This window comes from Candidatus Uabimicrobium amorphum (assembly GCF_009002475.1).
Classification (GTDB): Bacteria; Planctomycetota; Uabimicrobiia; order Uabimicrobiales; family Uabimicrobiaceae; genus Uabimicrobium; species Uabimicrobium amorphum.
In genome coordinates this window covers 6,548,942-6,606,612 of the sequence record NZ_AP019860.1, presented here as the reverse complement: position 1 = coordinate 6,606,612, position 57,671 = coordinate 6,548,942, and the positions used below count along the sequence as shown (strand labels likewise).

Annotated in this window: 26 protein-coding genes and 1 pseudogene (1 of these 27 cut by a window edge); 13 read left to right on the top strand and 14 right to left on the bottom strand. The window is 37.0% G+C overall.

The window, feature by feature from the left end; translation table 11 throughout:
* On the bottom strand, nt 1-1,478 hold the 5' portion of the coding sequence (locus UABAM_RS23350) for an FHA domain-containing serine/threonine-protein kinase (protein WP_173013523.1). It extends 64 nt beyond the left edge of the window; the window shows 1,478 of its 1,542 coding nt (coding positions 1-1,478); its start codon is at nt 1,476-1,478; its stop codon lies beyond the left edge, outside the window.
* Between the two features lie 667 nt (nt 1,479-2,145).
* Between UABAM_RS23350 and UABAM_RS23345 the strand changes: the two genes are divergently transcribed.
* From UABAM_RS23345 to UABAM_RS33810, 3 genes are all read left to right on the top strand, one after another.
* Entirely contained in the window at nt 2,146-2,916 is a 771-nt protein-coding gene (locus UABAM_RS23345) for a caspase family protein (protein ID WP_151970408.1), read from the top strand.
* Nucleotides 2,907-3,134, top strand: a complete 228-nt coding sequence (locus UABAM_RS34270; protein WP_390882105.1) for a 3-coathanger stack domain-containing protein — start codon at nt 2,907-2,909, stop codon at nt 3,132-3,134. The genes UABAM_RS23345 and UABAM_RS34270 overlap by 10 nt, the downstream gene beginning before the upstream one ends.
* A gap of 271 nt (nt 3,135-3,405) precedes the next feature.
* Nucleotides 3,406-11,925 carry a WD40 domain-containing protein gene (locus UABAM_RS33810; RefSeq protein WP_151970407.1) on the top strand — a complete coding sequence of 2,840 codons (8,520 nt, stop codon included), beginning with the start codon at nt 3,406-3,408 and terminating at the stop codon, nt 11,923-11,925.
* Here the strand turns inward: UABAM_RS33810 and UABAM_RS34265 are convergent.
* On the bottom strand, nt 11,846-12,052 hold the full coding sequence (locus tag UABAM_RS34265; RefSeq protein ID WP_368239100.1) for a hypothetical protein: 207 nt from the start codon (nt 12,050-12,052) through the stop codon (nt 11,846-11,848). The two genes, UABAM_RS33810 and UABAM_RS34265, sit on opposite strands and share 80 nt — an antisense overlap.
* A 542-nt stretch (nt 12,053-12,594) precedes the next feature.
* Here UABAM_RS34265 and UABAM_RS23335 point away from each other — a divergent pair.
* The gene (locus tag UABAM_RS23335) at nt 12,595-13,722 is read left to right on the top strand and encodes a hypothetical protein (protein WP_151970406.1); all 1,128 of its coding nucleotides are present in this window, start codon (nt 12,595-12,597) and stop codon (nt 13,720-13,722) included.
* A gap of 464 nt (nt 13,723-14,186) precedes the next feature.
* Here the strand turns inward: UABAM_RS23335 and UABAM_RS23330 are convergent, their stop codons facing one another.
* Nucleotides 14,187-14,534 carry a hypothetical protein gene (locus UABAM_RS23330; protein WP_151970405.1) on the bottom strand — a complete coding sequence of 116 codons (348 nt, stop codon included), beginning with the start codon at nt 14,532-14,534 and terminating at the stop codon, nt 14,187-14,189.
* A gap of 325 nt (nt 14,535-14,859) precedes the next feature.
* On the opposite strand from UABAM_RS23330, the gene UABAM_RS33520 reads away from it, so the two are divergent.
* Nucleotides 14,860-15,033, top strand: a complete 174-nt coding sequence (locus UABAM_RS33520) for a hypothetical protein (protein WP_173013522.1) — start codon at nt 14,860-14,862, stop codon at nt 15,031-15,033.
* Nucleotides 14,987-17,029, top strand: a complete 2,043-nt coding sequence (locus UABAM_RS23325) for a recombinase family protein (RefSeq protein ID WP_173013521.1) — start codon at nt 14,987-14,989, stop codon at nt 17,027-17,029. Before UABAM_RS33520 ends, UABAM_RS23325 begins: the two co-directional genes overlap by 47 nt.
* Before the next feature lie 45 nt (nt 17,030-17,074).
* On the opposite strand, the gene UABAM_RS23320 is transcribed toward UABAM_RS23325, so the two are convergent.
* From UABAM_RS23320 to UABAM_RS23305, 4 genes are all read right to left on the bottom strand, one after another.
* Complete coding sequence (locus tag UABAM_RS23320; protein ID WP_151970403.1) at nt 17,075-17,458, bottom strand: transposase; 384 nt, start codon at nt 17,456-17,458, stop codon at nt 17,075-17,077.
* A 342-nt stretch (nt 17,459-17,800) separates the two neighbouring features.
* Nucleotides 17,801-24,232, bottom strand: a complete 6,432-nt coding sequence (locus tag UABAM_RS23315) for a HEAT repeat domain-containing protein (RefSeq protein ID WP_151970402.1) — start codon at nt 24,230-24,232, stop codon at nt 17,801-17,803.
* A gap of 386 nt (nt 24,233-24,618) precedes the next feature.
* Nucleotides 24,619-26,622, bottom strand: coding sequence for a HEAT repeat domain-containing protein (locus UABAM_RS23310; RefSeq protein ID WP_151970401.1), 2,004 nt, complete (start codon nt 26,620-26,622; stop codon nt 24,619-24,621).
* A gap of 135 nt (nt 26,623-26,757) precedes the next feature.
* Entirely contained in the window at nt 26,758-28,893 is a 2,136-nt protein-coding gene (locus UABAM_RS23305) for an RICIN domain-containing protein (RefSeq protein WP_151970400.1), read from the bottom strand.
* Between the two features lie 260 nt (nt 28,894-29,153).
* Here UABAM_RS23305 and UABAM_RS23300 point away from each other — a divergent pair, with 260 nt between their 5' ends.
* Nucleotides 29,154-30,719, top strand: coding sequence for a DUF4041 domain-containing protein (locus tag UABAM_RS23300; RefSeq protein WP_151970399.1), 1,566 nt, complete (start codon nt 29,154-29,156; stop codon nt 30,717-30,719).
* 607 nt (nt 30,720-31,326) lie between these two features.
* On the opposite strand, the gene UABAM_RS23295 is transcribed toward UABAM_RS23300, so the two are convergent.
* The 3 genes and pseudogenes from UABAM_RS23295 to UABAM_RS34260 form a co-directional block, all read right to left on the bottom strand.
* Nucleotides 31,327-32,520: a hypothetical protein gene (locus tag UABAM_RS23295; protein ID WP_151970398.1), complete on the bottom strand. Its 1,194-nt coding sequence runs from the start codon at nt 32,518-32,520 to the stop codon at nt 31,327-31,329.
* Nucleotides 32,521-32,586: 66 nt separating this feature from the next.
* Nucleotides 32,587-34,125 (bottom strand): serine/threonine-protein kinase, encoded by a 1,539-nt coding sequence (locus tag UABAM_RS23290; protein ID WP_151970397.1) that lies wholly within the window; start codon nt 34,123-34,125, stop codon nt 32,587-32,589.
* 278 nt (nt 34,126-34,403) lie between these two features.
* Nucleotides 34,404-34,502, bottom strand: a pseudogene (locus UABAM_RS34260) (hypothetical protein); the annotation flags it as partial.
* Between the two features lie 325 nt (nt 34,503-34,827).
* Between UABAM_RS34260 and UABAM_RS23280 the strand changes: the two are divergent.
* The 3 genes from UABAM_RS23280 (at nt 34,828) to UABAM_RS23270 (ending at nt 44,720) form a co-directional block, all read left to right on the top strand.
* Nucleotides 34,828-35,034, top strand: coding sequence for a hypothetical protein (locus tag UABAM_RS23280; protein WP_151970395.1), 207 nt, complete (start codon nt 34,828-34,830; stop codon nt 35,032-35,034).
* 116 nt (nt 35,035-35,150) lie between these two features.
* Nucleotides 35,151-41,999 carry a HEAT repeat domain-containing protein gene (locus tag UABAM_RS23275; protein ID WP_173013520.1) on the top strand — a complete coding sequence of 2,283 codons (6,849 nt, stop codon included), beginning with the start codon at nt 35,151-35,153 and terminating at the stop codon, nt 41,997-41,999.
* 369 nt (nt 42,000-42,368) lie between these two features.
* Nucleotides 42,369-44,720, top strand: a complete 2,352-nt coding sequence (locus UABAM_RS23270; protein ID WP_151970393.1) for a hypothetical protein — start codon at nt 42,369-42,371, stop codon at nt 44,718-44,720.
* 428 nt (nt 44,721-45,148) lie between these two features.
* Here UABAM_RS23270 and UABAM_RS23265 read toward each other — a convergent pair whose 3' ends face one another.
* The 4 genes from UABAM_RS23265 to UABAM_RS23250 form a co-directional block, all read right to left on the bottom strand.
* Entirely contained in the window at nt 45,149-46,801 is a 1,653-nt protein-coding gene (locus UABAM_RS23265) for a 3-coathanger stack domain-containing protein (RefSeq protein WP_151970392.1), read from the bottom strand.
* A 559-nt stretch (nt 46,802-47,360) separates the two neighbouring features.
* Complete coding sequence (locus UABAM_RS34255; RefSeq protein ID WP_390882103.1) at nt 47,361-47,681, bottom strand: transposase; 321 nt, start codon at nt 47,679-47,681, stop codon at nt 47,361-47,363.
* Between the two features lie 467 nt (nt 47,682-48,148).
* Nucleotides 48,149-48,352 carry a transposase gene (locus UABAM_RS34250; protein ID WP_151970391.1) on the bottom strand — a complete coding sequence of 68 codons (204 nt, stop codon included), beginning with the start codon at nt 48,350-48,352 and terminating at the stop codon, nt 48,149-48,151.
* A 251-nt stretch (nt 48,353-48,603) separates the two neighbouring features.
* A complete protein-coding gene (locus UABAM_RS23250) occupies nt 48,604-53,733 on the bottom strand; it encodes a caspase family protein (protein ID WP_173013517.1) in 5,130 nt (1,709 codons plus the stop codon).
* A 347-nt stretch (nt 53,734-54,080) separates the two neighbouring features.
* Between UABAM_RS23250 and UABAM_RS23245 the strand changes: the two genes are divergently transcribed.
* The 3 genes from UABAM_RS23245 to UABAM_RS23235 all read left to right on the top strand — a co-directional run bounded on the left by UABAM_RS23245 (nt 54,081) and on the right by UABAM_RS23235 (nt 57,490).
* Nucleotides 54,081-54,590 (top strand): hypothetical protein, encoded by a 510-nt coding sequence (locus UABAM_RS23245; protein WP_151970389.1) that lies wholly within the window; start codon nt 54,081-54,083, stop codon nt 54,588-54,590.
* Nucleotides 54,591-55,046: 456 nt separating this feature from the next.
* The gene (locus tag UABAM_RS23240) at nt 55,047-55,232 is read left to right on the top strand and encodes a hypothetical protein (protein ID WP_151970388.1); all 186 of its coding nucleotides are present in this window, start codon (nt 55,047-55,049) and stop codon (nt 55,230-55,232) included.
* Between the two features lie 41 nt (nt 55,233-55,273).
* Entirely contained in the window at nt 55,274-57,490 is a 2,217-nt protein-coding gene (locus tag UABAM_RS23235; RefSeq protein ID WP_151970387.1) for a hypothetical protein, read from the top strand.
* Nucleotides 57,491-57,671 lie beyond the last annotated feature (181 nt).

The following is a 57,671-nucleotide window of genomic DNA, read 5'->3' as shown; positions in this document are numbered from 1 at the left end:
ATCAAACAGCGCGAAATGATACTTTCCACTTGATGAGAAACCTGGACAAACTCACTAACAGAACAAGGCTTCGTTCTCTCATCTAAAATGGCAAACATCAGGTCGCTATTGGCGACATCAAAAATAGGTTTTCCCGTCAGCATATAAAAAAACAATGCCCCGGCAGAATATAGATCGCTACGAGGGTCTACCAAACGATATTCTTGGATTTGCTCAGGAGGTGTAAATAAAATGTCTTCTTCCTCCTCTTCATACAAAGACAATCCAGAGAGTCCCGCCATATCAAAATGCATTCCCAACCCAAAATCAACAATTTTCACAACATCATCAGGAGTAATATAAATATTTTTGGGATGAATCTTACGATGTACTATTTTTTGCTGATGTGCATATTCTAAAGCCTTAAACAATTGCAAAATAATCTTTTTCGCGCGCTGCTCCGAAAAAGTACCGACCAAACGAACTTCATCCCAAATAGATTTTGCATCCACCCATTCAGTGGCGAGATATAATTCATTTCCACTACAATCGCCGGAGTAAAACAAACAAATATTGGGATGCACCAAGGTATGTAAAAACTGTATTTGTTCAAAGAATCTTTTTAATCGCGATTTGCTAAACGAATTGTCGATCTCCATGACTTTAAGACGCGCGTATTCTTTTGTTTGTACATTTTGAGCTTTATATATAGTCCACGGACCTTCTGAAACCTTTTCTAATCTTTCATATTCAGGACGATCATCCTCAAATAAAGTCTCATTGTAATTTTCATCTACCACATCCACAGTGTGAATCTTTACTTTTAACACTGTACGGCCAACCTTTAAGACATCGCCATCTTTTAAAAAAACCCCTTCGCCTTTTCCGTATTTTTGGCCATTGATAAACGTTCCGTTGCGGCTTCCCAAATCCTTAATTAAGCACTTGGGAGGATTCATTTCCAGTACACAGTGGATGCGAGAAGCATAGCGATCTTGTAAAACACGGCAATTGGTGGATGAACCTCTACCCACCATTAAAGTATCGTGTTCGTAAAAAGTATTGGGGTCCAATTTGCTGCCCTGAATGATTTCAAGTTTGACATACGTTCCGTCGTTTTTAACCTTGTCGCTTTTGGTATCTGAAACTTCGACCTTTGATGGTGCTAAAATTTGCATACACTTTTTGTCTGTTGGACGTTTTTTGTAATCTAGCACTTGCGAAGGCGTGTTGGCTAAAATTTCTTGCTTCTTCAACGCTCCTGGAGAAAAAGTGTCTTTTTGTGCTACGTTTGTTGCATTCTCATCGGAAGTTGGTTCATCGTCTAACACGGTATCCATAACACCTATTGTTTGGGTAGCAACGGTCTGTGTTATTTTGGGAGGTTGCGTCCACGAGGAAATAAGTATTTGTTGTTGTTCCTTGTATTGTGTCTCGTCAATTAGTTTACGGTTGTATAGATTTTTTAATTTTCGTAGTTTTTCATCTAAGTTATCCATGGGGCACCTCATAATACTAACATTACAAAACATTTGCTACTCTAACGTTTTTGGTCGTCATGGTTTGAAAGTCTTTAAAAAAAGGCATTTGTGGGGATCCAGCAATACAAAATTGACTTTCAAATGCTAGATTCCGACTTTTGTGGGAATGACATGAGGAATAAACTATATCAAGATACACCCACTAACCAGTAAATCCGATTCTACCCAATTTGTGGGTATTATAAAATCTTTAAGTAAAATAAGAAAAGAGCTTTTATATTTTTTATTTTTTGCGAAAAGGTGCTAGAATCAAGATTCCGTTATCTTTGTCAATCAAAGGCGAAAAGTTGACAGTCGTAACCACTCTCATTTTCGGGAGTACTTTTACTGAAAAGTAGTTAGAGCACAGCGAAAAAAGCATGTAGGATACAGATACAAAATATGGATAACATGAGAAGGAAGACTTCCACGATCAATTGATGAGGCTTTAGAAAAAAATCCTCAAGTTTTAACTTGCAAATTGTTTAGGCTTAAAAATAAACAAAAGGATGCAACCTATACCGTATACGGCAAAATTTATGGTAGTCAAAAAAATTTATGCTCCTAAGGAACGTTACATAAAAAGCCCATGAATTGTTAATATCAATGGCTACCTTGTATTAAAGACTATATTTTGGAGAAACGTATGAAGTATTTATCTTTATTTTTGTTATTGTTTTTATTTTCGATAAACACTACAGCTCAAAAATTACACATGATTTCTATCATAGACGTAGAAGACGAAAGCATCGGAGAAGGTTGTGAAAAAGATAGAAAAAATATGAAGAAAGAAAGAGATAGAATCGTTAAGTATTCTGGATTAGAAAAAGGCGAGTATTATGAGGGAATCAAGAAGAACTTTACAAAAGATTTTATCTTTGATTCTATTGCTAACTTAGAAGCGAGTGGCTCTGATACCATTCTGTTTTACTACTCTGGCCATGGAGGAGCCGCAGATAAATTAACATTTGCGGGTTCCCTTGACAAGTTACCTAGATTAGTTGTAGGGAAAGACTATCCAAGACTATCTTACATTGTTGAGCTGTTAGAAAAAAAAGATGTTTTCTCTATTATAGTTATCGCAGATTGCTGCAATAACTATTCGTTTCAAGATCCCAAAGAAGATGAAATATTTTTTAGTTTATCGAAAGAGAATGTTCGAAAAAATTACCACAAATTGTTTTATGAAACAGAAGGAACGATCATTGCCACAGGCTGTGAACCCGGACAATTTTCGTATGGCCCGGTAACCGGTGGAGCTTTTACCAATGCTTTCCTTGCGAGCCTAAAAAAAAGAGCTTACGCAGATGATACCAGTTGGCGCGAGGTCATGGAAATGGCAATATCAAGAGTTTTGAAAAAATATAAGAAACAACACCCACAGTATGTTTTAGATATTTCAAAACACTGTTTTTAGCCGGTGGGCGTGGTACAACAAGTATTGCCAAGGTTTTTTTATTTGAAGATGTTAAGAAGAAAAAACCAGAATATTTTGCCGTAGAAAGTGTCGAGGCTGGTGGGAAATTTTGTGTTCGAGAAGATGAAGTTGTCTCATTTAAAACCAAAGGTTCTGTTTTGCTCAAGAAGGGCTTCCATGCAAAAAAGGGAAGTTTTTTTAGTGCCACGGTGGAATAATATTGCCATTGATCGAGCAAATAAATATAAAAAGTAGTTTTGGTAACACAAAAATAAAGCGATTGAAGATTTTCTGGCTCAAGCAGAGTTAAGTGATCTAAAGAAATAAAACTATATTACTTTGAACTACTCAAGGGGCTGCAATTTAGTATTGTAGTCCCTTATTTTTTTAGAAAGGTAATCTCTAAGTAGCAAACTCTTGCGTCGTTTTGGAATATTTTGGTAGGATATTCTTGATAAATTGAGAGCTGTTTTTCTTGGGAGTTGTGAAATGAAAAGATTTGCGATTGTTTTTTTTATATTTGTTTTGTTTTCAGTTGCTGAAAATGATTCACAAAATACTATCCAAAAATGGATAGATCAATTACAAAGCCAGGATAGAAAACAAAAAATACAGGCGATAAAAGAGTTACAAAAAATCGGAACGGAAGCAAAATCAAGCCTTGTTATTCTAAAAAAAATATGGAAAGAAGCGGTAGATAAAAATGATGACGAATTAATTTTATCGGCAACTAAGGCACTCAGAGACATTGGCTTATCAGTTTCAATAGAAAATAACTCTCCAATAAAACAAACACGTAAAAACGCCAAGCAAAAACAACGTGCTACTTTCTCAAATGTAAACTTAGGTGGAATAAGCATACTTGGCCAGAGTAGAGACTTCTCTACCGGTTTGAAATATAACAAATGCCATGCACTGGTTATTGGAATTGATGAATATGATCACTTTACAGATCTAAAAGGACCTAATTTCGATGCAGCAGAAGTGGCAGAGGTTTTGGATTTGCGCTATCAGTTTAAAAATATTGTTTTGCTTGTTGATAAAGAGCCTGCTGTAAAACAGGGAAATGTGAAATGGAAAATTGATAGAACTACAAATAGAGTTACCAAAGAGACGCTGGAGAAATGTCTAAAAGAACTAAAGAAAAAGGTAAAACCTGGAGACGCTTTATTCTTTTACTATGCTGGTCATGGTATTCCTGGCTACATTGTAGCTGCAGATAGTCATAACGATGCAGAGGGAAAACCAGTAGAAGAAAGCATGATTTCATTAAAGGAAATTGCTGAAAAACTAGAATCCTTTGGTGCTCGCCATACATTGATGGTACTTGACAGCTGCTTTAGTGGTTCGTTATTGGAAGGCAAATACCAACCTCAATTTCCAGAGATAGCAAAGAATTCCTTTATTGCTCATGGTGGCGATAATCTAGGTAGGGTATTTCATCGCCGAGTTTTTCAGGTGATTACCGCCGGAGCGGAAGATGAAGTAGTGGCTGATAAATTGGATGAGGCATCGACGGTATATGCCCAGAAATTTAAAGATAGTCGCGGTCATTCTCCTTTTACAGCAGTATTTTTAAAAGCCCTCTATGGATTAGTAGGGCGCGCTGATGGGACAATTTTAACCTCACAGCTTGGCTACCATATGACCGATACTTTGATTAATGACAAACGTATCGGAGCTTCTCAGGCACCGCGTTATGAAGCCATTTACGGCAATGGCGACTTTATGTTTTTCCCTGCTGCGCGCAAAGTCCTTAACCCTAAATTATTATCAAATTTATATTTAACCGATAAAGATTATACGGATTTACGCCGTTCGGCTTGTGAAGCACTGGAAAAATTTATCTTTAGCCAGAGACAAGATCTTCAATCGCCGCTGGTGCAAAATGTCATTCCTCATATGATTCATATGCTCGACAAGGATGAACCTGTGCTTTCGCTTAAGCCGGCATTAAAATTTTTGCTACATATGGCCAGAGAGTATGGTGATAAGGATATACGTAATTTTTCACAAGTGATTGAGCCATTGACAAAATTATTAGAATTTGAGTTAAAAGAGGCAAGCAAAAATGGAGAAATTCGCGAAGACACTGCGTTAATATTGGGCTATCTGCATCCTTATGCCACAGTTGATGCAGTAAAACAAATGGGGATTTATGTGGGAATGCTGAAAAAAGAATGGCCGGAGAAGAAAAAGGATAAGGCAGTTCAATTGCCCGAAGGGGTATTGCCTCCTTTGGTACAAGAGAGAGAAAATCGACTTAAGCTGTTGTTTAATGAAAAACCGCTAGCCAGTGACCCTAAAATACAAATGAAATATTGGGGAGATATCCAAAGAGACTACCATAGGTTATATAACGATGGCTGGAAATTGTTATTGGAATACAAGAACAAAATAGAAAATTATAATATTTTGATGGTAAAAGCTGATGAAGTTTATCCGAAATCACTAGATGAAGTTGAGATAAATTCTAAGACTTATATGAAACAAGAACAAGCTTATCGAGAATGTGGCACATATGCGGGAAAAGCTCTTCATTATATCAAAGACTTAAAGGGCGTTGGTGTTCTTAGGGAAAGAGCGAAGGGCTTTGTGCGATTGGCGTTTTTACAAAGAAAAGAAATTTGGAGATCACCTGTATATGGAGATACTTCCGAAGTCAATTCAGTAGCATTTAGTCCAGATGGAAAAACTCTTGCTTCTGGATCAGATGACAAGACAGTGAGATTATGGGATGTAGCTACAGGGAAAGAAATACATAAGATTACTGGACATACTTATTCTGTCAATTCAGTAACATTTAGTCCAGATGGAAAAACTCTTGCTTCTGGATCACGTGACAAAACAGTGAGATTATGGGATGTAGCTACAGGGAAAGAAATACATAAGATTACTGGACATACTTCCGAAGTCAATTCAGTAGCATTTAGTCCAGATGGAAAAACTCTTGCTTCTGGATCACGTGACAAAACAGTGAGATTATGGGATGTAGCTACAGGGAAAGAAATACATAAGATTACTGGACATACTTCCGAAGTCAATTCAGTAGCATTTAGTCCAGATGGAAAAACTTTTGCTTCTTGCTCTGGTAATTCTAATTTTAGCAATGATGAACATAAAGACTACACAGTGAGATTATGGGATGTAGCTACAGGGAAAGAAATACATAAGATTACCGGGCATACTGACTCTGTCAATTCAGTAGCATTTAGTCCAGATGGAGAAACTTTCGCTTCGGGATCACATGACACAACAGTGGCATTATGGGATGTAGCTACAGGGAAAGAAATCACTAAGATTACTGGACATACTTCTTGGGTCAGATCAGTAGCATTCAGTCCAGATGGAAAAACTCTTGCTTCTGGATCAGTTGACGAGACAGTGAGATTATGGGATGTCGCTACTGGTAAACTAATAACAAAAATTACTGGACATGCTAATGATGTCAACTCAGTAGCATTCAGTCCAGATGGAAAAACTCTTGCTTCTGGATCTGACAGGACAGTGAGATTATGGGATATAGTTACAGGGAAAGAAATAACGAAAATTACCGGGCATACTAAAGGTATAAGATCATTAGCCTTCAGTCCAGATGGAAAAACTCTTGCTTCTTCGGGATCACATGACACAACAGTGGTATTATGGGATATAGTTACAAGGAAAGAAATACATAAGATTACTGGGCACACTTCCTATGTCAACTCAGTAGCATTCAGTCCTGATGGAAAAACTCTTGCTTCTGGATCTGTTGACAGGACAGTGAGATTATGGGATGTAGCTACAGGTAAACAAATAACGAAAATTACCGGGCATACTTATTCTGTATGGTCAGTAGCATTCAGTCCTGATGGTAAAACACTGGCTTCTGGATCACTTGACGAGACAGTGAGATTATGGGATGTAGCTACAGGGAAAGAAATCACTAAGATTACTGGACATACTGATCGTGTAAACTCAGTAGCATTCAGTCCTGATGGCAAAACACTGGCTTCTGCATCTGGGAGTTACAACATACGAACAGAGAAATATAAAGATTGTACAGTGAGATTGTGGGATGTTACCAGCGGTAAAGAAATAACTACAATTACCGAACATACTGCTTCTGTCTTATCAGTAGCCTTCAGCCCCGATGGCAAAACTCTGGCTTCTGCATCTGGGGGTTACAACATACGAACAAAGAAATATAAAGATTGTACAGTGAGATTGTGGGATGTTACCAGCGGTAAAGAAATAACTACAATTACCGAACATACTGCTTCTGTCTTATCAGTAGCCTTCAGCCCCGATGGCAAAACTATTGCTTCTGGTGCAGGAAACATATTTGGTTTGGGAGGACCTGATGGTGGCTCAGTAAGATTATGGGATGTTGCTACAGGGAAAGAAATAACTACAATTACCGAACATACTGCTTCTGTCTTATCAGTAGCCTTCAGCCCCGATGGCAAAACTATTGCTTCTGGTGCAGGAAACATATTTGGTTTGGGAGGACCTGATGGTGGCTCAGTAAAATTATGGGATGTAGCTACAGGGAAAAAAATACATAAAATTACTGGACACACTAATCGTGTAAATTCAGTAGCGTTTAGTCCCAATGGTAAAACTCTGGCTTCTGGATCAGGTGACAAGACAGTGAGATTATGGGATGTTGCTACAGGGAAAGAAATAACTACAATTACCGTGCATGCACATACTTATTCTGTCTTATCAGTAGCCTTCAGCCCCGATGGAAAAATTCTTGCTTCTGGATCTGACGCGACAGTGAGATTATGGGATGTAGCTACAGGGAAAGAAATACATAAGATTACTGGACACACTAATCGTGTAAATTCAGTAGCGTTTAGCCCCGATGGAAAAATTCTTGCTTCTGGATCAGATGACGCGACAGTGAGATTATGGGATGTTGCTACAGGGAAAGAAATACATAAGATTACTGGACATACTTATTCTGTCTTATCAGTAGCCTTCAGCCCCGATGGCAAAACTCTGGCTTCTGGCTCTGAGGATAACACAGTGAGATTATGGGATGTCGCTACTGGTAAACTAATAACAAAAATTACTGGACATGCTAATGATGTCAACTCAGTAGCATTCAGTCCCGATGGCAAAACTCTTGCTTCTGCATCTGGGGGTTACAACATACAAACACGGAAATATAAAGATTGTACAGTGAGATTGTGGGATGTTACCAGCGGTAAAGAAATAACTACAATTACCGCGCATACTTATCCTGTATTATCAGTAGCCTTCAGCCCCGATGGCAAAACTCTTGCTTCTGCATCTGGGGGTTGCAACACACCCGGTTTGGGAGGACCTGGTGGTGGCTCAGTAAGATTATGGGATGTTGCTACAGGGAAAGAAATCACTAAGATTACTGGACACACTAATCATGTAAAATCAGTAGCATTCAGTCCAGATGGAAAAACACTGGCTTCTGGCTCAGATGACAAGACAGTGAGATTATGGGATGTAGCTACAGGGAAAAAAATACATAAAATTACTGGACACACTAATCGTGTAAACTCAGTAGCGTTTAGTCCCAATAGTAAAACACTGGCTTCTGGCTCAGATGACAAGACAGTGAGATTATGGGATGTTACCAGCGGTAAACAGATAAGAAAAATTACTGGGCATACTCGCCCTGTAAAATCAGTAGCCTTCAGCCCTGATGGAAAAACAATCGCTTCTGGAGGAACAGTTGAGGGGACAGTGAGATTATGGGATGTCGCTACTGGTAAACTAATAACAAAAATTACTAAACATTTTAATGTCAACTCAGTAGCATTCAGTCCCGATGGTAAAACTCTTACTTCTGGATCTATAGACAAAACAGTGCTATTATGGGATATTGATACAGGTAAAGAGATAACAGAAATTACTGGACATACTGATCGTATAAATTCAGTAGTATTCAGTCCCAATGGTAGAACTATTGCTTCTGGATCGGATGATAAAACAGTACGGTTATGGGATGTTGCTAGCGGTAAAGAAATAGCAAAAATGACTGGACATGCTTCTCGTGTCAATTCAGTAGCATTCAGTCCAGATGGAAAAACTCTTGCTTCTGGATCTGTTGACAGGACAGTGAGATTATGGGATGTAGCTACAGGTAAACAAATAACGAAAATTACCGGGCATACTTATTCTGTATGGTTAGTAGCATTCAGTCCCGATGGCAAAGCACTGGCTTCTGGATCAGGTGACAAGACAGTGAGATTATGGGATGTAGCTACAGGGAAAGAAATCACTAAGATTACTGGACATACTTCTCGTGTCAATTCAGTAGCATTTAGTCCAGATGGAAAAACTTTTGCTTCTTGCTCTGGTAATTCTAAATTTAGCAATGATGAACATAAAGACTACTCAGTGAGATTATGGGATGTAGCTACAGAGAAAGAAATCACTAAGATTACTGGACATGCTGATGATGTCAAATCAGTAGCATTTAGTCCAGATGGAAAAACTCTTGCTTCTGGATCACTTGACGAGACAGTGAGATTATGGGATTTAGCTACAGGGAAAGAAATTACAAGCTTTACCAAAAACCGTTTATTGTGGATGAAACAAAATAAAAAGCCATTTCATCCCAAGAAATCATTTGCTACCTGGTTATTTAATATCGCTCTAGAAAAAAATCCCCAAGAAATTACAGAATCGTTATTTTTCTTTCATGTAAATAACAATATGAAATTAGAAAAACAAGAAACTAGATATCTATGGCAAAGCAAAGAATATTTCCACACGAATTATCCTTGGACAGATGAAAAAGCCTATGGCATCAATCAAAAACTATGGCAGGCATATCTAAATAAAAATATCTCTAATATAAAACAAAAAGACCTGGAATACTTGAGCAACTTCACCCGTAAAGACTATATTGATACTATAGCGGTTATCTATACTTTGCAACAGAAGAAGTTGGAAGCAAAAAAATATGCCAAAAAAGGTTCTAAGAATACACAAATGAGGGTAAAACTATTGCTAAAAGGATTCTCTCCCCAAGAAGTAGAAATAATAGTTAAAGATGGTCGACCAGTAGTGAAAATATTCCATCAAAAATTATCAAATATTTACCAGGAAGAGAAAATAGATTCTATTGATAAACGTGAATTAAAAATATTAGCAGCATCTACCGAAAAAGATCACTTGGAAACTGTAGCAGTAATTTATGCCTGGCTGGGAAACAAAGCACTTGCAGAAAAGTTTGCTGCAAGTGCTGAAAAAAAGACACAGTTACACGTTCAATTGCTCTTAGAACATTTTTCTCCCAAAGAGGTAGAGAGCTTTCTTGATGGTAGTATTAATACAAAATTATGGCAAATCTATAGCGAAGAAAAGAAAAGTGAGATTAATAATAGAGAACTACTATTGCTATCACGTTCACAAAAATCTGATGAACTTAATACTGTAGCGGCTATCTATGCCTGGCTAGGAAATGAACAAAAGGCAAAGGAACTGGCAGCCAAAGCAAATCAAAATACTTCTCAACGAGTACAGCTATTACTGGAGAAATATTCTCCAGGTGAAGTAGAGGCATATTTTGCTGGTAATCTTGGAAGTGAACTTAAGCAAAAATACCAACAGAACAAAACTATTTCCAAACAAGCCATAGACCTTTTAGCAAAATCCCAAGAGAACGAAGATATACAAATAGCAGCGGTACTATATGCCTGGCAAAATAATAAACAAAAAGCCGAAGAACTGCGCCAAAAAATCTCATCCACAGCAGTTCACCTGCATATCGCTCTCTTATTACAAGGATTAACCCCACAGCAACTAGAGTCCCTAACCGTTAGCCAAAAATACCTACATCATCTTACACATTACCAACGCCGCAAGGAACAAGAACGCTATAATAAAATCCTCCAAGAATGCAAAGAAGACAAAAATATCGCTACTCTACCAATACGCGATGGTATTTTTAGCCCCAATGGTCAAATTCTTGCTGGTATGGATGCCAATCACCAGAAAATTATGTTTTTCGATGTAAAAAGCGGTGACTTAGTCCAAGAAATATCTATGTCTAAAAAAATCAACCATTTTGCCTTTGCTAATGACAATAAGCTTTTCGCATTAGCTTTTGACAACGGTGAAATTAAATTAATCGATTTATCTTCTGCCAATAAAGTAGCACATTCCTGGAAACACAGTCAGGTACAACGTGTGGCTTTTTCAAAGAATGGCAAATACCTGGCAAGTGGCGATGGTAATGGCAAAATACAGTTATGGGAGATCACTAGCGGAAAAAAGATTGCTGGTATAAACAAACACCAGGATGCTATCAAGGCCCTGGCTTTTAGCCCGACAGCAGAGATTTTTGCCTCAGCTAGTGCAGATAATACAGCGCAAGTGTTTAATACCCAAGGTACACTGCTCCATAAATTTTCTCATGAGAAAACTGTGATAAGCGTAGCGTTTAGCCCCGATGGTAAACTCCTGGCCTCTAGCGATGAAAATGGCACTGCCATTATTTGGGATACAAAAACTGGTAAAGAAATCCATAAATTTACAGATCATAAAGATTGGGTCTATGTCGCTTTTGCTCCCCATGGTAAAGCTCTACTTACTTCAGCAGATGATTACTTCTTACGGTTATGGCAGCTATCTACTGGCAAAGTAAGCAAAAAAATGACCGGCCATACAAATTACATCTACGCTGTGTCATATAGCCCTGATGGCAAATATTTTACTTCATCGACGGAAAACCACACTCGTTTATGGAATGCCACCACCGGCAAACAAATCCATGCCCAAAATCGCCTGGAATGGAAAATGCTCGAATTCTATCGCGGTGAAATTACCGAACAAGATGTTCTTTTGGCGCTTGGTGGTAAGGAACAAATGGGGCAACAAACATTAGCAAAGTTTTATTATTACGCTGGGCTACACTATATTGCTAATGGCGAGAAACAAAAAGCAAGACGTTACTTTACTGACTGTCTGGCTCAAAATCAGCCAACCCAAATAGAGAGCAAGCTGGGAATAGTAGAATTAGCGGCAATGAAGTAGAGCGCTCTAATGGACTTTTATAAGAAAAATAAGTGGTGTGTTTGCTTACCACAAACGAATCGCCACTTTTCAAAGTATGATGCTGAATTTTTTTGTTGCCAAAAAATGTACAATTGCTGCTTTGCAAGTCAATAATAACAAGTTATCTTTTCCTCTTTTTATCTTGGCATGCTTTCCAGAAGTTTTAGGGTATCAATTACACTTGGAGAAACGACCAATAATAACAGTATCTTTTTACCGATATACTATCCGACAAAATTAAGAGAGTTGACACCACAGGTTAAACAGGTTAGAATTTTTGCACATAAAGGGAGATGATTTCCCATATTTTCCCCGAAAATCCAGATATAATACTGAGAAAACCTTGTAGTATCAGGCGCAAGGTGAGATTTAGTATGCATTCCAACCGAGACCACTAATTACCTTCAGGTTGTAAATATCATGATGACTAACTCCACTACAAATCGCCTTTAATTACTTATTTTATTACCTTTGAGCATGATGACTAACTAAAAATTTTAATTTCCAAAAATAATTGTCCTTGATTAACATTTTTACCTCATTTATGATATCTTTCGAGGCTAGGGATGTCGACCCCGAAAAACCGTATCTCTGACGGTCTGCCTCACATTATAAATCAGAGAAACCTTACAGAGAAAGGTTTATAAAATGTTAAAAGCTATACATTATGCAAAAGTAGAGCTTATTCCTGGAATCATTTGTGATGGCTATGTTTTAGAGAACGAAACTGCTGTTATGAGTGAACGGGGAACAGCTGCTTTGCTTAATTTAAATCAAGCCGCTTTAAATAGGATGATAACAAAGGGACTTCCAAAATCAATATCTCCCTATATAGATATTGATTTACTTACCCAAGTAGAAGCTGTAGAAGTAGAAGCTAAAAACAGTCCATATCAAGGTAGAAAAATAACTGTTTACAATAGCTACATTATCGAATCCATGATCAGAGGTTATGCCTTAGCCTTAGCTGCACATACACTAAAATCGAACCAGCGACATATTGGTGATCGTTGTGTTACTTTACTCTGTTCCTTTGTACGTACAGCTCTTGAAGCAGCAATTAAAGAAGCTTGCGGCTTCGACTCGCAAATCCAAAAATCACACCAAAACCATTACACAACTGCTATTGATTTAATTTCAGAGTTTGGTTTTCGTTGCTCAATACAAAATGATATCGCAACAAAAAAAGATATTACAAACTTTTTAAGTGTTCCTGCTGGAACTTTGAATAGCTTTCTCTATAAGCATAATGAAATTAAACCAATAAAACTAGATTATGCGACAATCCAACGAGCAGGAGGAAAAGCTCGAAGAATGAATGGTTATCATGTGAAAGATGTAGTAAAAATAGTCTTTGGTATGGATACAGCCATTGGAATAGAACTAAAGCAGCGTATGTTTGGAGAAATAAGTACGCTTTCCAAATTACATTCCAAAGATGAAATTCAGTGGCGAAAAATATTTTCAAAAGTTTTTTCGGGGTATGATTTAAGGTTTAATCATAGTATTGGTAGTCACCGTTTGCGAGTTGATTTCTTTGTTCCTGACTTACTTCTCTGCATGGAGTGTAATGGATATTCTCATCGCAATTATAACCCTGAATGGGAAGTGCAACGAGAAAAAATAATAACTAAAAAATATGCTTTGGTTCGTTTTCATCGCGAAACACCTTTAGAGTGCATCTTCAATGCTATTTTGCAGGCCAAACCAGGTAAAGTCGTACGTTTATACTCAGATCAAAAGGTAAGTCTAACAAAATTTTTAAGTCATAATTAATTTCCGATTTATAAATGGGTTTGTTACAATACAAACCCATTTATAACTACACCGATATCTTAACTTCTATTTTTTTTATATGCACCTACCATATTAGCATCTTCCACTTATAACATAGTGCCAGACTCGCAAAGCATTCTCGCAAAGCATTTGACTCGCAAAGCATTTGATCTCTGTGAATGTTGCTATACAATCCTAAACTAAAGTACATCAGGAGGTAAATATCAAGCCTATTAATATCATTTTGTAATATGCAACTACCGACTGACATACGCAAATGAGAATAAACTTGTTAATGAGAAAATTGAGTGTTTTTAAATCACTTATTCAACAATATAGTATTTGGTAGGTGTGAAAAGGTGTGTGTTAACAAATGAAAAGTGTGTAAAAAAATGCGCATTGTTGAAATATTGACAGACTTCGCCTGTGGTCATTAATATCACAAAGTTCAAATTAGTTAGAACTCAAGTATTAGGCTTTCTTAAACATGCAGTTTGAGAGTCGAGAAAATAACTTTTTCGGTTTTTGTAAAACTTGTGGGATGTATATTTGGTAATAATTTCTTTAATGAAAGACTCCGTGCCAAGTATTAAACCGTAAGGAAAATGTGGTTGCTTAGAGAGCAATCCTTTTTCAAGCATCCGTTCTTCCATCATCGCAGCATATCTTTTCCTTTTTTCTTTTACTGTATCGCCCAGACTCAGATAGATATCATGAAAATCAATTACTACAGGTCCTTTACCATTTGTATGTTGGTTATAGCTACTCCATTTCCATTCTTTTGGATGTTTAGTTACGCCGTTTCTCGTCATGTTCATCTCCCCTTAACAACGCACACTGTTTTGAAATAGTAATTCTATACCCTTTTCATCCCCTTCATGGACAAAAACTTAAAGTATTAAAAAATTCAAGTGAAGAAATTGTTACAGTGATAGATCCTGACGGTTTTAAGAGAAAAATTCCTATATGGATGACAAAACCAGATGCCCAAAATTACAAACTTTCGTCTCAAAAAACAATTAGTGTAAGCAACTTATTATTGTTGTCAGATCTTCTTGAAAAAGAAAAAAAGAATACGGAAGAAAAATAAGTTTTATGGTAACGGCAGCCTTCCTAAGATTTAAAGAGGAGGGCAATATGCAACAACAATACTTTAATTTTGAGGCAGAAAAAGAAGCCGTAAAAATATCAGAAAAAATTGAATTAGAATTAGTAGCGATAATGGTAAAAGCGATATTAGAAGCAGATGGCAAGGAACAAAAAAATGGAGATAAAACAAACGAAGATAACTATAAATCATTTACAACGTAAAGCAGTAGTCTATTTGCGTCAGTCGACAGAAAGACAGGTAAAATATAATAGAGAGAGTACAAAACTACAATATGCTTTAGCTAATCATTTAAAGAAATTAGGCTGGAGTGATGTAGAAATAATAGATGATGATTTAGGAACTAGCGCTGGAGTTGGTAGTAATAGAGCTGGATTTGACAAACTAATCGCAATGGTAGCAAGAGGAGAGGTAGGAATAATAGCGAGTCGCGAAATATCACGTTTTTCGCGCACAGATAAAGACTGGTGTCAATTATTGGAAATTTGTCAGATATTTGATACTCTGATTGGAGATAACGAAGGAGTTTATGATCTATCTGTATTAGGAGATCAACTAGTATTAGGCATAAAAGGAACCTTGAGTGTTGTCGAGTTAAAAACTATTCAAATGAGAATGATGGCAGGTAAGTTAGAAAAAGCAAAAAGAGGTGAATATTTCACAATACTACCTGTTGGATATCAACTAGATGTACTGCGTAAAGTTGTTAAAGATCCAGATCTACGTATACAAGAAGCAATTGAGCTGGTATTTAAAAAATTTAGAGAACTGTGGAGCGTAAGAAAATTATATCTTTGGTTCAATGAAGAAGGTATAAAGTTACCTGTTCACAGTTGTTATGGCGTTGGGAGAAAAATTGTTTGGCAATTACCATCATATGCATTTTTGAGTGCAGTAATTAAAAATGCATTCTATGCAGGAGCGTATATTTATGGATGGGAAGAAACGAAAACGATAGTCAATGATGGAAAAATAAAGAAAATACGTACAAAAAACACATCACCAGAAAATTGTAAAATCTTTATTCCAGATCATCATCAATGTTATATTAACTGGGATACGTACAAGGAAAATAATAGGATATTGACAGGAAATAAAGTGACGCGCAAAAGTGATAATCAAGGATCTATACGTAAAGGTAGTGCTTTACTCGTTGGCGTTCTTACATGTGGTTCTTGCGGTAGAAAAATGAGTATACAATATAGAAGTAAAACCAATTACTACTATGGGTGTGTAGGAAAACATGGTCTCCAGAAGTATTGCTTTTGCTTTTCTGGTTCTAAAATAGACGAGAAATTCTCACAAGAAATTCTTAGCGCAATTTCGCCATTAGGTATAAAAGCAAGTCTACAAGCAATAGAACAAAAGCAAGATCAACATAACGATAAACGTTTAGTATTCGAAAAGCAATTCCAACAGTTACAATACGAAGCTAATCGTCTATTTGAACAATTCGATGCTGTTGATCCCAAAAATAGACTTGCTGCTGTTGAACTGGAAAAACGCTGGAATAGTAAACTTGAAGAAGTAAATCAAACAAGAAAAATGCTACAAAACATCGCGGAACCAAAAGTTCTGTCTAAATTAGAACGCAAAAAAATTTTTAAATTAGGCGAAGACTTTACACAAGTATGGTGTAACGAAAATGTTTCTTTGGAAACCAAAAAACAAATTATTCGTACTGTTGTACGCCAAGTCTTTGTGTATTTAGGTACAGATACAGAAATACTTCGTTTTGTCATTCATTGGCAAGGAGGTACCCATACAGAGTTTTTTATCGATAAGCCTCTTCCCTTTGGGCGCACTTCTAAAAAATGTATAGAGGTTGTTAAAGGTATGGTTAAACAGTATAGCGATTTTGAAATTGCAGATAAACTTAATAAACTTGGTTTAACAACTGGAAAAGGAAATCCTTGGCAAAGGAAAAATGTAAGATCTCTTCGCTATGCTCACTCTATTCCTGTATATCAAGAACCTAATGTTTTTACAAAAAATCAGGCCGCTAAATATTGTAATGTTAGTACTAAAACTATAGACAAATTAGTATCAGCTAATGTTGTAAAAAATTATGCACAACCTGGCACACAGCCTTGGAAAATTAAGCAGGAGGATTTAGGCTCTCAAAGAGTACAAAGAATTATTCAACGATTGCGTGAAACACGTAAAGTTATTATCAACGATCAAGATTGTTTAGATTAGTATTTTATACTGTTATTCAAATTCAGGAGTTAAATATGGTAGGTATTATTGAGGTGGGGTGTTTAACTCAATATAAAAAATTGTGTTTAGTAACTGATTCTCCGACTCAATGATAGTTGAATAGAAGCGCTCTCCCCAAAAGTGCCCTGTTCTTTTGTGCCTGCGATTGTAATTTTTTGAATACTGCCCATTGATATACTGCATTAGTTTTGACAGGTTATCCTCTGCTGGTGTTGAAATTAACAAGTGAACGTGATTACTTGTGATGCAGTAAGCATGAAGTTTAAAACCGTATTTTTGTCGCGCTTTTTCTACAACTTTTAGATATTCTATGAAGTCTTCATCTTCTCGGAAATAGAAGTTTTTGTTATCACACCTTGTGGTGATATGGAATAAACCGTTAATCATTGATATTCTTATTGGCCGCATCTTTCTTTTTCCTGATATGTAAAATGGTTAATAAAATTTTATTTCGCTATTTTACATACTCATCCGACAAGAAATCTCATTTCACTAATAGCACTCTCCTGTATGCTAATTTATTGAACGGTTTTATCGGGTTCATAGGCTCAGTCTGGCACTATATTTTGACTAATACCACATTTTCACATAGCGTTTTCTCGCAGTGTATTTTCCAAGTAGATTTCGCAACAAAAAAATCTTATGTTACGAAAACTATCAAGCTATAAATATTAAAGCGACTATGGTTCTGTAACTGGTCTGGCACAAACTTGATATCAATTCAAAATTACATTTTGAAATCGGATAGCTTTATTTTTTTTTCATATTTTCTTCTACCTGTTTAGGAGCTTTTCCTTCTAGAAGTAGTTTTACTCTCTTTGGGGTTTCTGCTATAGCTTTGGCTGCGTATTCGTATGCTTTTTTCGCATTTCCTTGCCAAGCATAAATTGTTGCTACAGTATCAAAGTAATTTTTATTCTTAGACAGCGATAATAATTCTATGTCCATCTGATGGAAGATTTTTTTTTCTTCTAAATATGCATTCCATAAACATCTATTTAAAATTGCAAGACCTGATTCAATAGTTGCTTTATTCCTCTCTGTTTGGACAAACTCTCTAATGAAGGGAAGTACTTTTTCTCCTATATTTATCAGTATTTTTTTTGCAGAATATCTTACATGATAATTTTTATTTCGTAATAATGGAATGAGAGGTGATATTTTTTCTATTCGTATCAGTGCCTCAACTACAGATTTTTCTACATGTCTATTATCGTCTTGTAGTAATAGGATGAGAGTTGGTACGGCCTTTTCTGCTTTTTTTCCAATCATTCCTAATGTTTCTGCAGCAGAGCTTTTCACTAACCAGTCTTCATTTTTGAGTAATAAAATAAGCGTTGGTACAGCTTTCTCTGCTTTTTCTCCGATTTTACCCAATGTTTTTATTGCATATGTTCTCCCAAAAAAGTCTTCCTCTTTTATTAAAGAAACAAGGGCTGGTATTGCTTCCTCTACCTTTCCCAATTGGATCAATGCCTCTGCAGCAGAAAATTTCAGATCTAAATTTGGTTCCTGTAAGAAAGAAATTAGGACTGGTGCTGCTTGTTCAGCTTTTTCTCCTATAAGTCCTAAAGCTTCCACCTCACGCACTCCCACATAACTATTTTTGTCTTGTAACAAAAGAATAAGGTCAGGCACAGCAGTATGAGCTTTTTCTCCGATTTTTCCTAAAGCTTCTGCTGTATACATTCTGACATATTTATCTGGATCTTTTAACAAAGGAGTAAGGATGGGCACCACTTCTTCAGCTTTTTCTCCGATCTGTCCTAAAGCTTCTGCTGCATTTCTTCTATCATATTTATCTAGGCTTTTCAATAGAGGAATAAGAGTGGGAACTGCTTTTTCTCCTATATTTCCCAATACTCTGATCGCATTTTTTCTAACATATTTATCTGAATCTTTCAACAAAGGGGTAAGAATCGGTATGGATTTTTCTCCTATATTTCCCAATGCTCTGGCTGCAGAACTTCTTACTTCTGCGTGCTGGTCTTGTAGTAGAGATATAAGAGTTGGTATAGCCTTTTCAGCTTTTTCTCCGATACTTCCCAAAGCTTTTATTACAGAACTTCTCACTTCTGAGTCCTGGTCTTGTAGTAGAGATATAAGAGTGGGTACAGCTTTTTCAGCTTTTTCTCCCATCTTTTCTAATGCTTTTGCTGCTTCCCTTTTCACATATTGATTATTGTCTTGTAGTAAAAGAATAAGAGAAAAAACAGCATCTCTACCTATTTCTCCCAACACTGCTGCCGCAAAGCCCCTGACACCTACATCTTTTTCTTGTAAAAGAGGGATAAGAAAAGGGGTCACTGTGCTAGATTTTTCCCCTATCTTTCCCAATATTTGGACTGCCTGACTCCTCACAAGTATATTTTCTCGCAATAGAGGGATAAGAGAGAGCAAGGCTTTTTCTCCTATTTCGTTCAACGCTACAGAGGCCTCCCTCCTCACATCTGAATTCTTATCTTGTAATAAATTAACAAGAGAAGGTACCACAGTATGAGATTTTTCCCCTATTTTTCCCAATGCCCGGATTGTTTCTATCTTCTCATGTTTATCCTTTTTTAATAGGGGAATAAGAAAAGAACTTACTACATAAGCTTTTTCTCCTATATTTCCCAATGTCCTAATTGCTGTGGCTCTCGCCGACCTGTTTTTGTCTTGTAGCAAAGGAATGAGAGCTGGCACAGCTTGTTCAGCCTTTTCTCCTATAGCTCCTAATGCCCTGGCTGCAAGTATTCTCATATGTACATTTTCATCTTGTAGCAAAGGAATGAGAACTGGCACAGCTTTTTCTCCTACCAGACCCAATGTTTCCAACACACTTATTTTTACATTTTCATCTTGTAGCAAAGGAATGAGAGCTGGCACAGCTTGTTCAGCCTTTTCTCCTATAGCTCCCAATGCTTCGACTACATTCATTCTCACATTTTCATCTTGTAGCAAAGGAATGAGAGCTGGCACAGCTTGTTCAGCCTTTTTTCCTATAGCTCCCAATGCCTCAACTACATTCATTCTCACATTTTCATCTTGTAGCAAAGGAATGAGAGCTGGCACAGCTTTTTCAGCCTTTTTTCCTATAGCTCCTAATGCTTGTACAGCAGAGTTTCTCACTTGAGAATCCTGGTCTTGCAATAAAGAGATCAGAGCTGGTACAGCTTGTTCGGCTTTTTCTCCTATTATTCTTAGTGCCTTTGCTGCAGAGCTTCTAACATAAGAATCTGGGTCTTGTAACAATAGAATAAAAACTGGTACAGCTTTTTCTCCTATAATTTTCAATTCTTGTTGTGCATTTACTGTTATATAGAAATCTTGCGCTTGCAATATTGGCTTTTGTGATAAAAGGATAAGAGAAGAAAATGCTTTTTCTCCTATTCTTCCTAGCGCCCTTACTACACTTTCGATAAAATCATTTTCGTTTTCTAGTAAAGCGATGAGAGCTGGCACAGCTTGTTCCGCTTTTTCTCCTATCTGTCCCAATGCATCAACTACATTTCTCCTCACATTTTCATCCTGATTTTGTAGCAAAGAGATGAGTGTTGGCACAGCTTTTTCAGCTTTTTCCCCTATAGCTCCCAGTGCCTGTGCTGCATATGCTCTAACATATTTATTCTCGTCTTCTAGAGCAAGAATGAGAGCTGGCACAGCTTTTTTTCCTATCTTCCCCAGTGCCTGTGCGGCAAATTCTTTTGTATTTTCATCCCCATTTTTGATAAGAAAAATGAGGTTGGGGACAGCTTTTTGAGCTTTTTCTCTTATAGCTCCCAGTGCCTGTGCTGCATATGCTCTAACATATTTATTCTCGTCTTCTAGAGCAAGAATGAGAGCTGGCACAGCTTTTTCTCCGATTTTTCCCAATGCTTCTGTTACCCAAATGTCTTGATCTTTTAATGCGAGAATAAGAGCGGGGACTGCAGCATGAGCTTTTTCTCCAATTTTCCCCAATGTATCCACTACATGCTGTCTCACAGAACTATTTTTGTCTTGCAACAAAGGAATAAGGTCAGGTACTGCAGAATGAGCTTTTTCTCCGATTTTTCCCAATGCTTCTACGGCAGAACTTCTCACATCGTTGTCTTTTAGTGCGAGAATAAGAGCGGGTATTGCAGAATGAGCTTTTTGCCCAATTTTCCCCAATGCCTCCACTACATAACGTCTCACAGAACTATTTTTGTCTTGCAACAAAGGAATAAGGTCAGGTACTGCAGAATGAGCTTTTTCTCCGATTTTTCCCAATGCTTCTGCTACAGAACTTCTTACCCAACTGTCTTGATCTTTTAATGCGAGAATAAGAGCGGGTACTGCAGAATGAGCTTTTTCTCCGATTCTGCCTAATATTTCAACTGCAAAGCTTCTTATAACTGAATCTTGGTTTTGCAACAACTGAATGAAGACTGTTATGGTTTCTGCTGTTCCGATGTTTTTTAGGGATTTTTCTGTCTTCCTTCTCACATCTTCATCTGGATCTTTTAGTAAAGAGACAATAGAAGGTACAGCTTTTTCAGCTTTTTTTCCGAACAACCCTAATGCACTTACTGCAGAGCTTCTTACACCTGAATTTTGATCCTGTAACAAAGGGATCAGAGCTGGTACTACTTCCTCAGCTTTTCTCTCTATTTGTCCTAATATCTCTGCTGCAGAACTTCTTACATCATTGTTTGGACTTTTTAGTAATTCTTTAAAAATCATCACAATTGAATATTTATATTTTTTCTTTTGCGAAATTGTAAGAATAGCTGCCTTTTTACCAAGTGCATCTATTGCATTTATAGAAAGAAAGAATTTTGCAATAAAAGGTTCTAGAACATCCTTTTCTCCAAGGAGGTAAGATATTGCCAACCTCGTTTCTTCATCAATTTCAGGATTGATTGCTTCAGAGTACAGATTTTCAAAATTTACTTCTACTAGATAAGGAAGAAAAAACTTTTTTTCTTCCTTATCTAGTTTCGAAATAAATGAAAATAACGATTTTTTTTTCCAGTTTTCAAAAGGCAATAAAAGATGGGTTTTTGAGGATAGATTATTTTTGTCTTTTGCAATAGCAAGTCTGTTGATAATGGAAAGAAAGGCCCTTTCTCCTATCATTTCAAGATCTTTTGCTACATCAAATCTTACCGCATTATATTTTTTTGCTAGCAGTTCTAAAAGAATGGCCAAATCTCTACTGTCTTTTTCTAAAAATTTTAAAACTTGTTTCCTTATGTTTTTATCCCTGGTGACGAAGTAGTCTATAAAATCTTGATCTTCCAATTTTTCTTTTAGCTCTTCAAAAGCATCTAGTCTTTTTTGTGTATCTTTTTCTGCAACGGATAAAAATAAATTCTTTTGCCCTTCATATTTATCTAGTTCTGCTACCCCTTTACTATTTAACCAATAATATATCTTAATATTTTCGTAGTAATCGTTTGCTTGTTGTGATAGCAATTTTCTATTTATTTGCTTTTTTAATTTTTCTTCTTCCATCTCCACTATTTCTGGCCTTAATCTATTTCTCTGTTTTTCCCATTTTGCTTTTTGTTGTTGATGGTATTTTTTCAATATATCCACTGTTTCTACACTTTTTATGTGTGGGGATAGAGACCCAAGGCATTCAATAGCCAGATGCGTATTACTCTCCATAGAAAAAAATGTAGGATTCTTTTTTTGGGTTAGAATTTTTACTAGAGTTGGTACAATTATCGAGAATTCTTTTACCTCAGCATAGTCTTGTGTCATATGCTTGATAAACTTTAGCGCTGCTACACATGGAATACTTTGTTTATCTTCTAATAATTTCGCAATATGAGGTAAAGCACTTTTTATAAGGGAAGCCTTCTCTTTTTGGTTTTTCTGGTCATGAATGAAATTTTTTAAAGCTTCGCAACCTGATCGCCGAAACACAGCAAATTCGATACCATTTAGGTATAAAGGTGCAACCATTTTAGGATTGAGTACTTTTTCGCTAGGAAAAAACATAAAATCACCATTGCCACCAACATTTTCATAACGTGGTGCCTGAGATGCTTTTATGCGATCATCATTTACCAGTGTGTCCATCATGTAGAAGCCGAGTTGCGATGCCAGGATAATTCCATCATCCCTTCCTGTTAGCCCCTGTATTGCTTGTAAAAATACTGCTGTGAATGGCGAATGGCCTCTGCTATTTTTAAATTGTTGTGCATACACCGTTGAAATTTCGTCTAACTTGTCGGCAACAACTTCATCCCCTGCTCCAGCAGTGATTACCTGAAAAGCCCGGCGATTAAATACTCTGGTTAAGTTATTTCCTCCTGGATCAACAAACTCTTTGCTTGTTAAGTGGGAAAAATCGGGGCGATGTTCTTTTTCTAGTAGCGAGCCACTAAAACAACTATCCAATACCATCAAGGTATGCCGAGCGTTTAAAACTTCCAAATTTTTAGCAATCTTTGTTAGAGAAATCATAGTTTCTTTAGCTGGTTGACCTGAACTTAAAACTTTTTGACTGTCACCAGCGACAATATAGCCTGGCACACCGTGGCCAGCATAGTAAAAGAACAAAGCATCTTTGGATTTGATCTTATTTGTTTTAAGCTTCTTAATACTATTTTCGATCAGCTCTTTTGTTACTTTTCCTAGCTTAACCTCTATATTTTCTCGAGAGACAATAGGAGCTTTGTCTGTAAGCAAGAGGATGTTTTTAAACTGATATCTATCATTTAGCACTTTGGCAATTTCAGATGCATCAAAGTTCGGTCCTTGTAAGTCTGTAAAGTTGTCGTACTCATTGATTCCAATAACAATAGCATAACAATTTTCGTATTTTTGTTTTGAAGGGAAGTCATTGCTGGAACCAAGAACCGTTATACCACCGAGGTTTTTTGTTAAGTTTGAGGGGTCCGCACGATAGCTCTTTTTTTTGGGTTTGATACTAGTATGTTTATAATGAAGTTGTTTTTTTTCAATGCTACGAACCATTTTCTGAATTAAGATAACTAGTTCATTATCGTCTTCTTTTAGTGTTTGATCCCATATTTTTTTTACAATGTCTGTGTCCAGCTTCTCTTTGTAACTTATTTCTTTTAGCATTTTTATGGCTGATAGCTTTTGTTTTTTAGTCCCATTTTGTAGTTGATCTATCCATTTTTGCACTACCTGTTGCGAATGGTTATTTTCAGCTATCAAGTACACAAACAAAAAAACAGTGAGTAGTACGAATTTTTTCATCCCAAATCCTAACTAAAAACTTTTTCCCAGAAACGTTTTGCAATAACAAAGCACCTTAAGTTGGAGTTAAATCTAATTTGATGGCAAGGAGGTGGCAAAGGTGGCAAAGGTGGCAAAGGTGGCAAAGGTGGCAAAGGTGGCAATAAAATTATACCAAGATGGCAAAAGATGTGCTATAATGATTACTCATTTAACAAGGAGAAATAGTTCGGAGATACTGTCAGAATGGTGTAAGCCGAGCATTTATCTAGACTTCAATAAATCATGCCCGAATACATTCAGGTCCTAACAGGTGGAGTGAAATATTACAGCTGCGATATTTCACTTCGCAATTGTTGAATCCTTTTAAAATAAATCGTATCCATAAACGATACACTCATCACAGCCTAATCTCCCTTTTGCTGTAAAGCTTTTTCCAATACATACCTAATCATCGGATGTGTTTCGACATCGCTATGCTTGCGCAATACGCCGATGGACTCTTGTGATTCAATTTTCGACAACACAACAACACAGACAAACCGCACATGGGGTTCTTCGTGGGAAATAGCTTTCTTGAGTATCGGCATTGCGACATCATGCATAGCACAAAGCGCCTTGATCACAAAGCTGGTATTCTGTTTGTTATCTAAACACCAGATCAAATTCCATGCTGCACGTGGTGTTCTCATTTTTGTTAGAGCAATAATCGCACATTCTCGTACAGACAACTCTTTCGAAGTGAGGAGTTCGAGTATTGCTTCCATCGCGGGTTCTCCCAAGTTTGCGAGATGGTTTGTGATCACAAATTGCTCTGTTCCACGGCGTACTTGGATCGCTGCTTGGAAAATCGCGATTTTTTCTTCAACAAAAAAACTGTTTGACTGCGCAATGGCATCCACGGCCATGTGTCTCAGTGATGGGCTTTCGTGTACCGCGAGATTCATCAATGCAATTTTGGCTTTTTCGCCAAGATCGACAAATGTGTCGACAATGACTTTTGATTTTTGCAATTTATCTTGGTTTGATTTTAGAGCTTTGATGTGATTCGTCAAATTTTCGATGCGCTTCATGAGCAATTCAAAAGCACTTTTGGAGAAGTGCTGTATAATCATATTTTTGGCGGTATAACATACCAACAAATTTTCGTGCTGCAAGTGTTCGATCAATATGGGCAGAGAGTTCTCATCTTGGGCTAAAATCTTCAATGCATTTGCAATAAATACCGGATTTTTTTGTTTGGTAATTTGATCTTGTAATAACTGTATCGCATCTACAAAATGACTTTCGAGCACCTGAACAGCGACCTTGACAACTTGTGGACGTTTGCTTTTAAGAAGGGGCAGTACATGCGGTAGACTTTGCGGCGCGTAGCTTTGCAGTGCGCTTGTAATGAGAGAAAGCGTCTGGCTATTTTTTTGTTCATAGACAACAAAAATCAGGCGTTTTATTGTCTGCTGTGATTTTTTATGATAGCCGATGGATATTAGCGCTTCAATAATTGCCTGGAACTCTTTTTGCGAGGAAGATGATAAACGACTGTTTAAAGTCGCGATTGCGGGGGCTGCTTCCTTACCGATTACTGTGAGAATACCATATAGTTTTATACGCAGTTGTTCGGGGGGATTTTTGTCAAAAGTATCCATAATTTGGCTGACGGCGAGCTTTCCGTGTTTTGCTAACGATGCACATGCCGCTAGTCCTACGGCTTGTGCTTCATCTTGAATTAGGCGTAGCAAAATATAAGTCGCTAATGTGTGTTTTTTCTTTCCTAGGGCGTGAACTGCGGCCACTCTAACTAACTCATTGGGGTCGTGTCTGCTAGCATCCATTAAATAACGAAGCATCGGGTGTTTTATGGAATCGATATCCCCAAGAGCATTCACAGCTGCACAACGTGCTTCAGGGGTATCCGAGAAGCGGACTACTTTACCTAGAGGCCGTATCGCCTTTTCTCCTATCTTTGCCAACGATTGAGCCGCCAACTCGCCCCAGCGATCATCAAGTACTTTTATTAGAAAAAAAATTATTCTTGGTGCTTTTTTCCCCAACTCCCCTAACGCCAAGATCGCTTCTTTTACCAAAAAGTCATCATCTTCTTTGACAATATTCTTTAGTAAATCAACAACGCGATCGTCGGCATGACCAATACGTCTGAATTGGCGGATAATCTCCTGTTGCACTAAGTAAGCTTCGATGTATTGAGGTATTAGTGCTTTTTCATAAAAAAACTGCTTGTACAGAATTGGTAGTGCTTTTAGACCAAATCCACCAATGACTTTAATGGAATTTACACGTAGTAGATAATTGCGTGTACGTAGATTGGCAATCGCATTATCAAGAGTTTTTTGTTTGTCGTCACAATACGTCAGAGATAGTAGCAATGAAAAGATAAGAAAGTACTGCCGCATAGAGTTTTCTCCCAAAATCACCGTTGAGACGTTGTATGGTAGGTATTGACTTAGTCAAGCTCCTATTACTACTTGTCAATACGACAGAGAATTCGGCAGTACTTTTGCAAAAACAAAATATATGTTGCGCGACAATTACTTTTTTACTTTTGCAGTTTTATGTTTAAAGACGTAGGTATAGTAAGGCCTATCCATCAATACCTTGGTAAATTTTGCGCTATGATCTCCTCTTTTCTTTTTGCCCACAAATTTGAAATTGTTATACGAGATGGATAAAGGGCGCGTTTTTCCCCAAATTCTTCCCCTACCCGCAGCATGTACATATAAATCGCGATGCCGTGTCGTAACAAGATATTTTTCTTCGCCAGGTCGCAACGGCCACCAACCATGACGTACCCAAGCGCCTTTTTTATTTTTGTAAGCAAGTGCTACATCGATTGGAAAAGAAGTGGCGTTTTTAGCATATACGATGTATTTTTGAGATTTGCCTACTTTTTGCATGCTAACACCTTGTGTTTCCCAAAAATACCAACGATTTTTGATATCTACCACCACTGGTTTTCCTCCTGTACCATTAAGCGATTTTTCGATGACGACTTTGTCTTTATTGTGTAAATGATACGTGGGAATGCGCGCTCCACCTTCATACTGATCGTTCATAAATTTAATATCTTTTTGTGCGGTAGCAAAGTCTTTTTTGCTGGTAATACTTTCACAGGCAAGAGCGCTATACGCGTGGTAATTTACGTTAGTTTTGCGTATTCTGGCATTGAGGTCCATAAAGTTTTGTCCGCTGCGCACAGACACAATCTGTAGACCATTTGGACTAGGATCTACGTACCATATATAACTATAATAGTAATCATTCTTTTCTCGCGTTTTGTCTATGTGTGGAGCAACGGAAATCTTTACTTTACCGCAAGAGGGTTCCTTTACAAGATAGCCGCCGCTTTTTACATTTTGTATCTTGTAACACAATGTGCCACTTAGTTTTTGAAAACGCCATAGTGTATCACGAGGATCAGCGTAATCTGTTCCACAGACAACCTCTAATTTGTCGGAAATTTTCATATTGTTTATGCTTATAGTCCATCCACTATGACCAATATTTTTTTTGAGTCCGTTTCTGAGTTTATATGTGTGGGCTTCCTTCTCTTTTATATACCAAATTGCAACTTCTTTCTTTTGTGGTATGTCACCTAACATAATTCTACGCGATATATAACCAATTTGATCAGGATTCATATAGACATAACTTTTAGTCTTGCGGCTTTTTATATAATATTGTCCGTCATCGCGATCCTTTTGTGCTTTTTCGATAAAAAATTGACAACGAATATCTTTAGGTGAGATATTTTGTGTCGCACTGATTACATGATTACCATCGTCTTTTCTCTCGACATAAAGGTATCTTTTGGTGCGCACATTTTGCATGGTTGCGTATTCTTTTCCTTGCTCTTCCGCGTAAGAAATTTGCCAGATATCTCCTGCACCACCGTAAAAACGCGCTGCTAAAATTGCGCGTGTGAACAAATATCCACCAGTCTTCACGTTTTTAATTTTGAAAGTATTAATACTCTCTTTTTTGACCGTCGGAACAACCACTTCTATTTTATGCATCACATCCGCAAAAATTCTCTTTGCCTTGTTGTCGGCGTCTATTTCAATTTGCATATTATCGTGAACGGAAAAAGAGCCTTTTACAATTTGATTGAGAGCTTCGCTAATACTCTGAGTGACATATTTGGCCAGAAAAGTAGACACTCCTATTTTTTTGTATTGAACTACGTGTTCAAGCTCATGCAGCATCCAAAAAACGTCATCTCCATCTGTCAGATCTACACGTGTTGGAAAATAAATCTCGGAGCCAATGGTGATCGCATCTCCGTGTACGGTGTTAATGTCTTCGGCATATGTGACTTTTTGTAGATCGATACTTCGATAATGTTTTTGAACTATGCGAATAAATTCTTGTGGTAGGTATTTTCTTTTGTCTTTAGCTTGATCGCTCAAATATTTTAGATAACCGTGGCCAGGAACAGTGTACTCTAACGTTTTTAGAATAGGCTGAAATAGTTTTTTATCAACTTCACGTCCCAAAAATTTTGCGCGCTCAATCGCTCTTTGTGCAACGAATTTGTCGAGATTACGTCCTAGTTTACGCAATTTGTTTTTGCGATTAAAAATATTGATATTTTCTTCAAACCAATTGTTGGCAAATAGTGATGTAGAAAAAAACATCACGAGTGTTAAAGCTATCAAATTTCTCATTCAAAAATTCCTTACTTGGTCTTCTATTTTTTCTTCTGGTATTCGATCTTAGCAAATGTATACTATTTTTTTATTTTGTCAAATATTTTAGATGTTTTAAATAAATTATAGTGTGACAAATTTCACTCTAACAGATTTGGTGGTCATCGTTAAATATAACGAATAAAAATGAACCACAGAGCAGAGTACGCAGAGAAGTTTTTCAACAAATCTATTTATCGTTTAACCTTTTGTTTGCTAAATACATTTGGGAGTCAAAAATGGAAATATTACTTTTAGCCATGGCGGTAGCTGTAGTTGCGATGTTTGTAAAATATGACCAAGAGAGAAAACGTGCTGAGTCATGTATTGAATCGATGAACAAGCTGAAAAGAAGTGTAGAGCCACTTTACAAGTATCAAAAGATAGTTCATGTTGAAGCGGAAATAAAACAAATGCATTTGCAAGCGCAACGAGCTAAAACAGATTACGAAATAAAATGCGAAAATCTTGTTCATGAAACAAATTTAAAAGCTAAAGCGATCAAAGACGACGCCGAAAATTACGCCATGAACCTCACTCTCAAAGTGGAGGAAGAGACGAAACAGCTAAAGAGAGAAACAAAAGAAAAAACCGACAAGCAAAAACAAAAAGCACAAGAAATGTTGGACAATGCAATTGAAGAGTCAGAGCGCATTGTCAAAAGTGCAAAAGATCGGGCCATCGAAATAGCTGGTGATGCAATTAAGGCCAAAGAAAATTCAGATCGTTATGAGAAAACAGCCAAAGCAATGAAAAATATCATCGATGGCTATGGCGATCAATATATTATTCCAAATAACACAGTGCTTGATGAGTTAGCAGAAGACTTTAGCCATAAAGAAGCAGGTGCGGAGTTAAAAAAGATCAGGTCTCAAACAAAAAGTATGGTGACAAATGGAATCGCGGCAAAGTGCGATTATGTCGAAACACATAGAAAAACGACAGCGATTAATTTTGTACTGGATGCATTTAACGGAAAAGTAGATACCATTCTTACGAAAACAAAGCACAATAATTATGGCAAGCTAAAACAGCAAATCACAGATGCCTATAATCTAGTGAATCACAACGGCAAAGCATTTCGCAACGCAAGAATAGAACCCGACTATTTAAACAATCGTATGCAAGAATTAAAGTGGGCCGTTGCTGTTAATGAACTTCAACTGCAAGAGAGAGAAGAGCAAAGAAGAATCAAGGAAATTATGCGTGAAGAAGAGAAAGCCAGAAAAGAATACGAAAAGGCCATGAAGGAAGCCGAAAAAGAAGAGCGAATGCTAAAAAAAGCGATGGAGCAAGCGCAGAAAAAATTTAATCAAGCATCGGAAGAACAAAAACAAAAATATGAAATGGAATTAAACGAACTATTAAGTAAATTGTCAGAGGCAGAACAAAAGAATCAAAGAGCTTTGTCCATGGCACAACAGACAAAGACAGGCCATGTCTACATCATCTCTAATATTGGCTCATTTGGTGAAGACGTTTTTAAAATTGGTCTTACAAGACGCCTAGATCCTCTCGATCGAGTAAAAGAACTGGGAAATGCAAGTGTACCGTTTTTGTTTGACGTACATGCAATGCTGTACAGCGAAGATTCTCCAGCACTCGAAAATGAAATCCACAAAAAGCTGGCTTCGCATCAGCTAAACAAAATCAATAATCGCAAAGAGTTTTTTAAAGTGAACTTAAAGGATATTCGTGAAATTGTCGAAGAAATGGGAATAGAAGTACACTGGACTATGGTTGCCGAAGCGAAAGAATATCGGGAGTCTTTGGCTCTTGGGGATAAAAATGATGATGTTTTGTAAATTTGTTTTATACAAAAGTATTGTATTGTTAATACGACAGTAAATATCTGACGGTGATAAGTCTTAAGTAAGATAACGTTTTTATAATCAAGTACGTTTGGAACATTGCATTCTATTTGCTATGTTATCTGTAATTAAAATGGTAATTTTGAAGTGATTTTTTTCGGTGAGGTTTGGGCCTGCCCTTTGGAGAAAGCTGGTTTTAAAATTGAAGAAATTCCGTTTTACCATCTATTCAACCGACCAAATTTTATCATGCTCAAAAATAGAATCGCTGATCAACACACTTTCGTGGCGTAGTGATACGCTGTTTTGTAAACTTTACCTGTTCTTGTAACTCGGTGTTCAGTATAACCGCCAAAAATTAAGGAATAGCAACTATGCACTCGCTTTTCCCAAATAGCTGTTGGTGCCGAAGGCGTTGTAAGCACTTTTTGTATAGCTTGTAGCGTAACGGCCTCAGTACTATCTCTTATTTTTTTCTAAAACGGTCTTGACGCAGGGGTGTACTTCAACGCCTAAAAAAACAGCTCTGAATTTTCCAAGGATATCCTACGAAATCTGTACCAAACAAATCGATTCTAGTGGTCCCAGTAATGTAACTATCTTAAGTCTCGTTTCGATGTTCTTTTGATAAAAATTCTTTTTGGGTATAGTAAAAACTTTCTACAAAAGACAGTTCATCGTCAACTTTTTGACTATAACCAATATTCTTTTTTATCTTTGAGCAAATTTCGTTAATTACTTTATGGTCATGGGGACCTTTATGATCTATAATTTGTTGCAAGAGCTGTAATTTATTCTCATCGTAAAAATTTAACATTTCATTTGAAAAATCATATTTAGTTTTTTGCAGATAGATTCTTTGGGCTTCACAAAAACTCTTTATAAAATCTATGTCTTTGTATACTATTTTTTGATAACCGAGTGCAGTTTTTATCTCTTCACTAGTTTTTTCGACAAGCTTTTGCAATCTTTTATGTATTATACCCAGTGCATAATAAAAGAGTATCTTTTTCTTAATTAGAGATTCATAGACTTCCCATCTCTTAATAAGCGTTTTCAATTTTTTTAGTTTTTTTTCATCATATAACGTTAACATTTTATCGTCAAAATAGTATTTGTTTAGCTTGTTGTTTATTAGATATTTTCTTTGCAAATAAAAACTTTTAATAAAGTATATTTTTTTTTCTATGGGACGATCATAGTCAATGGCATTTTTGATTTCCTCGCTGATGTTTTCGATAGTTTCCTCCAGCTTTTTATATTTCTCATTGCGTAAAGAATAATGCATTAATCGCGAGAGAAGCCCTTTTCTATAAAAAAAATCATAAAGATTCCATTCTTCAAGTAACTCCCCTATTTTTTGAAATTTTTGTTCGTCATAAGAAATTAGCATTTCATCAGTAAAATAATATTTGTTGAGTTTTTTGAATGTATCGAAATCATAAAATACTTTTTTTGCTGTTAAACTATAATCACTTCTTTTAATTCCAACTCTATCAAGAAGTTTTCGAGACTTCTTTAGTAGAAAAAAAGCATAAAGTGTATTTATAAAAGGAATTATGGCAAGAAAAATCCCCAAGCAACTTCCTACTCCCGTTCGGCGACCTAACCTCCCAAGACTCATGAAAAGTGAAAGACTAATAGTCAAGACCATAATTCGGACTACTATTGCTAATGAACCGTACTCTGTGCGTGTTAAATTATCAGCATAAACTAGTGCAATATAGTTGATCATAAGAGTAATCCATACCCACTTGGTCTCCGTACGCTGTTGTTCGAGTTCGTAATATTCCATTTGTAAACCTTACAAAATTTACTTTAAATTTGATTACATTTTACCATTTAGCTTTTATACCTTGCATTAGAATTTATAAGTAGTAGATAACCGTATAATCACTAACAAAAATGCAATAATAATGATTATGGCAAGACGAAAGTAAAATTTCCACTTTTTTGAAATATTCTCATGTTGTAGTCTAGCAAACTCAATACGATTAAATAGTTCGGTTACTTCAATAGAACTAGTAGTTTCTTCCAACTGCGCTTTGGCTAAACCAAAGTCATTATTGAGAAAAGCAACCTTAGCAAATTCTATTCGTGCTTGGTCTCGCCCCTGTTGTGCCTCAACATTTTCCTGCCACAACTCTAGAGATTGATCAAAACCTGCAATAGCTTGCAAAAGCTTATTGTAGAGTACACTAAAATTTATTTCTTTTAGTTTCTCCTGAATTTCAAAAAGGTTTTCCCCTTCAGTCAATATCTTTTTAGCCTTATCTGAAATAATAATACTTTGGCGGTGTGCTAAATAATCCTGAATCGCTTTTTGAAATTCTTGAACTTTTTGGTAACGCTGTCCCATATTACCTTGTAAAGCTCTCTTGCAAACACTTCTTAACTCGTAAGGTACACTTTCATCAAAAGGAGGCATATTCCCTTCTCTTGCTGAAAGCAATACTTTCCATATTGTATTGCCTTGATGAGGAGGTCTTTTGTAAATAATCTCGTATAGAATGCCTCCCAAAAGATAGACATCTGTGGCATACGAAATGTCTTTTCCTCTTCCTTCGGCTAATTCTGGTGATATATAGCAAGGAGTTCCCATTGGATGATTGATCTCCGTATTTTTGAACGTTCTTGTTTCTTTTACTTCATCTTCTCTAGATCCCAGATCAACAGCAATTCCCCAGTCCATTACTAATACTTCGCCAAATTCACCTATCATTACGTTTTCGGGCTTTAAGTCACAGTGAATTATATTTTTATGATGCGAGTAAGCGATAGCGTTGCAAACGTTGAGAAGTATTCCTAAGTGCCCTTCTAGATTATATTCGGCTGATCTATCTTGTTGTTCTTTTGTTTTTGGGTACAATAAGTCTTTCCATGATATCCCTTGAACGAACTTCATTGCGAGAAGAATTTCCCCCTCGTCATTTGTGTCTATTTCATGTACAGGAACAATATTCGGGTGTTCCAAGTAGGCATTGACTAAAGATTCGGCTAAAAATTTTTCTTTTCCTTTATCAGACAGCATTTTTTTAATCGCAATGTCTCGTTTTAATTTTTTTTGTCTCGCTTGATAGATAATTCCCATTCCACCACGATTGATTTCTTTTAAATCGGTGTAATCTTGTTTTGTGTCTAGTGGAACTTCTATTTTAGTTTTTGTATATGCTTTTTCTTTTTCAGGATTTTCGGACGAAGTGATTGTCTTATTATCAGAGAATGTTTCTTTTGAATTTTCTGGAGAGATCGTGTCTTTACTAGAAAAAGTATCCGTTGCATCTTGTGGAACAATAGTGTTTTTGTCAGAAAATGTTTCACTGGGTTTGTATGTGTATCTTATGTCTTCACTATTATTCAATAGCTTTTCCCATAGTGTTTTAAATTTTACGTCATCCACAAACAATTACCTTTCTTCTATAGAACTTGAGGTCTTTTACTAAAAAAATTTACCACCTTTGGTTTTATAAACAGACTATGATTTATTAGTGCACTGCACAGTTCATTTTCGATAATCAAATTTCTCATTTGATTGAGATGGCAAAATATTTATGTTATTATAATTTTTTAACGAAAATAACCAAATGAATTTCTGTGTTTTACAACTATTTAAGTAATTAGTGTTGTTTAGAGGTACTTCTTGTGTTCGTTGTTAGCCTTCGACAAATTTGGTTTCGACTATATCGCCCTGATTTTCAGCTCGTTTCTCAAGCGAAGTACTTTTTTACGATTTGCTCCAAAGCCCATTTTTCTGAGAGATTTTGTCATCTTTTGATACCCATAAACCGATACTTTATATAAAGTAGCCGAATAACATCTCTGAGTGAAATGTCATCTTTACTCTCTGGCTTTTTTCTGTAATACAATGTATTTCTCTTTACACCTAGTATCTTACATTGCTGACGTACAGAACACTCTTCGTCACTCGGATCTATCAGATCAAGTTTTCCGCACTGCTAAAATTCACCAAGCTTTTTTTAGTCACCCATATTCTGAGTGGACTTTTCCAAATTATCTGTATAACTTTTCAATCAGTTCGTCTTTTGTCTTGTCCTCCTGGCTTTTGCCTCTGTGGAAATCGTATCTCAAAGAAGACCAAAGTTTGTTCATTCAAAAAGATGTTGAACTTCTATCAAAATCAACGGAGAAGTATATTCTCGACACTGTGGCAGCGATTTATGCATGGCAAGGAAATGCTATGTTGGCATACAAATATGCCGATATAGCAGAAAAAGAAACTCTCAAAAGAGTAAAATTATTGTTAGAAGGGAAAACGCCGAAACAGGTAGAGCAAGAAATGAAAAAATAAGTTGACTAAGGTTTTTTTTGTTGCGAAATCTAACTATAGACCAAGTTTGAAAACGTATGCTAAATTTGCTATGGTATTTTATAATTTTGAAGCAATGTTTTTTGATGGGGTTTGTCATGGGTTGGAAATATTTACAATATGTTGTAATATTTTTTATTCTATTTTGTTTGGCTTTTGCACAATCTGAAGACGAAAAACTGAACAAGCAATTAGAACTATTGGTCGCGCAACTACAATCTTCGAATATTGACCATAGTTTATCTGCATTAGTAGAACTAAGAAAATTAGGGGATAAGGCAAAAGTAATTCGTCCAGAGTTACTAAAAATTCTAAAAAAAGTAAATATCAATAACAGGTCGATTATTCAATGCGTTGTGGATATTATTACACAGTCATCACCACAACAAGTGAAGTCGAAAAAAACACCAAAAACAATAACAACGCGCTCTGCCGCATCGCGCATCTCTAAGAATCTTGGTGGGTTGAATATCCTTGGAACTAGCAGCGACTTTCATCAAAGACTACGCTATAACAAACAATACGCTGTTGTCATTGGTATAAACAAGTATGACAACTTCACAAATCTCAAAGGCCCCAATTTCGACGCTTCGGAAATAGCAAGAGTGTTGCGCGACCGTTATCAATTTGATCATGTTAATCTACTTCTCGATAAACCTTCTCCAAGGCAAGCAAATTTCAATGGGCGCGCAACAAAAGTAACCAAAAATATAGTTGAAGATGCAGTTCAAAGTTTAAAGAAAAAGGTCAAGCCAGATGATGCGTTGTTTTTCTTCTATGCCGGTCATGGTGTTCCTGGTTATTTGGTCGTAGGGGATAGCGAAAAAAAACATTCTGGACGACCTATTGAAAAAAGTATGGTTTCATTAAAAGCAATTGCTAAATCTCTAGAATCTTGTGGTGCCAGACACACATTAATGGTTTTGGATTGTTGTTTTAGTGGTTCACTACTCGAAAAAGAATATCGCCCTGATTTTTCCAATCTAACAGATAAAGCCTTTGTTTCGCCGGGGGGGAGCAATCTAACTAGAGTGTTCAATCGCCGCGTTTTCCAGGTAATTACCGCCGGAGCTGGGGATGAAGCGGTGGCTGATAAACTAGATGAGATTTCAACTATTTACGCAAAACAATTTAAAGATAGTCGTGGTCATTCACCATTTACGGCTGTGTTTTTACAAGCCATACAAGGGTTAACTGGAAGAGATGACGGCATCATTCTGGCATCGCAATTGGGATTTTACATGATGGATACGCTGGTGAATGACGATAGGATCAATGCATCACAAGCACCTCGCTATGGTACACTTGGTGGTAATGGTGATTTTATGTTTTTTCCTGTAGACAAAGTACTTAACCCTAAAATGGTTGCGCCTTTGTATCTAAATGGCGTTGAATTTGCTGCCTTTCGTCGTTCGGGCTGTGAAGCGTTGGAAAATTTTATCGCCGAGAAATCTGAAAAAGATCGGATTTCGCTTATAAAAAGTGCGTTACCTCATGTTGTCAAACTGATAACCGATGAACAAAAAATTCCGCGAATGGCTGCTGTGAAGTTTATCAAAAACGAAGCCCAGAAGTATGCTAGTAAGATAGAAGTATTTTCTATTGTAGTACCAATATTGGCAAAAACCCTGACACCAAAAAAAAGAAAAGTAGTTTTTTCCTTAAGTAACGATGATCAATATATGATGATAGAGTGTTTGGGCTCTTTACATTCACACATAAAAGACGAAGGTCCTATCGACATTTTGAAGAGATACTACAAGCAACAAGAATCTCAATGGCGAGATCATACAAAAGATAAAGAAATTCCGTATCTTGTAAAAGAAAGAATGAAAGAACTTCCTGTAGATGTGGATATTAATAGTAAAACTCCACAAGTACAAGGGCACTACTATCATCAAAGGATTCAAATATATCGTTGGCTACATAGCACCGGTAAAGAAAAAATAGAGTTATATGAAAGTAGCAAAAATAAATTTTTGTCACTCACTGAAAATGTTTCTACTAGATTACAATCTTTTGATCTTTTAAAAAAAGAACTTACAAATCGAGACTTTATTGAATACTTTGCGACGCGAGATAAAACAATACGAACAACTGTATTGGCATTTCTAGCAGGGCAAGATAGAGATCTGCCAATACTTTTTCAATTGCTCAAAGAGGGTGGTGAAGATATTAAAATTGATGCTGCAAAAGATCTTGAAAAAATTGGCAAAAGGGCTTTTTTTGTTATTGTTGATAGGCTCAAATTAGCAAAAGCAAAAAAACTTTTATCTCAAAAAAAATATCTGTGGTTGCCGTTAATCAATTGGCAAAAAGAGTCATTGTTTCCACTTATAAATCATCTAACTTACCAAGATAAACAATTCTTGATACCGCTTTTTGCAGAAGTAGCTTTTGATAAACTATACTCTCTTATGCTAAATGGTAGTAAAAATAAACAAATAAGATCGCAGGCAGCGTTTTTTATCGGAAAGCGTAAAACGATAGAGCCTTTTATTGCGAAATTTTTTATTTCTTTAAAAAAGAAAAACGTTTTTGAAAAATTGACCGCCATAGACTCTATAATCTCACCAGAAAAAAAGTGTTCCATGTTGGAGGTTGTTGTCGAATTGTTAAAGAGTTCGGATGAAATTGTCCGACTTTCTTCGGTTAAAATACTCAAAGAAATGGGCGAAAAAGCACATTCCGCAATACCAGCACTGATTCCTCTATTGCAAGATTCTGACTCCAAAGTTAGAGAGCATACTTCTCTTGCACTAGCAAAGATGGGGGAGAAAGCCATACCGTTTCTCATTGTTTTATTAAAGAATGCACAACAAAATGCCCGTCTTTCTGCATTTACAGCGCTACAAGAAATGGGAGAAAGAGCTCATCCAGCAGTACCAGCGTTGATTCCACTGTTACAAGATTCTGACCCAAAAATTAGAGTGAATGTTTCTCTTATATTAGCAAAAATAGGGAAAAACGCACATCTTGCAATACCAGCACTGATTTCTCTATTGCAAGATTCTAACTCAAAAGTTAGAGGAAATGCTTCTCTTGCATTAGTAAAAATAGGAAAAAAAGCCATTCCATTTCTCATAGAGGCGTTAAAAAATTTAGATGGTGATTCTGTGGCCACAGTACTACAAGAAACCGGAGAAATAGCTATTCCAGCACTGATTCCTCTATTGCAAGATTCCGATCCCCATGTAAAAAAAAGAGCTATTAGTGTAATGTCAGAAATGGGCGAAAAAGCACATGAGGCAGTACCAACATTGATTCCTCTATTGCAAGATGCTGACCCAAAAATTAGAGAGTCGGTTTCTCGTACATTAGCAAATATAGGAAAAAGAGCACATGCGGCAATTCCGGCACTTATTCCTCTATTGCAAGATTCTGATCGCTACGTAAAAAAAGAAGCTATTCGTGCACTGTGGCGAATGGGAGAAAAAGCACATGTGGCAATACCAGCACTTATTCCTCTATTGCAGCCGGGGGCTTTTACGGCAGATGCAGCGTATGTTCTCGGAGAAATTGGAGAAAAGGCCTCTCCAGCAATACCGTATCTTATTCCTTTACTTAATTATAGAGCAAACCAATTAGCCGTAGTTAAAGCGTTAGGAAAGATCGGAGGAAAAGCAGAGAAAGCAATACCATATCTCATTCCTCTTCTTAAAAAAAATGGACGCCGAAACAGAACAGTTGAAGCAGCGTTGAAAAACATATGCAAAAATCCTTTTTTAATCCCTGTATCACAAGATCCATCTACAAAAGTGATGAAATATACTTTTGTAGGTAGAAGTAGAAAGAGAATAGACACAGAGGATATTCTTATCTTACTCTCTCTCCTACATAACCAGGATAATGAGATAAGGTTGTCTGCGGCAAAGTTCTTAATAGAAACAAGGGCGACAGAACTACGGGAGAAGATGGGAAAAGAGTCGCATATGGCAGTACCTGCCCTAATTCCGTTATTGCAAGATCCACAAATGAAATACCCCGCAATACAAATATTAGGAAAAATAAGAGGAAAAGCCGCTATTGTACACCTTATTCCTCTTTTACAAAGCAAAGATATTTATGTAAGAGGTTGTGTTGTACAGGCATTGGGAGAAATGGGCGAAATAGCTCAAAAAACAGTACCATTAATCATCCCTTTTTTACAAGATGATGATCCAAGAATGAGACAGACAGCAGCAACTACGTTGGGAAAAATAGGTGAAAAAGCTCACTCTGCAATACCGGCTCTTATTTCTCTTCTAGAAGATTCAAATTCAAAAGTAAAAAAGGCAGCCATTATAGCGCTGGGAAACATAGGCGAAAGAGCTCATTCTGCTGTTCCATTTCTCAAGAATCTCTTGCAAGATAGGGATTACAAAGTACAAGGTGATGTTGTAGAAGCATTAGGTAATATAGGTGAAAGGGCCCTTTCTTGTATTCCTTCTCTCATGAAGCTGTCAAATAGTCACCTTCTAAGATGGAAAGCAAAACAATCATTAGACAAAATTAGGCAAAAAACGCAAAAATTTGTCCCCTCTTTGACTTTTCTTTTGCAAAATTCAAATCCTGAAGTGCGAAGGTATGCTATTTCCGTAATAAATGATATAGGGGAAAAAGCTGTACCTTCTCTTATATCTATCTTACAAGAGAAAAATTACAATGGAAGACTTTCTGCAGTTGAAGCTCTAGGAAAAATAAGTAAAAAAGCTGACCAGGTGATACCATTGCTTATGCCTTTTTTACAAGACAGTGCTCCAATAATGAGAATGACAGCAGCAGCGGCACTGGGAGAAATAGGTGAAAAAGTTCATGAGACAATACCGTCCCTTATTTCTCTTCTAAAAGATTCAGATTTAGAAGTAAAAAGCGCCGCAGTCGAAGCTCTAGGAAAAATTGGGGCGAAAGCAGAAGAGGCGATTCCTTTTCTTGCCGTGCTACTACAAGATGAAAGCTCTGACTTGAGACGTTTGGCTACGGAAGCTTTAGGGAAAATAGGAGAAAAGTCAGAAAGAATCGTTTTTTGCCTCATTCCATTGCTAGAAGACGAGAATTCAAAGGTGAGAGATGTTGCCATTGAGGCACTTGTCAACATAGGTTTGACAACACAAAAGTCTATTTTTTCTCTTATCCCTTTTTTACATGATCGAGATGCGCAAGTAAAAATAACCGCTGCTGTTGCATTATCGATGGCAAAGGAAAAAGTAAAAAATGTAGTACCCCATATCATTCCTCTTCTAGAGGATCAGAGTTTGCAGGTAAAAGTAGAAACGGCAAATATACTAGGAGATTTTGGACAAAAGTCATATCTTGCGATACCACAGCTTATTTTACTTCTAGGGAGCGGAGTTACAGGTGTGGAAGTACAAGCTATTTCCGCGCTAGGAAAAATAGGAGAAAAATCTCATTTGGCGATTCCTTATTTAATGGAGTTTCTTGAAGACGGTTTAAATCCTGAAATACGAAGAGTTTCAGCGAAAGCTCTTGGAAGAATAGGGAAAAAGTCACAAAAGGCTATTCCTGTATTAATATCGAGATTGAAAAAAGAAGCTCGCGGTGATGGTGAACTTTATGCTTATAAAGAAATCCTCGAAGCATTGGTACAACTAGAGGAAAAATCGATTCCTTATTTAATTCCACTTCTCAAAGATCCATCCTCTAGCACACGAATTAGAGCAGCAGAAGCTCTTGGAAAAATAGGAGAAAAGGCAGAAAAAGCGATCCCCGATCTAATTCCACTTCTCAAAGATCAAAATAAATATGTCAGAATATATGCAACAGAAGCTCTTGGAGGTATAGGGAAAAAAGTAGAAAAAGCGATTCCCGATCTAATCCCACTCCTGAAAGATGAAGTTCCTATGGTGACAATAAACGCAATGGAAGCCCTTGGAAAAATAGGGGGAAAGGCCGAAAAAGCGATTCCCTATATAATCCCACTCCTTAAAGATAATGTGTATGAAAATGCACCTGAAACACTTGGTAAAATAGGAGAAAGAGCGATTCCTCATCTAATTCCACTTCTTAAAGATCCCTCTTCTAACACGCGAAGTAGAGCAGCGCAAGCACTTGGGAAAATAGGAGAAAAAGCAGAAAAGGCGATTCCTCATCTAATTCCACTTCTTAAAGATACCTCCTCTAGCATACTAAGTAGAGCACTTGGAAAAATAGATCGCCCCCGAAGTAGAGCAGCGCAAGCACTCGGACAAATAGGAGAAAAAGCAGAAAAGGCGATCCCTCATCTAATTCCACTCCTCAAAGATAAATATTCTGAAGTACGCGAAAGTACAGCAGAAGCACTTGGACAAATCGGAGAAAAAGCGATCCCTCATCTAATTCCACTTCTCGAAAATCAACATCCTGAGATACGAAAAGGTGTAACTAAAGCGCTCAGTAAAATAGGAAAAAAGGCATTACATGCTATTAGAAAATCAAATCATGTAATACTGAATTCTTATCTTTGGGAATCATATCTCCATGGATACAAAAACGCCTTCACCCAAAGAGACATAGAACTTCTATCACAATCGAAAGATAAAACACACCTTGAAACAGTAGCGATCACCCATGCTTGGAAAGGCAATGAAAAAGAAGCATTAAAATACGCTAAAAATTGTAGCAAGAATGCAAAAATAAGAATCAACTTATTGCTAAAAGGAATTTCGCAAAATCAAGTGGAGTTGGTAATAAAAAATAACTTTAAATTTCTCAATGACAGGTTATGGGAAAATTATGTGAAAGAACAGTCAGGCGGAATTACAAAACAAGATATAATTATTCTGGAAGAAGCATATGAAACACATCAACTTGATACATTAGCAGCAATATATGCCTGGAAAGGAAATATCCAAAAGGCAAATAAATACGCGGATAAAGCTCAAGGAGAAGCGTTCAAAAGAGTGAAGCTACTTCTAAAAGGAAAACCTCCGAAGCAGGTCGAAGAGGAAATGAAAAAAGGACAAAACTAGACTTGTCATAGATCTAAAAGAATAAAAAATGTTCTTAATGAAAAGCGGCTTTGTTAAAAGTTCTCTTTCTATGAAAATGCTGCATTTTTTCTCCGGTAAAATGTGTAGAGAAATTCACTGTAGACAGACTAGCTCGGATAATGTTTCTCCTCATTTTTTAGTTCTTCTTGCAGATTATGCGCCTTTATTTGTATTATCTATTCATTGCGTAGCATTTTTGTATCCTTATTTGTGTAATTGTTGACTATTTTAGGATACTTTTTTTCAGGCATGCTTTTTATTTATTCACCGTTTAGCTTATAGATGCCCAAACAAAGGGCTAAAAAATTATCAAGTGTCGAGAAGCTCAGAACATTATTGGAGATTAAAATGAATTATCTTAAAACATTTTTTTTGATATTAGTATTTGTATCCTTCGGATTTGCAGAAGACGATAAAAATGTAGCAATTAATGAAATGAATACAAGAATCTCAAAACTTGAGGGACAACTAGAAAAGGTACAGAAACAAAGCGATATATTAAATTCGCAATTTTTACCTCTTAGCAAATATAGATTTCTTCGCGTAAGCGTATTCGGAGGTGACTACAAGTTAACTATTGATACCCGAGGAAAATTTGCACATGTAAACTGTGTCCAAGGTAAAATATTAGAACAAGATGATCGTAGCTTTAAGATAGAAAAAACAAGTGGATGGAGTCATGTTGATTTTATCGTAGAAGTAAAAATATTTGATAAAGTAATATCTGTTTATGCTAGGAATGATCAACCACGAGAAATAATTTTGCGAGATCATCTCAATCAAATCCTCAATAAAAATAGAGATAACAAGGTAAGAATAGGTGGTACTCATCGAATCTATAGTATAAAGACGCAAACTGCAGAAAACTTGCTACTTGAGGAACAATTAGAAAATCAACAGAGTAAAAGTAATCTGCTACAGAAACAAATCGATATATTAAATTCACAATTTTTACCTCTTAGCAAATATAGATTTCTTCGCGTAAGCGTATTCGGAGGTGACTACAAGTTAATTATTGATTCCCGAGGAAAATTTGCACATGTAAACTGTGTCCAAGGTAAAATATTAGAACAAGATGATGGTAGGTTTAAGATACAAAAAACAAATGGATGGACTCATGTTGATTTTATCGTAGAAGTAAAAATATTTGATAAAGTAATATCTGTTTATGCTATAAATGATCAACCACGAGAAATAATTTTGCGAGATCATCTCAATCAAATCCTCAATAAAAATAGAGATAATAAGGCAAGAATAGCTATTCAGCGAATCTATAGTATAAAGACGCAAACTGATTCGCTAGATGTTGATGGAACCACAAAAAGCAATGGTGATTCTGAGATTGGAGGAAATTTAACTGTTAGTGATACATATCTACCAAAAGACGTATTGGAGCTATCAGCAAAAAATATCGAAATGAACAATAAGGGAATCTCAACAAAAGGTAGAGATGTTTATTTTCATAGCGACAGTGCTGACTTCGCTCATGGTATAGGTATGTACCACGACACTAAAAAGTTTGCCAATGTAAATGTGAACGGACCTGTGGTTTATGGTTACTATGGAGGTGCACTTGGTAGTACCGAAGGCGGACAAAAAATTGCCTTACGCTGGGATAGTAATGGTGATGTGAAAGTCACTGGTCAACTTTCAGCGAAGAAAATCTCTGGTGCCGAAGATTTGAGTATTGGTAAAGTAAACGCGAATATCATCTCTCTAAATGGTGGTGGAACAATAAAAAGAGTTTTCGACAATGGTAATTACTCTTTAGAAATTTCCTCTACAAACTTATACATAAACAACAAGGGAATCTCAACAAAAGGTAGAGATGTTTATTTTCATAGTAGCATTACTGATTTCAATCATGGTATAGGCTTATATCACGCAGCATACAGCGATGGTAATAAAAATTACCCTGCCAAACTTTTTGCTGGAGAAAATGTAAATGGACCTGTGGTTTATGGATATTATGGTGGTGCTCTTGGTAGTAATACCAACAAGATACAAAAAATTGCCTTACACTGGGATAGTGCACAAAATGTTTCTGTCAAAGGCAATTTGACTACAAATAAAACCTTAAATGCCAATCATATATCAACAAAAAGTGTAAACGTAACCGAAAAATTTGATGCCAAAAGCTTGCACATAGATAAAGATGGCTGGATTGGAATGAACACTGCTCCCGTTAAAGACTTCACCCTTGCAGTGAATGGACGTATTGGAATTGGAGTAACCAAGCTAGCTGATGCTGCAACAAAACTAGCGGTAAAAGGAAAAATCACCGCAGAAGAAGTGCGTATCGTAAAAATGGATAACTGGGCAGATTTTGTGTTTGCCGATGACTACAAACTTATTCCCATTGACCAACTTGAGCAGTCCATTAAACGCAACAAACATCTGCCCAACATTCCATCAGAGAGAGAAGTAAAAGAACAGGGGATTCAGTTGGGAGAAATGCAGGCAAAGTTATTGCAAAAAATAGAAGAACTTACTCTTTATACCATCCAACAAGAAAAGAAAATCACAACGTTGCAACAACAAAAAAATACGTTAGAAAACAAAGTAGCGAAAATGAAACAAAATGAACAAAAAATAAATGCTTTGCAAAAGCAATTAGTGAACATGCAACAAAATGAACAAAAAATAAATGCTTTGCAAAAGCAATTGGATTTGGTTCTAAAGATAATGCGTAATAAATAAGCTCAATTCGTTTTTTATCTTAGTCATAATCTTAATTCTACAAAGAAAAGATTATGACTAAGATTTGTATGTTATTCTACGATCCCTACCAACGTACTACTACTTTCTCAGTTGTATCGTAATATATTTACAGATAAAGCACTGTTGTAAAAGAAATGGTAAATAGTCGTGTGCAATATTTATAAATCGCCAATATCATCTGTATAAAAGGTACTTTACTTGAAGGTGGAGGGCAAGATCGTAAGACTATTCGCAGTAGCATTTTATAAAGAATTAGAGGTTTGCCGATTCTTCCATACACAGATAAACGATTTGTCAGAGAGAATCGGCAATAATGGTTCCTATTATGGCTAGTAGTTGATGATCATCTCCCTATCTCGTGCTTTTCTTACCAATAAGTGACTTAGGATAGGGAATGTAAACGGTGTTTATTTACTATACAGCCGTGCAGTAAAATCACTTCCCGCCTTGGCAGTAAAACCTTCTTGAAGAAGTATTTCTTCACCAGCACGGAACTCCACTGTTTCATTGTTGTTAACGTAAAAACTTCCTCCGGCATGGACACTGTAGAGCCCAATAACTTGCAACTGCGCGACATTACCAAATTGTTCTCGCGAACGCAAGTTTACTTCTAAAGAAGTGCTGGCCTCTAAGGTCGCAAAATTTTCCATTGCCAGTAGCTTTTTGTCATTTTTTACCTCTTCTTGGCTTGGTTCGCGACCAGCAAGAGAAAAGTATAGATTTTTGATTTTTTCTTCCGCTAAATTTGCCACTTCATCGCGTAGTTTTAGCAAATCATTTTGCTTCATGTAGTTGACATAATAAGACAGTTCGTCAGCTGTTGGTTTGCGCAATAATATTTCATCAAAGGCACGCTTTACTTCGCGTACCACAAAATTATGCGTTCGTGTTTTTGTGGGGAAGGGATAAAGCTTATTAGAAAAATAGCGGTCCATCACCGAAAGACTACGTCCGCCGCCAAGTGCTGGGTATACTTCCAAAATACCATCGACCTCAATAATGCGATAACTTTTCTTAGGTACTTTTGCTGACGTTGGTAATTTACTATTTACGGGCAAAGTTGTTTGTAGTATCCAATATCCGCTTTTATATGCAGTAATTTTTGCAGTGAAATCAACATCAATGTCTTTTTGTTTCGCCAGTGCTTTGCGTAAACTGTCGGTGTAGTTATTTGCATCTAGATCTTTTTTGTAGTCTATGTCTAAAGTTCCTAAACGCCATTCTGTTCTGTTTTTTGTAAGTTCTAATTTTAAAGGATAACACATGATAGAGTGCTGATCAAAAGCCGTGGCTTCGTAATTGATAATAAAAATACTACGGCGGTCTATTTTTTTCGTTACTCTTGGAATAAAGCCAAAAAGCCATTCCGTTTCGTAAGTAACCACGTTTCGCGCAATACGAAAATTCTCTAGTTTATTCAGTACATTGTGACGAACATCTTCCTCTGTCCAATCTGGACTGTGTTTTTTATAGTAAGCCAAAACATTTTCTTCATGCCACTCTATGTTAAAACGCGGGCTTTGTTGTTCGTGCTTAAAGCCCATCGCGTGACCAAACTCATGAAGAATAGTTCCATATTCATAACTATCTTTAGGGATCTTTTTTTTACCATCGACAACTGTAAAAAAATTCTTTGGCAAATACAATTTTCCTTTTTTATTTTTCTTGTAAAAAGAAAAATTCATACTGGGATTTTCTGTTTTGGAGTCTGTTCCTATCTGAGAGTTGTTACCGACTCCATGTGTTATATTTACTGTTATCTGCGCTTTAGGATCATTGTTAAAACGAAAGTCAATCCCACAACATTTTTCCCAATTGTCCTCTACGATTTCCTCAATTTGTTGCTCAATATCATCATTGTCAATTCCAACAAAACGAACATGCAACACACGTTCATTGCTTGGCCACAGTTTATTTTTGGCACCAACGAGTGAAAGTCCTTCTTTTTCCTCAAAAGACTGCTCGGTAAACCCCTCTCCCGAATCGAGAGTGGTACAAATATCCTGTGCATATATCATGCTCATAAAAAAAAGTGTGGCAATTAGTATTTTGAACATCATTTTTACCTCGATTTAAATTTTCATATTAACTGCACTATTTTAGCTACTAGAACAATCGTTATCGAGTAAAAAATAATCCCACGCCCTATCCTTTTATCTTCCCATCTTTTTCTCTTTTCTTCCCTTTTCTTCCCTTTTCTTCCCTTTTCTTAAAACGGACAGAATCTTCAGTTACAATTACACAACATAAGAACTGTTAATATTTGTTCACCTTATTAGTTGGGAACGGTAGTGAGAAAAAAATTCTTGACATAAGGGATTCTCTTACTTTTTTGAGCGGTATTTTTATTCATAAATAAAGAAATCATGGATAATTTTTTTACTTGTACTTTTACTCGTATGTATGACAGCACATGTACAACAAAAAAGCTACACGATTCAGCAACCTATAGTTTCAACTGTGCGGAAATGGAAAGGCAAAAGTTTATCTCTCTGAATCTAGCGATGCATAGGCTCTGTTGACATTTCGAAGTTGCCCCGAAGGGGAAAAATGTGTATAGCCGTGGGGCAAAGCCCACGGTAACAATAGAAACAAAATTCTGACCCTGAAGGGGTCAAACTAGAGTAAATATTTGGGATCAAATTGTATACCAGCTTGTATTAAAAGCGTTTTGTATTCATCCAAAAAGCTTTTTCTGTAATGATGTTGTTCTTGATTGATAATGTATTCAATAACGGAATTAACGTTATCAAAAGAAAGAGTGAAAGCTGCATAGCCATCTTGCCAGTTGGTAAAACAAGGAAATATCTTGTTTTGTTTAATCCATTTGCTTGAAAAAGCTTTAACATTTCGAAGCAAATCAGCAAGATCAATGCTTGGATGTAAACTAAGTGAACCCTCCCCGGCTTGAAGAAGCCGGGGCTTCCAAAAGCAAGAGATTTCAAGGAGTATACATCAGGTAATCACAGACGGTCATCCACAAGGACAACCTCATCCACGAAGGATGCGTATTATTCCATTAGTACTCCTGACAACTGTAGTACAAATGAATCAGGGGTGGTTACCTGACTCTCCTACAGGCTCGGAACAGAGCTTTCTACTACTTTCTGCCGCAAGCAGCAGGCCGTAGATACATGATTCCATATTTCCATGGAATTTTTATTCTCTTCGTTATAAAGAGTTATTTGTATTAATAAGAATACAAATATACAACCATAAAGATTTATGGTTGTAGATAGGACATGTCTACTATTTTTATACGAATTGTATACGGATTTATTTTTCGTGTCAATAAAAAAATACGATTTTCTTACGGCATAAGTAGTTTTTATCGCTTGATTTTTAGATGAAGAAAAATAATTATTTCTCTTCATCTAATATTTGAGAAGCCCATTCATCCCCAACCTTTAGAGGATGGGGACTTCTGGGAATTTTGTTAAAATATGGAGATGATCTTCCACACCGTTAATACGAATAAGGCGACATTTTTTGTTATTGACAATTCCCCAGATGTACTTAAAAAGCTTAGGGCGACATTCTTTTGTCAGGCTCGGTTGTCGGTTCTTTGTAGAAAAAACAATGTGGTAATAAATTTGTGTATAAGTAGACATAAACAGACCTTTTAGTTTCACCCCTTCGGGGTTATGTTATAACTATACATTTTGACCGTAGGTTAACACCTACGGCTAAACATGTTAATTCCCCTTCGGGGATTAGGTCTTAATTATATACACCTCTTGGACAAAACTCTTTTGGTGGAATAGCAAATGTCTACAATTCAATTTAGTGATTTACAATCGCATAAGATATTTCAATTTTTAACAATGCAAAAAGATATTTATATAGGCTGCCACAAAAATATTTATTCCACCGACAAGTCCTCCGCCACACGATAGCCAAACAGTTGTTCTGTAAAACGTTTGGGGGTTTCTTGTAGTGCAAATTCGATAATGTCGGCTGGAATATCCTGACGCGGGTAGGCAAAGTATTTTTGTGGCAAGTGTATTTTTTTCGCATTTGTGAATGAAATGTTTTTGGACATTTTTACTCCGTTGTGCAAGTTCCACAACGATTCTTTTTGCGCGTTTTTTACAAGTAAAAGATTGCTTTTTCTATGTGCTGCATAACGGGGCATGTTTTTGCTGGTGTGGACTTGCATAAGTTCAGCTAAATCATAAAAAAACAAACTCTCCTTTTGCGGTTTTATTCGCGACGCGGCGTTGTGATCGATACATGTTAGCCATGGCTTTTTGGGGTGAAAAGCGACTTTATCAAAAATTCTCGTTTCATGAAAACGCTGTATTTTTTCTCCGGTAATTACGTCCCAAATTTGTACGCCGTTGCTGGTGGCGGCGGCTAAATATTTCGATGTGGTTGTCAAAGCACCGTCATTGATATATTGATCCCTAAACTGTGCGATGACTTTACGTTGTTGTAGGTTCCACAGGGCAATGGCACTTGGATTTACCAAGACTAAGTTTTTCCCTGTTGCGTCAAAGAAAATTTTATTTACCGGATTATTGGTGGCGACTTGACAAATTCTCCTGCCCGATGTGGCGTCCCACAAATCTATTTCGTTATCACGCGCCCAGGCCAAAATACTTTGTTGCGGAGAAAATGCCAAGAAAGTCTGTGCTGCACTTTGGTGGTTTGGGCTAGAGATAACGCGGCGTTTTTTTCCGCTGTCGCTGTCCCACAGAACAATCGAGACTTGATTTCCGGAGACACTTACTCCGACACTTTTTCCATCATGGGAAAAAGCGACTTGGTCGAGACGTTTATCACCAGGGTCTAAAGCATGGCGTAGCTTGCCAGTGGTTGTTTCCCACAGGCGTACCAGTGGATCTTGGAATTCCCCCGCACTAGCAAGAATTTTGCCATCATGGCTTAACGCTAATGACTTGATTTCTCCATTGTATCCTTTGAAAGACTTGTGCAGTTTGTTGGTGTGGGTATCCCAAATGCCTAGTTCGTCGGCGCTAGAAAAAGCCAAAAATTTACCTTGAGAACCCATGGCGATATGTTGATAACGTTTTGCTGGTAAGAATACTCGTTGGGGTAAAGGTCGAATTTTGCATAGTTGCAGTGTATGCTGTGCGTTGGTATATGCGAATGTAGTGCCATCGGGTGCAAGAGCCAATTGTCGCATATTTTTTTGTATCGAAGTTCTTAGCCTACGTTCGTTGCGCACATCCCAAATCTCATAGGTATCACCGCCATCAATGGCCAGGATAGCGCCGTTTTGGCTTAATAAGCGCGCGTAGACTCTTTTTGTGGTATTTAGAGTATAGTTGTGTGATTGTTTGCTATAAATATCGCTTAGTTGTACATTGATATTCTCATATCCGGAAAGTAGTGCTAGGGTGCGTTGGTCGTTACAAAAATAAGTGAGCACTCCGCGGTTTTGTGTTGGTAACGTTTGCAGAAGTGTGCCGTTATCACTACTCCAAAATTTTATTTTGTTATCATTTCCCGCGGAGAGCAGTACGGGCTTTGTCGGAAAAAAAGACAACGAATTGATTTTGTTTTGGTGTCCAGGCAATTTGTGTAAGAGTTTTCCGGTGTCGGTGTTATATAGATAAATTTGTTTATGAACAGTGCAAGCTAGAATAGAGTCGTCACTACTGAAAGTGAGTTTATCGATATTTTTTTCATAAATAATATGCTGGGCCTCTGCGGTTTTTGCGTTCCATATAATGAGGGTTCCCTCTTTACTACTTGTGGCCAAAAGCCTTTTCCCAAATGCCATTTTCTTCGGCAAAATTACGTGACGAAACCACTCTTTTAAAGGTGGCTTTTGTTTTTCTCCGTTAAGAGCGTCAAAAAATTGGATATTTTTTTCGATTCCTCGGGCAGATACAATTACGGATTTGCCATCCGCACTGAAACGAGCTTTCATGGAAGTTGTACGCGCATCACTAGTGATGGTATATAGTTTTTTGCCATTTTTGCTATCCCACGCTACAACCGCTCCCAAGAAATGTTGATGAGCGAGGAGAATTTTTCCACTGGGGTGAAAACACAAAAAAGAACTATGCATTTTAGTGGGGATTTGCAGTGTTAACTTGGCTGCGGCAATATCAAACAATTCGATGTTTTTGCTTGTTCCGCAAGCAAGCAAACGGTCATCGCGGCTAAAAGCTACTGCGGTAAAACGTTGATAGCGCGTTACGGGAATTATTAAATCTACTTGGTGCTTTTTTAGATCCCAAACAAGAGTGTTGCGTTGTGAACACGAAGCGAGAAGTTCTCCGTGGTAACTAAAGGACAACTGTATAACGGCATTTTTGTGTGCAGATAGAATCTTGTTGCGATTGTTTTGCAAATTCCACAGGCAAATATCATGATCTAAAGCGCCACTTGCTAGCCATTGGTTGTCGGGACTAAACGCTAGAGTGGTCACATCATCTTTATGACCTACAAGCTCTCTTTGTTTTTTTGCTCGCGCAACACTATATAGAGTAATTTTTTCGCTTTGATCGCTAAGGGCAATCGTTTTTCCATCTGAGCTTATGGCCATTATAGGACGCTCGACTTTACCGATTTTTATGGTAGAAATGAGTTTTTTTAGAACAAGGTCATACACCTCGATAAAACCACCCCCCGTTAAAATGGCTAGAATATTGGCCTTACTTGAGGCTTCTATTTGCAATGGTTGGTGTTGCATCGTCGGGAAAATGTCGCGTAAAAATACACCATCCTGTGCTCGCCACAGTTTGATGCTTTCGTCATAGGAGGCACTGGCGAGTGTCTGACTATTGTGACTATACTTAAGAGCATAAATCTGCGCACGGTGTGCGTTTTTGGCAGCGTTTTGTCCGAAAACACTTTTGCTGTGGCTATATTTTTTCCATAACGTAGCACTGTGCCACATACTTAACCGAACATAGGTGTGCGCTTTTTGACGCAGGCTGTGTAGTGGAGGATATTCTTTCACTACCTGTAAGGCCTTACCCGCGTAAGCTCCACATTGCTCCCATTTCTTTTGTTGGTATGCTTCTTTTGCCTTTTGCAAAACAGTTTGTGCCAGAGAGCGACTTTGTACAAGATTGTGCTGATACTCCTCGATTTGTTGACGCCCCTTTGTGTGTAACCACAAATAAATGGCATTTTTTTTGGCATAAATACGCATTTGCTCGGACAAAGATTCTGCTGTTATTCGTAGCTTTGAGAGCTTCTCTTTGTATAGTAAAACACTTGTCGGGATGTGTCGCGTTTGACGATATTTTTTCCACTCCGCATCCTGGAAATGGATGTATTCTCTTAGGGCGTTTACAGCGATTTCATTTGTATATAAATCGAGAGCGGCCAAACAATAAGAGATTTTGCGCATGATTTGCGTTCGCTGTGGTGACTTAGTGGCACTAAGCGTTTTATCAAGCAGATTTGCCAAAGGTAGTACCACACTGCTGTACTCAGGGATTTGTGCGATGTCCATTTTTTGCTCATGCAACATATTGTAGATAAATTGCACAGCACCCTGGTATGTCAAAAACTGTGACTCTTCCAAAAGCTTTGACATGTGAATAACAGCACTACGCGTCAATGGTAGATGGTCGTTTCGCGGTTGTTCGAGAATAAATTTTTGTATCGCTGCGCAAGTAGAACGTTTGATTTCTGCGTATTTTTGTTCATCGAGATACAACATTTGCAGTAGCCGCGGATTGAGTACCTTATGCGCGGGAAAAAACATAAAATCTCCGTCTCCACCTAAACTTTGGTAACGAGGAGTTTGCAAGGCGTCTATGCGCCGATCGTTGACTAACGTCGTTCCCATGTAATAACCGAGGTCAGAGGTAAGAACAATACCATCCTCGCGACCGACAAGTCCTTCCAACGCTTGCAGGAAAATTGCGGTAAACGGTGAATGCCCGCGCAAATTGCGATTTTTTTGCGCGTAGATACTGGAAAGACGTAATTGATCGGCAACAACTTCGCCCCCTGTTCCGGCAGTAACAATCTGAAAACAGCGTCGTCGAAAAACACGGTCAATGTTTTCGCCACGATGAAAATCCATTTTTACATCGAACGCGCCTAAACGCGGACGAAATGGCGGAGAAAAAATAGAGCCACTAAAGCAACAATCCAAAACCAAAAACGTGTGCTGTGCTCTGCACTTCGCAAGTTCTTCGGCAAGCCACCTAAGAGAAATCGCAGTGGATTCGTTGTGACTGTCTGCCGCAACAATGTACCCTGGTATACCATGGCCAGCAAAAAAAACAAATAGCGCGTCGTCTTTATCCACTTGCGATAGACGTACTTTGTAATTGCCTCTTTCTTTTCCTGAACGCAACATCGCCAAGTAATCGGCAATCGTTTGTTTATTCACAGCGCGAATGCTCCATTTTTCCGTAGTTCTATATATATTCTGTGGCGAAGTATCGGTCAAGAGTACCACATCGTCAAAACCATAACGGCGTACGAGAACCGACGCAACCGCGGCGGCATCGAAATTTGGTCCTTGCAGATCGCTATATTTTTCATATTGATTAATACCAATGACCAAAGCGTGTTTTTTGCCGTAGCGTAGACGTTGCCGGAAGTCGTGGCTTGCTCCAAGAATGGTTAAACCTCCAAGAGATTTAGACTTGTGAAGGCCAGAAGCACGCGTCTTTTCTGTAGGATAAAGATCATCGATAAGCTTTTGCACTGATTGGGAGGAGGATTGCAATGCATTTTTGGCGAGAGTCCGTATCCATTCTCGTGAATCTTGGATTGCGATTTTTTGTAGTACTCGTGTCAATGTTGGTGAATTTTTGCTGAGCATAATCAACTCATGCATTGCAGCGGTCGATTTTTGTTGGTGGTCACTACACAGAGCGATAAAAATTTCGTGTAGTTTTTCGTTGCTCTCCTGAGCAAAAGCCACATTGTTTACTAGAAAAACCATAACAATAAAAAGTACTTTACGCCATACAGACAGCGTTGTTTTTGTTGTTAAAGCGCGAAGCTTTTTGATTGTTATTTGCGATTGAGAAAAGAGAGTCTTCATAAATTTGCCCATCGTTGCCGAAAACATTTTGATTTATGTTCTAATATTCTTCAAATCTACCTAAATTTTGCTAGTTATTGCTCACCATAAGCGCCTAAATATTACATTGTTTTGGATAAACGAGACGATTAGTTTATACTAGTACAAAACTCAAAAGCCAACGTGCAAAAAAAGTTGACGCAAAAAATATTTTTGATATTATTTTTAATTATATAAAATGAAAATATGACCTTAATATACACATTGTACCTCTAATTGAAACCCAATTTTTATTTTTTAGATTGATGAAATAGTGAACGAAGAAAAATTCAAAAAACTATGGGGAAATTTGATAAGCAAGGATAAAGGTGTTAGGGGAACTTACAAAATACAAGAAACCTTTTCAGATAAGAACACTATTGCTCCTGAGAAAAACGAAAAAAATACTGAAAAAAGTAGGGAGAAAAACAAGTCTGATTGGACTATATGTCAGGAAGGATATTTCTATTTTCGATGAGTTGGAAAAACTGAATCAGTACTACTTTAGTCCAAAAATGGTAAAAACTTGTAGCGAAGAAAAGTTTGCTCAGATAAAAGAATTTCTTATTCTGTGTAAGAAAACTGGGAAAACCACAAAAACTTTGCAAATTGCCGAAGTGCTTAGTCGAAATATACAACACGATGCCAACTACGAAAAACAAATAGACAGCAACTTTTATTTTATCAAAAGTTTTTACAATGCGGTACTTGACCACAGAAAAATATACAAAAGTCAAGCTTCTCGAAATATACAAAAACAAGATTTTTTCGTAACGAAAGAGCTATCCTTAAAAGAAATTTTAGAAATAAAAATTAGACAACTTCAGGCACAAAAATAAACATACCCAAATCGATTTATATTTTTTATGGTAATCAAAACACCTCATTTTCATGCAGTAGTTGCCATTTAACTCCTAGCCATGACGTAATTTAATTATCATACCTAGACGATTCCGCCATACCAAATTCAATCTCCACGTTTGATGTCCATTTCAATAGATAGACAGACCAATATAAGATGTAGACCAAAAAAAATACTTTGCTATAATTGTATTTTTTAAATAAATCAAAATAATTTAGAAAATAAAAGTGAAGACTCCCATTCTAACTTTTTAGCGGGAGTAAAAAAACACAGAGATTACAGAACGAATTATAAAGCAACAAAAATATGACAATCCTTAGGTTTTTTAACAAATTTCTCTGCGTGCTCTGTGGTTCGTTTATTCATGATGTAAGACGCCCTCAAATCCGTTAAGCGCAATAGGCATTTACCTGACATTCCATCAGAGAGAGAAGTGAAAGAAAAGGGAATTCTGTTGGGAGAAATGCAGGCAAAGTTATTGCAAAAAATAGAAGAACTGACTTTGTACACCATCGAGCAAGAAAAGAAAATACAGCAAATGAGTAAAGAAAAAATAAAAATGGAAAACAAATTGCTAAGACGGATTGAAAAATTAGAAAGTGCTGTCAAAAATAAGTAAATCAATCTTCACAGTACAATAGAACTTCAGAAAGGAAAATAATGCGTAAAATAGTTGTTTTATTATTCTGCCTATATTCGTTTATATTTGCAGCTGAATTGACACTTGGTGGAAGTGCAAAAAAGTACTACCCTGTATTTTTTTACGATGATGCCTGGGCACGAGGGGCATTTGATGTTCATATTTATCGTCAAGTTCATGATGGAACCACTTGGCATGGAACTCTAATTGCGAAATTTCGTTCACATGGTGATCGCCTGAATGGATCTTCTACTTCTTTTGCTGAAGCGGATATTCATTACTACATCCCGAACAAAACCACCAACGCAAACTTGGCCTCTAACTTTATCGCTGGTTATACATATGCCAAGCACCACAAAGGACTCATCGTATGGTTGCGCGGAGGTACAAAATACTCTTTCAGTTTTGCTGCTGGTCGCGGGAAGTCAAGAGCCATATATAATAGTGGGAGTAATATGGAAAAACCGCTAATCATCAAGACTTCACCAAAAGAACAGTACTATCCCCTAGATAAAGTAAAAGAATACGTTAACAAGGGGAGAACCATTGATCAAATCAATAGCAAAGTTATTAACATAGGTAACACGGCAGCCATAAGAATTAACGGGGATAATCAGGGGGGGGATTTTTTAGACATATCGGCTCCAAATTTTCGCTTAAATAATACCGGGATATGGACTAAGGGGAATGTAGGTATTGGCACTACAAATCCATCTGCGGGTTTGCATTTACAAGGTACAGCTCTTATACGAGCTAGTTCCACAAGCCTATTGGAGATAGAAAGTCTTTCTGGGGAAACTGATATTAAGTTTCGCGACCCCAAAAATAATCAAAGCTGGCAGGTAGGAAGCAATAAAAACGGTTTTTATATTTATGATGACAAAGCTGCGAAATACCGTTTTAACTTGAACAAAAATGGTAATATCGGAATTAATACAAAAAATCCTGAAGGGACATTACATCTTGGTGGCAGTGTCCCGCGATTAGTCTTTGGCGAAGAAAGTAAATATGCTATTGATATTAATGGTGGTCGATTTAGATTAAAGTCATTAGATAAACATACGTTTATTGAAATGTCGGGAGCATCCACGACCCCAAAGGTTCAAATCAATAGTGAATTACTAATACTCAAAAATGTCTCTATAAATGGTAGACTTCAGACAACAGCTGGTGTACACACCGGTGGCAAAGACATATATTTTGACTATAACCATACAAATAATGGCCATGGTATAGGTTTATACCGTGCAGCGTACAACCATGGTAATGAAAATTATCCTGCCAAACTTTTCGCTGGAGAAAATATAGATGGTCCCGTTGCTTATGGATGGTCAGGGGGTGCCCTTGGGAGTAAAGATGGCGGGGAAAAAATTGCTTTGCGTTGGGACCAAAACCAAAATGTTTCCATCAAAGGAAATTTAACCGTGGAGAAAACCTTACATGCCAATCATGTATCAGCAAAAAGTCTCAATATAACCGAGAATTTTGATGCGAAAAGCCTACATATAGATAAAGAAGGTTGGGTTGGACTCAATATGGCTCCGGAAAAAGGCTACACATTATCCATCAATGGCAATGCACAAATCAAAGGCAAGATAATTACCCGAAGCCATGTTCACACCCAGGGCAACGATGTCTACTTTCATAATGACAGTAATGATTTGGCTCATGGGATCGGTATGTATCACGACACCAGGAAGTTTGCCAATACAAATGTGAATGGACCTGTTGTTTATGGCTGGTCTGGTGGCGCACTGGGAAGTACCGATGGTGGACAAAAAATTGCTCTTCGATGGGACAAAGATGGCAATGTGGGTATCGGAGTTATGAATACACAAGGTTCTAAACTCGCTGTTAAAGGAAAAATTACCGCGGAAGAGATACGTGTCATTAACATGAAAAAATGGGCGGATTTTGTCTTCGCTGATGATTATAAACTTTTGCCGATTAACGAACTTGAACAGTCCATTAAACGCAACAAACATCTACCGAACATTCCATCAGAAAGAGAAGTAAAAGAACAGGGAATTCAGTTAGGAGAAATGCAGGCGAAGTTGTTGCAAAAAATAGAAGAACTCACACTTTATACCATTCAACAAGAAAAGAAAATCACAACGTTACAGCAACAAAAGAATACGTTAGAAAGCAAGGTGGCGAAAATGCAACAAAATGAACAAAAAATAGATGTCTTGCAACAAAAATTGGATTCTTTGCTGAGAATGATAAACCAAAAATAATTTAAGTAACTCCTTGTTATAAAACCTCAATCACCGAGAATAGTTGCAACTGTTGTGTTCTAACAATTCGTTTTACTTTTCTCGGTGATTTGATATAAAGCAAAGTAACTCCTTTTTATTATTCCCAGTGGCGCAACGATAGATCTATTTAGACCAAAAGTAACCGTAAATTATGGTAGTG

Bases quoted from the DNA above. Each gene is read 5' to 3' on its own strand.
- UABAM_RS23345 (WP_151970408.1), top strand. From the start codon at position 2,146: ATGAAGTATTTATCTTTATTTTTGTTATTGTTTTTATTTTCGATAAAC.
- UABAM_RS33810 (WP_151970407.1), top strand. From the start codon at position 3,406: ATGAAAAGATTTGCGATTGTTTTTTTTATATTTGTTTTGTTTTCAGTT.
- UABAM_RS23335 (WP_151970406.1), top strand. From the start codon at position 12,595: ATGTTAAAAGCTATACATTATGCAAAAGTAGAGCTTATTCCTGGAATC.
- UABAM_RS23330 (WP_151970405.1), bottom strand. From the start codon at position 14,534: ATGACGAGAAACGGCGTAACTAAACATCCAAAAGAATGGAAATGGAGT.
- UABAM_RS33520 (WP_173013522.1), top strand. From the start codon at position 14,860: ATGCAACAACAATACTTTAATTTTGAGGCAGAAAAAGAAGCCGTAAAA.
- UABAM_RS23325 (WP_173013521.1), top strand. From the start codon at position 14,987: ATGGAGATAAAACAAACGAAGATAACTATAAATCATTTACAACGTAAA.
- UABAM_RS23320 (WP_151970403.1), bottom strand. From the start codon at position 17,458: ATGCGGCCAATAAGAATATCAATGATTAACGGTTTATTCCATATCACC.
- UABAM_RS23315 (WP_151970402.1), bottom strand. From the start codon at position 24,232: ATGAAAAAATTCGTACTACTCACTGTTTTTTTGTTTGTGTACTTGATA.
- UABAM_RS23310 (WP_151970401.1), bottom strand. From the start codon at position 26,622: ATGCGGCAGTACTTTCTTATCTTTTCATTGCTACTATCTCTGACGTAT.
- UABAM_RS23305 (WP_151970400.1), bottom strand. From the start codon at position 28,893: ATGAGAAATTTGATAGCTTTAACACTCGTGATGTTTTTTTCTACATCA.
- UABAM_RS23300 (WP_151970399.1), top strand. From the start codon at position 29,154: ATGGAAATATTACTTTTAGCCATGGCGGTAGCTGTAGTTGCGATGTTT.
- UABAM_RS23295 (WP_151970398.1), bottom strand. From the start codon at position 32,520: ATGGAATATTACGAACTCGAACAACAGCGTACGGAGACCAAGTGGGTA.
- UABAM_RS23275 (WP_173013520.1), top strand. From the start codon at position 35,151: ATGGGTTGGAAATATTTACAATATGTTGTAATATTTTTTATTCTATTT.
- UABAM_RS23270 (WP_151970393.1), top strand. From the start codon at position 42,369: ATGAATTATCTTAAAACATTTTTTTTGATATTAGTATTTGTATCCTTC.
- UABAM_RS23265 (WP_151970392.1), bottom strand. From the start codon at position 46,801: ATGATGTTCAAAATACTAATTGCCACACTTTTTTTTATGAGCATGATA.
- UABAM_RS34250 (WP_151970391.1), bottom strand. From the start codon at position 48,352: ATGTCTACTTATACACAAATTTATTACCACATTGTTTTTTCTACAAAG.
- UABAM_RS23250 (WP_173013517.1), bottom strand. From the start codon at position 53,733: ATGAAGACTCTCTTTTCTCAATCGCAAATAACAATCAAAAAGCTTCGC.
- UABAM_RS23235 (WP_151970387.1), top strand. From the start codon at position 55,274: ATGCGTAAAATAGTTGTTTTATTATTCTGCCTATATTCGTTTATATTT.